This window comes from Paenibacillus sp. fava2 (assembly GCF_058313675.1).
The window spans coordinates 3,800,668-3,858,338 of sequence record NZ_CM177755.1 but is presented as its reverse complement, the minus strand read 5'-3'; the positions used below and the strand labels follow the sequence as shown (position 1 = coordinate 3,858,338).

At 50.0% G+C, this 57,671-nt stretch carries 44 protein-coding genes and 1 pseudogene (2 of these 45 only partly in view); 9 read left to right on the top strand and 36 right to left on the bottom strand.

Going from position 1 to position 57,671, the window contains the following annotated elements; all coding sequences use genetic code 11:
• From AC4G46_RS16595 to AC4G46_RS16580, 4 genes are all read right to left on the bottom strand, one after another.
• Positions 1-572: the 5' portion of an ABC transporter permease subunit gene (locus tag AC4G46_RS16595; protein ID WP_491123700.1), read on the bottom strand. Its footprint begins 229 nt before the window's first position; 572 of the gene's 801 nt are visible here — the first part of the coding sequence; it begins with the start codon at positions 570-572; the stop codon falls past the left edge of the window.
• 4 nt (positions 573-576) lie between these two features.
• The gene (locus AC4G46_RS16590) at positions 577-1,458 is read right to left on the bottom strand and encodes an ABC transporter ATP-binding protein (RefSeq protein WP_491123699.1); all 882 of its coding nucleotides are present in this window, start codon (positions 1,456-1,458) and stop codon (positions 577-579) included.
• A 26-nt stretch (positions 1,459-1,484) separates the two neighbouring features.
• Entirely contained in the window at positions 1,485-2,099 is a 615-nt protein-coding gene (locus AC4G46_RS16585; protein ID WP_491123698.1) for a TetR/AcrR family transcriptional regulator, read from the bottom strand.
• A 161-nt stretch (positions 2,100-2,260) separates the two neighbouring features.
• The gene (locus AC4G46_RS16580; RefSeq protein ID WP_491123697.1) at positions 2,261-3,310 is read right to left on the bottom strand and encodes an NAD(P)-dependent alcohol dehydrogenase; all 1,050 of its coding nucleotides are present in this window, start codon (positions 3,308-3,310) and stop codon (positions 2,261-2,263) included.
• A 148-nt stretch (positions 3,311-3,458) separates the two neighbouring features.
• Between AC4G46_RS16580 and AC4G46_RS16575 the strand changes: the two genes are divergently transcribed.
• Positions 3,459-3,860, top strand: a complete 402-nt coding sequence (locus AC4G46_RS16575) for a MerR family transcriptional regulator (RefSeq protein WP_491123696.1) — start codon at positions 3,459-3,461, stop codon at positions 3,858-3,860.
• Here AC4G46_RS16575 and ppsA read toward each other — a convergent pair.
• The 3 genes from ppsA to AC4G46_RS16560 all read right to left on the bottom strand — a co-directional run bounded on the left by ppsA (position 3,852) and on the right by AC4G46_RS16560 (position 8,265).
• Positions 3,852-6,467: a phosphoenolpyruvate synthase gene (ppsA, locus tag AC4G46_RS16570; protein WP_491123695.1), complete on the bottom strand. Its 2,616-nt coding sequence runs from the start codon at positions 6,465-6,467 to the stop codon at positions 3,852-3,854. The two genes, AC4G46_RS16575 and ppsA, sit on opposite strands and share 9 nt — an antisense overlap.
• A 207-nt stretch (positions 6,468-6,674) precedes the next feature.
• On the bottom strand, positions 6,675-7,700 hold the full coding sequence (locus AC4G46_RS16565) for an NAD(P)-dependent alcohol dehydrogenase (RefSeq protein WP_491123694.1): 1,026 nt from the start codon (positions 7,698-7,700) through the stop codon (positions 6,675-6,677).
• A gap of 85 nt (positions 7,701-7,785) precedes the next feature.
• Positions 7,786-8,265 (bottom strand): GyrI-like domain-containing protein, encoded by a 480-nt coding sequence (locus AC4G46_RS16560; protein ID WP_491123693.1) that lies wholly within the window; start codon positions 8,263-8,265, stop codon positions 7,786-7,788.
• A gap of 107 nt (positions 8,266-8,372) precedes the next feature.
• Between AC4G46_RS16560 and AC4G46_RS16555 the strand changes: the two genes are divergently transcribed.
• Positions 8,373-9,323, top strand: a complete 951-nt coding sequence (locus AC4G46_RS16555) for a helix-turn-helix transcriptional regulator (RefSeq protein WP_491123692.1) — start codon at positions 8,373-8,375, stop codon at positions 9,321-9,323.
• A gap of 109 nt (positions 9,324-9,432) precedes the next feature.
• Here AC4G46_RS16555 and AC4G46_RS16550 read toward each other — a convergent pair whose 3' ends face one another.
• The 5 genes from AC4G46_RS16550 to AC4G46_RS16530 form a co-directional block, all read right to left on the bottom strand.
• Positions 9,433-15,831 (bottom strand): rhamnogalacturonan lyase family protein, encoded by a 6,399-nt coding sequence (locus AC4G46_RS16550; RefSeq protein WP_491123691.1) that lies wholly within the window; start codon positions 15,829-15,831, stop codon positions 9,433-9,435.
• Between the two features lie 371 nt (positions 15,832-16,202).
• Positions 16,203-16,886 carry a DUF554 domain-containing protein gene (locus tag AC4G46_RS16545; RefSeq protein ID WP_491123690.1) on the bottom strand — a complete coding sequence of 228 codons (684 nt, stop codon included), beginning with the start codon at positions 16,884-16,886 and terminating at the stop codon, positions 16,203-16,205.
• A gap of 59 nt (positions 16,887-16,945) precedes the next feature.
• Complete coding sequence (locus AC4G46_RS16540) at positions 16,946-17,773, bottom strand: MerR family transcriptional regulator (RefSeq protein ID WP_491123689.1); 828 nt, start codon at positions 17,771-17,773, stop codon at positions 16,946-16,948.
• Between the two features lie 161 nt (positions 17,774-17,934).
• Entirely contained in the window at positions 17,935-18,081 is a 147-nt protein-coding gene (locus tag AC4G46_RS16535) for a lmo0937 family membrane protein (protein ID WP_139171896.1), read from the bottom strand.
• A gap of 90 nt (positions 18,082-18,171) precedes the next feature.
• On the bottom strand, positions 18,172-19,980 hold the full coding sequence (locus AC4G46_RS16530; RefSeq protein WP_491123688.1) for a methyl-accepting chemotaxis protein: 1,809 nt from the start codon (positions 19,978-19,980) through the stop codon (positions 18,172-18,174).
• Positions 19,981-20,173: 193 nt separating this feature from the next.
• Here AC4G46_RS16530 and AC4G46_RS16525 point away from each other — a divergent pair, with 193 nt between their 5' ends.
• On the top strand, positions 20,174-21,886 hold the full coding sequence (locus AC4G46_RS16525) for a glycoside hydrolase family 13 protein (protein ID WP_491123687.1): 1,713 nt from the start codon (positions 20,174-20,176) through the stop codon (positions 21,884-21,886).
• A gap of 60 nt (positions 21,887-21,946) precedes the next feature.
• Here the strand turns inward: AC4G46_RS16525 and AC4G46_RS16520 are convergent, their stop codons facing one another.
• The 4 genes from AC4G46_RS16520 to AC4G46_RS16505 all read right to left on the bottom strand — a co-directional run bounded on the left by AC4G46_RS16520 (position 21,947) and on the right by AC4G46_RS16505 (position 25,411).
• Positions 21,947-22,663, bottom strand: a complete 717-nt coding sequence (locus AC4G46_RS16520; RefSeq protein ID WP_491123686.1) for a transglutaminase-like domain-containing protein — start codon at positions 22,661-22,663, stop codon at positions 21,947-21,949.
• Between the two features lie 30 nt (positions 22,664-22,693).
• Entirely contained in the window at positions 22,694-23,455 is a 762-nt protein-coding gene (locus AC4G46_RS16515) for a helix-turn-helix domain-containing protein (RefSeq protein ID WP_491123685.1), read from the bottom strand.
• Between the two features lie 104 nt (positions 23,456-23,559).
• Complete coding sequence (locus AC4G46_RS16510; RefSeq protein ID WP_491123684.1) at positions 23,560-24,417, bottom strand: aldo/keto reductase; 858 nt, start codon at positions 24,415-24,417, stop codon at positions 23,560-23,562.
• Between the two features lie 13 nt (positions 24,418-24,430).
• On the bottom strand, positions 24,431-25,411 hold the full coding sequence (locus tag AC4G46_RS16505) for an aldo/keto reductase (protein ID WP_491123683.1): 981 nt from the start codon (positions 25,409-25,411) through the stop codon (positions 24,431-24,433).
• 276 nt (positions 25,412-25,687) lie between these two features.
• Between AC4G46_RS16505 and AC4G46_RS16500 the strand changes: the two genes are divergently transcribed.
• Positions 25,688-26,236, top strand: a complete 549-nt coding sequence (locus AC4G46_RS16500) for a TetR/AcrR family transcriptional regulator (protein ID WP_491128901.1) — start codon at positions 25,688-25,690, stop codon at positions 26,234-26,236.
• Here AC4G46_RS16500 and AC4G46_RS16495 read toward each other — a convergent pair.
• Complete coding sequence (locus AC4G46_RS16495) at positions 26,178-27,377, bottom strand: MFS transporter (protein ID WP_491123682.1); 1,200 nt, start codon at positions 27,375-27,377, stop codon at positions 26,178-26,180. The genes AC4G46_RS16500 and AC4G46_RS16495 overlap by 59 nt on opposite strands.
• Positions 27,378-27,542: 165 nt before the next feature.
• Between AC4G46_RS16495 and AC4G46_RS16490 the strand changes: the two are divergent.
• The 3 genes and pseudogenes from AC4G46_RS16490 (at position 27,543) to AC4G46_RS16480 (ending at position 30,586) form a co-directional block, all read left to right on the top strand.
• Positions 27,543-28,474: pseudogene (locus AC4G46_RS16490) on the top strand (AraC family transcriptional regulator).
• 13 nt (positions 28,475-28,487) lie between these two features.
• Positions 28,488-29,384, top strand: a complete 897-nt coding sequence (locus tag AC4G46_RS16485; protein WP_491123681.1) for a LysR family transcriptional regulator — start codon at positions 28,488-28,490, stop codon at positions 29,382-29,384.
• Positions 29,385-29,473: 89 nt separating this feature from the next.
• Positions 29,474-30,586, top strand: a complete 1,113-nt coding sequence (locus AC4G46_RS16480; protein ID WP_491123680.1) for an MFS transporter — start codon at positions 29,474-29,476, stop codon at positions 30,584-30,586.
• Between the two features lie 8 nt (positions 30,587-30,594).
• Here the strand turns inward: AC4G46_RS16480 and AC4G46_RS16475 are convergent, their stop codons facing one another.
• The 3 genes from AC4G46_RS16475 to AC4G46_RS16465 form a co-directional block, all read right to left on the bottom strand.
• Positions 30,595-31,314 carry a gamma-glutamyl-gamma-aminobutyrate hydrolase family protein gene (locus AC4G46_RS16475; protein ID WP_491123679.1) on the bottom strand — a complete coding sequence of 240 codons (720 nt, stop codon included), beginning with the start codon at positions 31,312-31,314 and terminating at the stop codon, positions 30,595-30,597.
• Positions 31,315-31,484: 170 nt separating this feature from the next.
• Positions 31,485-32,120: a serine/threonine protein kinase gene (locus tag AC4G46_RS16470; RefSeq protein WP_491123678.1), complete on the bottom strand. Its 636-nt coding sequence runs from the start codon at positions 32,118-32,120 to the stop codon at positions 31,485-31,487.
• Positions 32,121-32,190: 70 nt separating this feature from the next.
• Positions 32,191-33,102, bottom strand: coding sequence for a glycerophosphodiester phosphodiesterase (locus AC4G46_RS16465; protein ID WP_491123677.1), 912 nt, complete (start codon positions 33,100-33,102; stop codon positions 32,191-32,193).
• Positions 33,103-33,376: 274 nt separating this feature from the next.
• Between AC4G46_RS16465 and AC4G46_RS16460 the strand changes: the two genes are divergently transcribed.
• Positions 33,377-34,552, top strand: coding sequence for a serine hydrolase domain-containing protein (locus AC4G46_RS16460; protein WP_491123676.1), 1,176 nt, complete (start codon positions 33,377-33,379; stop codon positions 34,550-34,552).
• An 83-nt stretch (positions 34,553-34,635) separates the two neighbouring features.
• Here AC4G46_RS16460 and AC4G46_RS16455 read toward each other — a convergent pair whose 3' ends face one another.
• The 16 genes from AC4G46_RS16455 to zwf form a co-directional block, all read right to left on the bottom strand.
• Positions 34,636-35,148, bottom strand: a complete 513-nt coding sequence (locus AC4G46_RS16455) for a hypothetical protein (protein ID WP_491123675.1) — start codon at positions 35,146-35,148, stop codon at positions 34,636-34,638.
• 194 nt (positions 35,149-35,342) lie between these two features.
• Entirely contained in the window at positions 35,343-41,699 is a 6,357-nt protein-coding gene (locus AC4G46_RS16450) for an S-layer homology domain-containing protein (protein WP_491123674.1), read from the bottom strand.
• 18 nt (positions 41,700-41,717) lie between these two features.
• The gene (locus AC4G46_RS16445) at positions 41,718-42,596 is read right to left on the bottom strand and encodes a carbohydrate ABC transporter permease (RefSeq protein WP_491123673.1); all 879 of its coding nucleotides are present in this window, start codon (positions 42,594-42,596) and stop codon (positions 41,718-41,720) included.
• A complete protein-coding gene (locus tag AC4G46_RS16440) occupies positions 42,593-43,573 on the bottom strand; it encodes a carbohydrate ABC transporter permease (protein ID WP_491123672.1) in 981 nt (326 codons plus the stop codon). The genes AC4G46_RS16445 and AC4G46_RS16440 overlap by 4 nt, the downstream gene beginning before the upstream one ends.
• Positions 43,574-43,612: 39 nt before the next feature.
• Positions 43,613-45,034 (bottom strand): extracellular solute-binding protein, encoded by a 1,422-nt coding sequence (locus AC4G46_RS16435; protein ID WP_491123671.1) that lies wholly within the window; start codon positions 45,032-45,034, stop codon positions 43,613-43,615.
• A gap of 134 nt (positions 45,035-45,168) precedes the next feature.
• Positions 45,169-47,610, bottom strand: coding sequence for a hypothetical protein (locus AC4G46_RS16430; RefSeq protein WP_491123670.1), 2,442 nt, complete (start codon positions 47,608-47,610; stop codon positions 45,169-45,171).
• A gap of 192 nt (positions 47,611-47,802) precedes the next feature.
• A complete protein-coding gene (locus tag AC4G46_RS16425) occupies positions 47,803-48,843 on the bottom strand; it encodes a LacI family DNA-binding transcriptional regulator (RefSeq protein WP_491123669.1) in 1,041 nt (346 codons plus the stop codon).
• A gap of 129 nt (positions 48,844-48,972) precedes the next feature.
• The gene (gene paiA / locus AC4G46_RS16420) at positions 48,973-49,488 is read right to left on the bottom strand and encodes a spermidine/spermine N(1)-acetyltransferase (RefSeq protein ID WP_491123668.1); all 516 of its coding nucleotides are present in this window, start codon (positions 49,486-49,488) and stop codon (positions 48,973-48,975) included.
• Between the two features lie 29 nt (positions 49,489-49,517).
• Positions 49,518-49,970 carry a MarR family winged helix-turn-helix transcriptional regulator gene (locus tag AC4G46_RS16415; RefSeq protein WP_491123667.1) on the bottom strand — a complete coding sequence of 151 codons (453 nt, stop codon included), beginning with the start codon at positions 49,968-49,970 and terminating at the stop codon, positions 49,518-49,520.
• Positions 49,971-50,163: 193 nt separating this feature from the next.
• The gene (locus AC4G46_RS16410) at positions 50,164-50,775 is read right to left on the bottom strand and encodes a sugar O-acetyltransferase (protein WP_491123666.1); all 612 of its coding nucleotides are present in this window, start codon (positions 50,773-50,775) and stop codon (positions 50,164-50,166) included.
• Between the two features lie 21 nt (positions 50,776-50,796).
• Complete coding sequence (locus AC4G46_RS16405; protein WP_491123665.1) at positions 50,797-52,014, bottom strand: MFS transporter; 1,218 nt, start codon at positions 52,012-52,014, stop codon at positions 50,797-50,799.
• Between the two features lie 50 nt (positions 52,015-52,064).
• On the bottom strand, positions 52,065-52,445 hold the full coding sequence (locus AC4G46_RS16400) for a VOC family protein (protein ID WP_491123664.1): 381 nt from the start codon (positions 52,443-52,445) through the stop codon (positions 52,065-52,067).
• An 84-nt stretch (positions 52,446-52,529) separates the two neighbouring features.
• A complete protein-coding gene (locus tag AC4G46_RS16395) occupies positions 52,530-53,531 on the bottom strand; it encodes an ROK family protein (RefSeq protein WP_491123663.1) in 1,002 nt (333 codons plus the stop codon).
• 120 nt (positions 53,532-53,651) lie between these two features.
• The gene (gnd, locus tag AC4G46_RS16390; RefSeq protein ID WP_491123662.1) at positions 53,652-55,070 is read right to left on the bottom strand and encodes an NADP-dependent phosphogluconate dehydrogenase; all 1,419 of its coding nucleotides are present in this window, start codon (positions 55,068-55,070) and stop codon (positions 53,652-53,654) included.
• 34 nt (positions 55,071-55,104) lie between these two features.
• Positions 55,105-55,773 carry a fructose-6-phosphate aldolase gene (fsa, locus tag AC4G46_RS16385; RefSeq protein WP_491123661.1) on the bottom strand — a complete coding sequence of 223 codons (669 nt, stop codon included), beginning with the start codon at positions 55,771-55,773 and terminating at the stop codon, positions 55,105-55,107.
• Between the two features lie 112 nt (positions 55,774-55,885).
• Positions 55,886-57,397 (bottom strand): glucose-6-phosphate dehydrogenase, encoded by a 1,512-nt coding sequence (zwf, locus tag AC4G46_RS16380; protein WP_491123660.1) that lies wholly within the window; start codon positions 57,395-57,397, stop codon positions 55,886-55,888.
• 105 nt (positions 57,398-57,502) lie between these two features.
• Here zwf and AC4G46_RS16375 point away from each other — a divergent pair, with 105 nt between their 5' ends.
• Positions 57,503-57,671, top strand: partial view of a LysR family transcriptional regulator gene (locus AC4G46_RS16375; protein ID WP_491128900.1) — the 5' portion only. It continues 716 nt past the right edge of the window; 169 of the gene's 885 nt are visible here — the first part of the coding sequence; it begins with the start codon at positions 57,503-57,505; the stop codon falls past the right edge of the window.

The window sequence follows — 57,671 nt, the reverse complement described above, 5'->3', positions numbered from 1 at the left end:
AGAGGCAGCACATTTTTTAGCCTGCTAAAAAACACGGAAGCAGCCAGGCCCACCGCCACAAAAATAAGCTGAATAAACAGCAAGGGCAGATTGAGCATGAGGAACTGAGGAAGACTGTAATTTGCAGCGGCCACGGCACCAGCTATAATCGCTGTTACTAAGAAGAAAACAATATCGGTGAGCAGGATCGCCGTTAAGGCTGCGAGCAGCTTGGCGCTGACAATCCTTGCCCGAGAGACAGGCTTGACGAGGAGGAAATCTGCCGTACGCTCCCTTGCTTCCTTAGAAAGGATAGAAGCTCCAAGATGCATGGCCTGAATACCTCCGCATAATGCAATATAAGCGAACACCATTGAATAGAAGCCCAGAATAGATGTTATATATTCCAGATTAATGCCAAGCATGGCTCTTACAGAGGCGGGATAGCCCTCCAGCAGGCTTGTGAAATCGGCCGAATCGCTCACCATGCTGGGATAAAGGGACAGAAACAGCGCGGCAAGTGCAATCATGGCACAGGCCCAGCTTCCGCCTGACTTGCGGAGGGCTTTTAGCTCATGCAGATACATATTCATGCCGCTAATCCTCCTTCACATAATAATGCATGAAGATTTCCTCCAGATCAGGTTCTTCAATGGAGAGGTTACGCAGCTCTGTTTCTGATAGCCTCTGCAGGATTGTGTTAATGTTTCCTTTGAAAATAAAGGATGCCGCAGTTCCATCAACCTCCAGCCTGCTCACACCGCTGATATCGAAAGCCTCCTTGCTGATGTTTGAAACCCCCTCGATGCTGATCCGTTTGTAATTGTTCTCGTGCAGTGTGCTCATTTTTTCCAGCTTGATGATTTCCCCTTCTTTGATGAAAGCTACCCGGCTGCACATCTTCTGGACCTCGCTGAGGATGTGCGAGGAGAAGAAGACGGTGGCGCCTTTACGGTTCTCTTCCCTCAACAGATCAAAGAACTTCTGCTGCATAAGCGGGTCAAGCCCGCTAGTAGGCTCATCCAGGATGATCAGCTTAGGTTCATGGAGCAGTCCCTGCACAATTCCGACCTTCTTTTTGTTGCCGAAGGACAGATCATCGATTTTCTTCTTCAGGTCGAGGTCCATGATCTCCGCCAGCTCCAGGATCCGCTTTGTGCAGTCCTTTTTGTAGAAGCTGGCTGAATATTTGAGCAGGTCGATCACCTTCATATTGTCATAATAAAATACCTCTGACGGCAAATAGCCAAGCTCCTTGCGGATTTCGGGATGCTCCGTGCAGTTCCGGCCGAAAATGGAGGCACTTCCGCTTGTCGGATAGATCAGTCCAAGCAGCGTGCGGATCGCAGTTGATTTCCCGGCACCGTTAGGTCCGATAAATCCGAAAATCTCCCCCTCCTCCACACTAAGGTTAATGTTCTTAATGCCGCGTGACTTGCCGTAATGTTTAGTCAGATTATTCATTTCAATGACACTCATAGTGGCATCCTCCCAAAGGTAGCTAATCAGAGATATTCCTCTTTATACAGATTATTTCTGAGCAGACGGATACACGCATGAAACTCGTTATTAATTGCTTCAAGGTCAACCCCCGCATGATTCGGCAGCTCATTGATATGCCCTTCGGTATATCTCAGCAGCAGCTTCATGACCAGCTTAGGATCAACGCCCTCCTTGAACTTATGAACGTCTATTCCATCGAACGCCAAACTGCTTCTGAAGCTTTCTCCTGTGGCCAGAACAGCTTTGATATCCTGCTTCACCTCAGAGTCCTGTTCAAAATAAATGCTGCTCAAAAAAGACAGGCTGGCCGGATGCCTCTCCATCGCTGATATTTTGATGCCGGCAGTCATGGTGATCCGGTCAAAAAAGTCAGTGATACTGCGGTCGAATTTCTCCTGGATTTGGTTCATGATCAGACTGGTGCAGTAACCGAGCAGATACAGATACAAATCCTTCTTGGTGCCAAAATAATGAAATACCATTGCTTTGGAAATGCCGGCCGAGACAGCAATGTCACTGACTGATGTTTTCTTGTAACCGTTCAGGCTGAAGGATGCCAATGCTCCATCAATAATCTTGCTCTGCTTCTCCTCCGGCAGGCCCGTGAACTTTTCCAAACCGTCACCTCTATCCTTTCGCGTCAACCGAATCGGTTTATGCCACCAGTATATTCCTGTAAACCGAATCGGTCAATAATAAAAAACACCTTCAAGAGAGAAGGTGCTTGCTCTGCGGCAAGGCCTCTTCACTTGAAGGTGTTGTAAGATTAGCTGACTATTTATTCCTGGTTCATTGTGCTGATGTCAATTACGAACCGGTAGCGGACATCAGAAGCAAGCACACGCTCCCACGCTTCATCAATCTGGCTGGCGGAAATAACCTCAATCTCGGATGCAATGTTGTGTTCTGCACAGAAATCGAGCATTTCCTGCGTTTCACGGATGCCCCCGATCATAGATCCGGCGAACGAGCGGCGTTGGCCGATCAGCGAGAATACGTTAACAGCCAGCGGATCTGCAGGCGCACCGACATTAACGAGTGTACCGTCCAGCGCCAAAAGCGAAAGATAAGCATCAATGTTAATCTGTGCACTTACGGTATTGATGATCAGGTCGAACGATCCGGCGAGCTGCTTGAAGGTTTCCTGATCGCTTGTAGCGTAATAGTGATCCGCTCCCAGCTGCAGGCCGTCCTCTTTTTTCTTCAGGGATTGTGACAGTACGGTAACCTCAGCACCCATAGCGTGGGCGATCTTCACTGCCATATGTCCAAGTCCGCCCAGTCCTACTACAGCTACTTTTTTGCCAGGCCCGGCTTCCCAGTGGTGCAGCGGGGAGTAGGTGGTGATTCCGGCACACAGCAGCGGTGCTGCAGCATCCAGCGGAATGTTGTCCGGAATGCGGACTACAAAGTTTTCTGTGACGACGATATGCGTGGAATATCCGCCTTGGGTATAGTGACCATAACGGTCAGTAGCTCCATAAGTGCCTGTATTTCCGTGAAGGCAATATTGCTCTTCCCCTTTATGGCAGCTGCTGCATTCACCGCAGGAGTCAACCATACAGCCTACCCCTACACGGTCGCCAACTGCATATTTGGTCACTTCTGCTCCAACCTGGCTGACAATCCCGGCAATTTCATGCCCTGGAACGAGCGGATATTTGACCGGTCCCCACTCCCCGCGGGCAGTGTGAATGTCAGAGTGGCAGATACCGGCATATTTGATTTCAATTAGCACATCATGCGGCTGAAGCTCCCGGCGCTCGATGGTAGTCAGCTTGAACGGGCCCTCCGGATTAAATGTGGCGCGTGCATTAACTTGAATCATAAGTGTGAACCTCCTGAAATGTTAGGTTGTGAACCTTGCCTCTAATCGTTTGTAAAAAGCTACCGGCATGTCCGGCCTTTACAAAACCTATGTTATTACTTAAAGTTAACTCTAAGTCAAGAAGTAATTTGAACATAGGAGACAGAACATGAAGACCTATACCATTAACGAAGCAGCAAAGCATTTCAATCTGACCCCGCATACCCTGCGGTATTATGATAAAGAAGGTCTTATGCCCCATTTAGAGCGCACTGCCGGCGGCAAACGGATTTTTAAAGATTCCGATCTTGAGGCGCTGAAGGTTATTGAATGCCTGAAGGCATCCGGAATGCCGATCAAGGAAATTAAACATTTCATAGAGTGGTGCTCGGAAGGTGATGCTACCTTGCAGCTAAGATATGATATGTTCCTGGAACGCAAGGCATCCGTAGAAGCACAGATGGAGGAATTGAAGAAAACCATGGAAGTCATTGAGCATAAATGCCACTATTATGAGACCGCACTTGAGTGCGGCACAGAGGAGATTCACAAAAAGAAAATACTACAATAACTCAATATATCCCTCTGTTCCATGCACACGGATCATCTGCCCGTCTTTAATCTGCTTGGTAGCCTGATCTACACCGACAACGGCGGGCAAGCCGTATTCACGGGCAATAACAGCTCCATGGGTCATCAATCCGCCGACTTCGGTAACAAGGCCCTTAATGGATACAAATAAGGGTGTCCAGCTGGGGTCTGTGAACAGGGTGACCAGAATATCCCCCTCTTCGAGATCCGCCTGCTCCATATTGAAGATGACACGTGCCCGGCCTTCAATGACTCCGGAGGAAACCGGGAGGCCGGCAAGGGCATCGGCCGGAAGATCCTCGCGCTTGTAGTTACCGTTAATCCGTTCGCCGTCAGAGGTAATGACCCGCGGCGGAGTAAGCTTTTCATACAATCTGTAGTCTTCCCTTCGTTTCTCAATGATCCCGTAATCCAGCCGGCGTGTGCAGGCAGCTTCGCGGAGCTCTTCAAAGGTAAGGTAATAGATGTCTTCGGGATGCTCAATAATCCCTGCTTCAACGAGCAGTCCGGCTTCCCGAAGCAGGGCCTGCTTATAAATATAGTAGCGGCTGATCATGCCGTATTTCGGATACTCCCGGTAACCGATGAAGCCGCGGAGCAGGCCGATGACCCGTTTCGTTTCTGCTGCTTTCTGCATGCCATCAGGAAGCTGCTCCAGGCGGCCCAGGAGCTCCTGCTCCATATTTATGGCTTCCTCCCGGCCCTGCCCGAATTTCTGACTGCTGGCGCCCCGGCTGAAATGCTTGATATTATTCAGAATCATCGGGACAAGGATTTGCGGATTTTCGCTCCAGCGGGTTCGGGTCAGATCAATTTCTCCGCTGCAGCGCATTCCGTACTGCTCCAGATAGGAACGGATAGCATCACTGGCTTCCTGTCCCCCTTCCATTTTCGTTAGCTCATCCAGAAAGTCATCCTGTGTGACATGCTGCAAATACCGGATAACTTCAGGATAAGGCCGGATAACATCTGCAACATCAAGCAGCGCCAGACCCATTTCAGAAGTAATGTTGTCCGCTACCGATTGAGAAAGCACATCGGCAGCATTTTTATCACCTAACCATTCGTTCATCCGGTCATTGATCCAGGAGGAAGCATCCATAGCAGTCATAATGACAGCCGAGCTCTGCGGATCAAAAAGCAGCTTCTTCAATTCCTGCATATCCTCGATAATAAAATCAAACAGAGCTGGTCCGGATTGCGTCCGGATACGCTGCTTTAGCTCTTCAACGGATGCCTGATTACGCTTGATTAATGCAGGTACAATTGCCGGGTCGAATTCGATCCGTGCGTTGAACACTCCGGGATCGGCATTTTCATGGTTTTTAAGAGAATAGGGAACTTTCGGGCTCTCTAGTGAAGGCTGGATGAAATCACCGCGCTCTACAAGGGACATAAGGGCGTTTTTAATCAGCGGATCAGATTTTCCGAGGGTGCTGATGACTGCTGCTCCGGAGTCAGGTGATGCCAGAAGGGGCGTCACATCGACAAACAGTCTTCCTCCTGCGGTACGCATTGGTGCAGGTGTCGTCAGCAGGTAAAAGGATAAGCCGAGCGGCTTCATGGCATCCGTCATCATCTGCTGATGGCCGACGGATAAATAGACACGGTTCACCTGGTCTCCCGCTTCAGGGGCCGGAAATAAGGTGGTGATGGGACGGCTCTGGACAATATAAAAAACGCTGTCAGCCAGACACCATTCAATGTCCTGAGGGTAGCCGAACCGGGCTTCAATCTGCCTTCCGAGAGAGGACAAAGCTATAATCTGGGCATCGCTGAGCGTCTGGATGGTCTGCTGTTCCGGGCCAATCCCGCACGTAAACGTCCCGCCTTCCGGGCGGCCATACATAGCCAGCTGTTTAGCAGCTATTTGTTTATTGATGATTACCCCGTCCCGGACTTTGTAGCTGTCGGGAGTTACCAGACCGGAAACCAGCGCTTCGCCCAGGCCAAAGCCGGCATCGATGGATACCACCTTCCTGGTGCCAGTAACAGGATCTGCCGTGAACATGATTCCGGAAGCCTGAGGCGTAACCATCCGCTGGATGATAACGGACAGAAGCACCTGAGTATGGTCAAAGCCATTTTGAATCCGGTAGATTACCGCACGGTCTGTAAAGAGCGAGGCCCAGCATTTGCTGATGTGCTCCAGAATAGAATTCGTCCCGCTAATATTCAGATAAGTGTCCTGCTGTCCCGCAAAAGAGGCATAGGGCAGATCTTCAGCGGTTGCACTGGAGCGGACGGCATAGGTATGCTCCTCCCCCAGCATGGAGAGATATTGAGTGACTGCCGCGCTAACATCCACAGGAATCTTCACGGCCAGAATGTGCTTGCGTACTTTTTTGCTGATCTCAGCGATCTGTTTCCGGTCTTCGGCTGACAGTATCTTCAACTGCTCGAGCAGGCCCTGGTAAGTCCGGTTATGTGCAACAACCTGCCGGAAGCAGTCTGTAGTCACGCAGAAGCCATCGGGCACCTGTATCCCTTCAACTCTGGATAATCGGGCCAGATTCAATGCTTTTCCGCCAACGAGACTAAGCTGTGTATCATCCATTTCCGCAAAGCCGAGAACCAAAGAAGGCATTCCATATCTCCCCTAACATTTGATTTGAGAAAAAAACATTTGACAAGAGCATTCCAGCGTGGTAAGTTTAGAGTATAAGATAAGATTTCTATGACTAATTATGTGATTGTAAATAGAGGTAGGCTGATTATATCACCGCTCCTGTACATATGCAATAAGAAAGAACCTGGCCTTTTGGTCAGGTTCTTTTATTTTCCTTCTATAAGGTTAGGGCTTCATGCGGACGACGGTTTTGCCCTTCACCGAACCTTCTCCAATATCACGAACCGCCTGCGCAGCTTCCATTAATGGGTACTCCCGGCCTATTACCGGAATTATCTTACCAGCCTCAGCATACTCCTTCCAGAGCAATTGGTCATTATGGTTCGGCTTATGGATCAGAATGGTTATTTTTTTCTTTTCAAACAGAGAGATAAACGGTGAACATAGCAGATTCAGGAGGATGTGCGGGGTCGGTCCGCCGATCATCACATAGGTGCCGTTATACTTGAGCGCACGCTTCAAGGCGAATATGGAGCGGTTCCCGACAACGTCAAGGATCAGATCGTATTTCTTCCCGTTTTTGGTGAAATCCTCTTGTGTATAATCAAGCACATCATCTGCCCCGACAGCCTGCAGCATCTCCAGTTTTCCGGCGTTATCGACTCCAGTCACTTCAGCCCCGTGCAGCTTGGCATATTGGATAGCGAATGTCCCGACTCCTCCCCCGGCGCCATTAATCAGTACCTGCTGCCCCTGCTGCAAATGCCCCTTGTCACGCAGACCCTGTAAGGCCAGAACAGCCGCCTGGGGGATCGCCGCCGCCTCAACAAAGCTGAGTGTTGCAGGTTTGAGGGTCAGAGCAGCCTCGGCCGCGCAGACATATTCGGCAAAACCTCCCCAGCCGCAGCCGGACAGATCACCGAACACCTCTTCTCCAGGCTTGAATTTTGTGGCAGCTGCCCCGACCTTAACTACCTTGCCCGCAATGTCCGCACCGAGAATCCGGTAACGGGGTGAACGGAACGCGCCAATCCTGTTTACAAAAGGTTTACCACGCAGGAGATCCCAGTCCCATGAGTTAACGGAAGCGGCATGCACCTCGATCAACACTTCATGGTCCTTGGGTTCAGGGATTTCTACCTGTTCAATCCGGAGGACCTCTGGTGTTCCATAGGTATCATAAACCATCGCCATCATTGACCCGCCGCCTCTTTTGCCCGGTGTTCCTGAATTGCTCCGTATTTCTCCCATGTTCATCTCCATTCCATAACCCATCTTGTGTTTGCCTTTCTCTAACTAAAACGCTGGCAGTTCCACATGGTTTCACGCTTTTCGCTTATTTTTTCACTACGGGAATCCACATTTCACCATAAATCAGGCCGTTTCTCCGCCCCATCTCTACAGTTGTGTTGGGTCCGCCGACGTAAGCGTAATCTGCCGCCTCGGGCAAGGCTTGGCCAAAGGCAATACCGGCAAGTGTATTATTGAGTTCATCTGCCGTCTCCGCTTCCCCTTTAACAACCACATAATCCCCTTCGGGGAATTGAATCACCCTGGCTTCATCCGGGGCGGCATGATCCGTAAGAACACCGGCATAATGCATCATTTTGTTGTTCACCGCTTCGTTGACGGCAAAAATGTAGTCATTTGCGGCAATTCCTTTTAAATAATCAAGTCTTCCATCCTGGCTGACCTCCTGCCAAAAATCCGCCTTTTCCTTATTGATGCCAGCATAGTCTGTGTAATGGCTCTTCAGCTCAGTTCCCAGACCAATAACGGTAAAGCCTTCTTTTTGTTCCAGAGTAAATTGTGCCATTGTAAAAACTCCTCTTCTGTGGATTTGTGAATTGATTTGTTTTCTTCACTTGATATGGTTATGATAACCTTAAATCATGTCAAAAAATGATACTGTTTAGGAGCCCGATGAAAAAAGTTGAACGGATCAATATCATCATGCGTTATATTAACAACCGTGCCCACTTTACTATTTCAGAAATTATGCGGGAGTTTCAGATCTCCCGGTCCACTGCAATCAGAGATATCCGGGAAATTGAGGCGCTCGGGATGCCGCTTGTGGCTGAGGTCGGACGGGACGGGGGCTATTTTGTCATGCGTAACTCTGTCCTTCCGGTTGTCCGCTTTACTGATAGTGAAGTTAAAGCCCTGTTTATAGCCTTCATGGCCACCCGGAATCAGCAGCTTCCTTACCTTAAGAGCCGCCAGTCTTTATCCGAAAAATTACTCGGGCTTATCTCCGAGAACCAGCAGGATGACTTGTTTCTCCTGAATCAGATTCTGCTGTTTGAAGGAACCAATCCAAATAATCCGGATTTACTCGATCTGGCTGACCTCCCCCACCCCATGTTAGAAAAGCTGATTCAGCTTCTGCTTACGGACTGTTACTTATTTATTTCTATTAATGGAGAAACTTATCCCGTTTATCTAATGCACCTCTACCGTGAAAAAAGTGTCTGGTTCATTGAAGGCTTTGATCTGCAGGAAGAGAAGTTACGGATTTATCCTGTTGACCAGCTTACTGATGTTATGCCCTATCCGGTAAAAATCAGGCTAAGCCGAAAAAAGATAGTAGAAAAACTAAATAAGCAGAAAGAAGCAGTCAACGTTGTCCTTGAACTGGGTCCGGATGCAATTGCCCAATTCAGAAAATACCATCCTGTAAAAGCATCGCTCTCCTATACCAATCCCTATCAGACAACAGCAATCTGCGGGACTTTTATCCATGCTGATAATCCTGATGAAGTAAGCGGGATTACGAACTGGCTGCTTTTCTTGGGAGAAGATATCAGGATTAGGGAAATGCCCGCCGAAGTGTTAAAAAGCATTCAATCGAGACTGAACGTATACGGCCCGTAATTCTGTTTGATCACCTGCACCTGTAAAAAAGCCCGAGGAAACGGTTAGACCGTCTCCTCGGGCTGTTCAACGTAAATTCAGTTAAGCATCGCCAAGCTGTCTCCCTAACTTATTTCCGTACCTTTACAGTCATCTTCACGGTCCGGGTTTCACCCGCAGCATTGCTCAGCACCGCTTCGTATTCGTAAGTGCCAGCCGCTTTACCGGAAACTGCTGTTACAGCCGACTGGGCGCCAGGTGTTCGGGCTTGAAGTGATTGTGTGTCTACCAGCTTTCCATTTTCGTAAAGCTTGTATTCGGTAGCGTTGGTACCCCACCACAGGTTCATCGTGACGTTAAAGCTGCCGTCTCCATCCCAGTTGTCGTTAGACAAAACCGCTTGACCCGGAGCTGCATCAGTAACAGTCACAGTCAGTGGCGCACTCTTCGTTGTACCCAGCGAGTTGATCAGTTCACCGGTATAAACGTAAGTTCCGTTCTGCTTGCCGGTAATGTCAATCTTCACAGATTGTGCTGACGGGGATTGGTCGGGCAGTGATACTTCTTTGACCAGCTTGCCGTCCTCGTACAGTCTGAACTTGGTGCCGTTATTCCCCCACCAGAGATTCATTGTGATTGTATAGTCTCCGTCTCTCAGACCAGTGTCATGACCGTTATTATCGGACAACACCGGCGTGCCTGGGGCACTGCTCGCCAGCGGGGTCGCCTGGCTCAGCCATGCTGACCACTTAACGAGTGCATCTGCCTGTTCAGCCGTAAATACTGTGTTTCTGGCTGCATTGACATCATTGCTGTAAGTGTTCAGAAGCTGGCGGGCCTTTGCACCATTATGTGCAGCAGCTGCCTGTTCAGCCTGCTGCAGCTTATCCGTAAGCTGACCGGAAACCGCTGCTGCACCAGGGTCCTCCGATCCGGCTGCAAAGGTGCGGGTAAGCTCAGACAGACTTGTAAAAGTAGCAGTAACGCCAAAACTGTAGTCCAAAGTGGTTGTTTGGCCTGCGCGGTCATAGACCAGTGCAGTTACCGTATTTAACCCTGGTTCCAGTGTATAGGCCGGAGTATTCAATACCTCTCCGGCCGGCTGTTCGACACCTGAAACGGGATCGGCAGCGGAATAGCCAATGACAACCTGCTGGTCAATGGTGTATTCGGACTGTCCCTGAATTTCAATGACAGGAGGCGCCAGATCGACCGGCACGGAAAGGGTCTGTTCCGCCTCTTTGTTGCCGTCAACGTCAACGCTCCAATAAGTGACGGTATGGTTGCCCTCTTCACTAAGGGTCAGCTGTGTTCCGCTCACTGCTTCGCCGCCATCGACCTTGAAGTAGGTCGCTTCTACTTCCGAATCTTCATCTGTTGCGGTAAAAGTAACTTTTACAGGCGAAGTATACCAGCCGTTATGCTGATCACCTTCCACCGCTGCTGTTGTGTGCGGCGCTTTCTGGTCGGACGGCTCCTCTTCCAGTGTGACGAGTTCTGACAGAGGGATATTCAGCTCCTGTACCAGCTTAGCCACCATGCCGGATACCTTGATCGCACCGTTCATCTGCAGATGGGTGTTGTCTTCTGTTGTCCCCACCCACATAAAGATGGATTTAGTGCCTTCCGGACCGAGCTCCTGGAAATACTCCCAGCTTGCCTGGTTGAGATCAATTAGCAGCGTTCCGGTTTCCTGTGCGGTTTCCTTCATGGTCTGCACATATTCCGGGAAGCTCTTATTGAGGACTTCTCCGCTAAAATCACGGCGGTTAACCGGTGTAACCAGGACCGGAGTTGCGCCTCTTTGTACTGTACCGTTAATGTAATCCTTCAGGTACACCTTGAATTGCTCCGGTGTCAGATAACGTTCCGGCCGCGAAGGTGTGGAATCGTTGTGGGACCACTGCATGAACAGATAATCACCTTCGTGAATGTTCAGCAGGATATTGTTCAGGTATCCGCCTACCAGGAAGGTTTTGCTGCTGAGCCCGCTGACCGCACGGTTGTCTATGCTGATCTTATCCAGATCAAAGTAGCTGCCCAGCTGTTCACCCCATCCGGCCTGCGGACGATAGCTTTCTGCATAATTAGCCACTGTGGAATCGCTCGCCAGATAAATGACCGGCTGTGTGCCGGCGCCGTTGTCAGGCAGGCGTTCGATGGTCAGCGCATTAATCTTTGGTGTGCTGCCCGAGAAATCAAAGTTAAAGACGCCGTCAATCAAAGCGATATCATAAGAGACCTCTTTGAATTCGCCTTTGGCTACAGTCGTAACCGGAAGCTTCGGCATTTGCTCTACAACCACGCCGGTATTGGTCGATTCCTGAGCATCACCGATGGTCATGGTTACTCTGTAATTGGCAGGCTCCATTTCCACCAGGAAGGAGGTGCCGTTCACGCGGGTGAAGTCTTCCTTCAGAAGATCTCCGGTCTGCCGGTTTTCGTCCTGAACCAGCGCGGTGTCGGCAAAGCCGTAGCCATTGCCTTCGATATAAGCCCGCTTGGCATTAACACCAATGAATCCTTCTGCGGCAGTGCCGGAGCCGAAATCAAAGGAGTAGCTGCTGATCACACCTGCCGGTTCAGCAGATATTGAGTCCTTGGCAACCGTCAGCATGTTAAATACATGATCGACCTGAGCCTGTGTCGCTTCCGTACCGAGAATTGCTTCAGCAGCTGCCAATGCTTTGTTCAGCACGGCTTTGGAAGCTTCGGTGTAAGCTGACAGATCCAGTGCTTTTACTTCATTATGCAAGGCAATTAACGCCTGCTGATCGCCGGCAACCGGCGGCAGCTTCTTGCCTTCAATCTTCACGTTATCAATCTGCGTAGTCCAGCTGAGTGTGCCGCCTCCGCCTTTTCTTGTTCCGAGGAAACGCAGGGCCCTTACATTATTGGTATAGGCGCCTGGATTCATCGGAATACCCTCAATGGTCTGCGTGAGGCTCGGGTCCGCCTTGCTCGTCAAAGTCAGATCCATTGTCTTTTCAGCGAAGTTAATGCTTACGTCCACATTGACCCACTGGTTCTTCAGCAGATCGGTGGCGATACCGCCATCAGGTACCGCTGTAGTGCCTGTTCCATAATCCGGTGTATAAGGGCCCACGAAGTAATGGATTTTGTTGCCCGGACTTGCAGTACCGGTCTTGGTCAGCAGAGTGAGAATAATATTCTCGTTCGCATCAAGGATGGACAGATGTCCTTCCGACGGAGAAGCGCTGACATTGCCGGAATGCCAGTCGAAGTTCACGTTGACAATATCGCCGTTCACGGCATCGAACAACCGGAAGGTCTTGGCGCGGTTACCCGAGCCTGATCCGTTAACAGACAGCACTTTGTTTCCGTTCTGATCAACAACGGTTCCCGTCATTGTACCGGCGATTCCTGTAGAATTGACCATCGCATACTGGACGGCCGCAGGATCGCCATCAAAGCTCTCCTCATACACCTGGATTTCCGGCTCCGGTTCAGGTTCGGTAATGTCCGGGTCAATCACATAAGGAGAAATACCTATTTCCATTTCTTTTACCGCTCCTGCAACCAATGCGGCAATGACCTGTGCGCCGTAGCTGCTGAAATGGGTGTTATCGTTCACCCCGTTAGGGTACTTCGGATATTCGCCCGGATTGGCATACAGGAAGACCTTTTCCGAAGCAGTGAGTCCGATTTTATCGTAATAAGCAATACTTAGCTGGCTGAGATCAATCAGCTTCACATTCAGCTCTTCCGCTACCTCTTTGGCAGCCTTCACATATTCCGGGAAGCTTACGTTAAATTCTTGAGTGATGGTGTTAAAATCTCTGCGTCCAACCGGAGTAAGCAGGACTGGCTCGGCTCCCCGCTGTCTTGCCCCATTGATGTAACGGGCCAGATAGGTTTTGTAATCCGCCGGCGACGCATAACGGTCCGGAATACCAATGCTGGCATCATTATGGCCGAAGGAGATAAAGAAATAGTCGCCCGGCTTGATCCGCTGCAGGATAGAATCCAGGCGGCCGTCCACCATAAACGATTTGCTGCTTCTGCCGCCGATCGCATCATTCTGGACTGCGACGCCATTAGCGAAGTAACGGCCGAACTGCTGGCCCCAGCCTTCCTGCGGCGCCTGCTGTGCACTGTAAGATTGCATAGTGGAGTCGCCGGCCATGTAGATTGTCGTGTGGTCAGCCGCTGACTTCTCCGGGTATTTCGAAATCGTGATTTCTTGAACGTCAATGGCTGTTCCGGTGAAAATGAACTCCAGTTGACCGTCAACCAGTGCAACGTCATAGGAATATTCGCGAGCTTCTCCAGCGTTAACGCTGGTTACAGCCAGCTTTTGCACAAATTCGGATTTAACGCCTACGTTTGAGTTGCGGGCATCATCCCCGACCTTAATCGTAACCTGATAGTTGGCATCAGGCAGATCGACTGCGAACTTTGTATTTTCCGGCAGTGCCACATGGTTTGCGCCTACCGTAATTCCACTTGCGTCTTCAAAGCCGTAGCCTGTTCCCTGCGAATAAGGGGTGTCCTGAACAGGAGTTGCTCCTGCAGCAGGCTCCGTACCGAATGCAAAATGGTACACCTGCTCCGGCAGCTGCTGCGAGCCGGTCAGCGCCAGGTTAGCTTTCGGGAATGAGGCAGATTCAGTCCCAAGGTAGAAGCCTGTGTGTGGCGGCTGATTGTAGCTTACATTCTGCCACGCAATACCCAGCCGGTATACAGGGTCCTGCATAAGTGTTGGAATTTTGTAAGCTGTAGGAATAGTAGTCGTGTAGAGTCTGTATTCACTGCTATCCTCACTGCGCAGCAGCAGCTCCTCGCGCCAGTCACCCAGAATATCCGCCTGAAGGGCAGGATTTCCCTTGGTGTGGTTATTGGTTAAAGAGCCTGTAGCCCGGAAGATTTCCTTCAGCTGCTTGTTTTCGTAATCCCATTTGTAAACAAGCGGTGTGCCCTTTGCTGTACTGTTATTCCATTCATGGTCGAACAGCTCGCGCTGCAGATCCCCGTCCCACCAGATTGCAAAGTTGGCACTCTTTGGCACTTCGTTCTGTTCATAAATGACTTCACCGTTTGCTGCGTAACCCTTCGAGAGAGGATCCATCTGTCCGTCCACAATGGTGGAGGCCCAGGATTCGTATCCGGGAACATTCGGATCAATATCTGCAGACATTCCGCGTCCGGTATCCTTACCTGTGTATTGGCCCCAGAGAATTTCGCCTGTGGCAGCGTCGCGCATCTCCAGTCCATATTCAGCATTCGTATGCTCATGTACGCTTACAACCTGATAACCGTCCCGGTTCGGATCAAGTTTGCCGGCATGAATCGCATCGCCGTGGCCGAGTCCAGTACTGTACATCAAGGTACCGTTATCATCGATTGCCAGTGAACCATACATGATTTCATCTTTGCCGTCACCATCGGCATCAAGCACGCTGAGATTATGGTTGCCCTGTCCTTCGTACTCTTTGCCGGCTTCGTTGGTATCAAAGGTCCAGCGCTGTACCAGCTGGCCGCCGGTGAAATCGTAAGCGGTCAGTACAGTACGTGTATAGTAACCGCGGGCCATCACCACGCTAGGTTTCACCCCGTCGAGATAGGCAATGCCTCCGAGGAAACGGTCCACGCGGTTGCCGTATCCGTCACCCCATGCGGCCACATCGCCTCTTGGCGGGATGTAATCCACAGTGGATACAGCCGCTCCGGTCTCGCCGTTGAACAAGGTGAGATATTCCGGACCTGTCAGGATATATCCGCCATCGTTGCGGTAATCCTTGGTGCCGTCACCGATTACGGTGCCTTGGCCGTCCTTGGTTCCGTCTGCTGTCTTGACCACGACCTCTGCCTTGCCGTTTCCGTCCAGGTCATAGACCATCAGCTGGGTATAATGAGCGCCGGCCCGGATGTTCACGCCAAGGTCGATCCGCCAGAGCTTCGTACCGTCAAGCTTAACGGCATCAATATAGACATTGCCGGTATAACCGGCCTGGGAATTATCCTTCGAATTGCTCGGGCTCCACAAGAAAACGATTTCATATTCTCCGTCGCCATCGAGGTCTCCTACTGAAGCATCCCCTGCATAGTAGGAATAGGTTCCGCCATCCTTCGTCCGGCCGTCAGCCGGCTTATCCAGCGGGATCGGGAGGTAATTGTTATGCCATACTGATACCGTCTCCGGCTGGATTACTTCCTTACCGGCAATAACAGTAGAAATCTGATACAGGGAGCTGTCTGCTCCTGTTGTGTCCAGATAATTCGTAGAAGTGCTAATAGGTGCGCTATTTACTTTATATCCGTTTTTATATACATTGAAAGCGATTTCATCTGAATCCGTATTTAAGTATCTCCAGCTCAAGTACACACCGCTGCTGGTCAGAACCGCTACCAGACCCCGGTCGAGATATTCTGCCTGCCGGGCAAGCGGACTGTCCGCTCTTGCTGTTGCAGCATACCCCGGAGATGGAGGAACAACTAACGAAATGATCATGAGAAATGACATAACGAATGCAAGCACCGATTTCCTGACGGAAACTCTTTTACCCATGTACTTAACTCCTCCTATTTGTCTAAAATCAATTTTTAGAAACCAGGGGAAATCTAAACATGAACCCGGTATACCTGTACAGCTTCAATCCTCAAATCATGAGCCTTACTGGCTAAGTTAGGATCATCACTCCCTTCAATACGGCGTTTTTATAAGCGGGCTCTCCTATTGGAATCCAATCTGCTGCAATACTCGATCCCGCCACTAAATATGCACAAGTGTATCAAATAATGGGAGCGCATTCTTAGCAAAAAAATGCATATTAAGCTTAAAATCGACTATTTTACTTTTTTGATAGTTTTATTTTCATTATTATCGTGTGTATACAAAAAAGCCCTGCAAATGATTGCAGAGCTTTCCTTCAATGCCGTCTATATCCCCAGCCCGCTTTTAACTGCAATAAAGATTACAGGGATTAAGAGCGCGGGGATCAGATTGATCGTTTTAAAGCTGCGTACACCAAGGATGCTAAGACCGGCGCAAAAGATCAGTACACCGCCGACGATCGAGGTTTCGGTCAGCAAGGACGGTGTAATAAAGTCAGATAAGATATGAGCCAGCAGATACAAAGTCCCCTGCCAGCAGAAGAGCACCGCCGCAGCCCAGATGATCCCGATTCCAAATGTGGAAGCGAGTACCACGGAGGTTACCCCGTCGAGGATAGCATTCGTATACAGGTAGGTGTTGTTGCCGTTCAAAGCACTTTCCATAGGACCGATAATTGACATTGTTCCGACGCAGAACAGCAGGATCGCTGTTGATAACCCCTCTGCCAGATTGCCGGCGGTAAATTTAGCAACCACATGCTTAAACCGCTGCTCCAGATCAAGCATCTGGCCGATAATACCGCCTAGTGCCAGGCTGACGATAAATAAAACAGGGTACTCGCTGTCCGGCAAATATTTTGCAATGGCATTGATACCCAGTGCCGCCGCGGCCAAACCCATTGCCTGCATCAGAATGTCCTGATACTCTTCCTTCAGCCCTTTTTTAAATACACTTCCGGTAACACTTCCGATAAGAATGGCAGCTGTATTCACAAGCGTTCCAATCATTTGTTCTCTCTCCCTACGCTTTATTTGTAACAAGAATAAACCCTCCAGCGGCTGGAGGGTCAAATTTTTAGCACAGGTATTTGAATTTCGGTAACGAACCTGGAGGCATCCTGGGTAAGCCCATAGTCAATATAAGTGATTTCCAGTGCATCATTTGTTATACAATAACCTGTTCTTTCTGCGTGCCCCAGCAATTGTTCGTAATGTACTGCTGCGTCTGCATGGGTTCCGACAAACCGGATGGTCAGATAGGTCTGCCGGGGCAGTGTTTTCATGACCGTATCTGAGGATAGATGCTTATCCGGCTCTGTGAACAGAAAAATCGCGTCATACTCATCGAAAGTGTGCTTAAGCAGTCTTGCAGCTGAGAGTATTAAGCCTACTTGCCCGAGGAAAACACTGGATTTGAGCGGACTGCTGTTCTCCAGATGCCGGATCCACATTTCCAGATTATCGCTGCGGCGGATGCTCTGCTTCAGAATGATCATCGTCCGTTCAGGTAGCTCTGTAAGCCGTACTGTATAAAGCTCCTCCGTTTTAGCTGCATCTTCAATCTGATGAATCCGCTGGTCTATTTTCCTTTGGATCTGTTCAAATTCCCTTATTTTTTCTTCCGTGCGGCTCCGCTGCTCTTTTAGCAGAAGCAGAATATCATCGAGATTCCGGTTATGTACGAATTGTCTGATTTCTTTTAACGGAATATTCAGCGCCTTCAAATAAAGAATGGTATTCAGGCTCTCGAACTGCTCAATGGAGTAATAACGGTAACCTGACTGCCCATCCACTGATGCCGGTGTGAACAGACCGATTTCATCGTAGTAGCGCAGCGTCCGGATATCGATTCGAAAGAGCCTGGAGATTTCCCCTATTAAAAACATGCTGCTCATTGTTGTACGTCTGTCCTCTCATTGTTTAGTAGTCCCCCGTGATCATCTATCAGTATAACTGATGCTTCTGAAGAACGGTATGCAACCAGCGAAAAGAACCGCAGCCTCTCATGAACACGAGGCTGCGGTTCTTGATCAAAGCACTCGTGAATGAGTGCAGGCTAACTTCGGGAACGGCCGCGGAACAGGTTGACGAGAAAGAGAACCACGGCGACAACGAGCAGCAGATGAATAAGATTGCCGACGACATTAAAGATAAAGCCAAACAGCCATAATAGTACCACTAGACCGATTAAACCCCATAGCATAACAATTACCGCCCTTCTTCTCAGGTGTATTTGTCTCTTTTTACCCGTATGGAGGGAGAATTAAACTTCCTTTATTTATGAATGAATGCCCTATAACGTAAACGAGTTCACCGACGCCCGTAGCTCCGTTACCACCTGCTTCAGATCATCTGAAGAATGGACTACGCCGGATAAAACCTCCTTTTGCCCCGCCGCCTCGGCATTTACCGTGCCTGTCATCTGTGAAACGGATTCTGCAGCAGCAGTCAGCTCGCCCATGGTCGCAGCGACCTCTTCCGAAGAAGCAGACAGCTGCTCGGTTACTGCAGAGGCTTCATGCAGCTGGCTTGTAATAGAGGCAATCGAACGGATGATTTCCTGGAATACGTCGTTTACTTCCCCTGCTCCGGATGCCCCCTCCTTGATCTCTTCAATGCTCCTGTGCATCAATACGGAGGCCTGTGTTATATCTCCGACTGTGTTCTCCAGAATTGTACTTATCTCTTCCGCAGCCTGTCTGGAGTTGTCGGATAAGCGTCTCATTTCTGCGGCAACTACCAGAAATCCGCGGCCGTGCTCGCCTGCCCGGGCCGCTTCGATCGAGGCATTAAGGGACAGCAGGTTCGAATTCTGTGCAAATCCCGTGATGCTCGCGACAATCTCATTCATATGTACGGTTTTACTGTTAAGTGATGCAATCACGTTCTCTAATGTTGAAATAACGCTTGAAATATTGGACATTTGAGCCGTTAATGACGTAATTGACTCCATGCCATGGACAGCCGAAGACTGCATATCAGAGGAATCATCTGCAATCTGGGCAGCGGTACCGGCGATCCGGTTAACCCCAAGCGCCATTTCTTCAATTGCGCGGTTTGTTTCGGTAATGCTGGAAAGCTGATTATTCATATGTATGGTCATGTTTTCTATGTTGTCTACTACGTTATCTGTTTTGACGGATGCGGTCTGTGAGCCGAGCAGAACAGTCTGCATTACCTGCTCTGTAGTGGATGAGTTTACAGCAATATTGGAGATCAGCTGTCTTAAATCACGGATTGTAGTGTCTACCGACCGGGACAGCAGGCCCAGGTCATCCTTAGGATAGCTGCTCGAAGGTATTGCAGTCAGATCTCCATTGGTTACATTGGACAGCTTGATATTGACTCTTTGCAGAGTGCTAACGATATGCCGGATCGTCAGTCCTGCCAAAATAAGAGTTGCCCCCTCCACAAGGAACAGCATGACAATGCCAAAACGTTCTTTTCGCAGAGCCTCATTCTTGGCTGCAGTAATGTTCAACTTGGAGTAGTTTTCTAATGATGAGGTTATTCTGGTCATCGCTGCATCTATGTCAGACAGCTGTGCATCGAGCGATTCTTCTGACGGGACAGCTCCTGCCGGCCGGGTAATATCTGCAGACCATTCCTGAAGCCGGGCCGTCAGATCGGCAAAAAGCATGTTCAGCGTCTTGTCGGTATCCCGGTATAGGATGCTGTCCAGCACACCCTGCTGATCCAGCTCTGCCCTGGCAGTCGAAATTTTATTAATAACAGATTGTGTGTCTGCGGCACTTGGTTCAGAGCCGGTTGTTCCTCCGGTGTATATGTATTTTTTATGCTCTAGTGAGATGTGCTGCAAATTTCTGTCTGCATCGTATAATTCAGCAGCAGAACGTATCGTCACACTGTAAAGGACGGTTGTCAGGCTGTTGATGTCCCGCTTTCCGGTCTCCACCATATAAATCATGGCTACAGCAAATGAAATCAGACTGACAGAGATCATCAAGTACAGCTTAAGTCGGACGGACAGATTCCGCCACAGGTTAAAGCCGGTCATCCACCCTTTTTTTAATGAAAATTCCTCTCTTTCCCCTACGGAAAATGCAATTTCTCCGTTCGCTGCTTTCGTTAAATGACTCATTTGCTACCCTCTTTCTGGATGGTTGATCTTAGAATGGATCATGAAACAAACGAATGTGTGCCGTCAAAAGGAAAACGCACAGGTTAATTTTACCTGCTCCTAATGATAAACCGCTGATAGAAGACTTCTTAAGACGTTTCGTTTGCTATATTCGGGTAATGAACTACGAGAAAGATAGTGAAAGGAGCAGCTTATGTACAAAACCTACTGGAAAGAAAGCGTAGTATACGAAGTTTATTTGCGGAGCTTTAAGGACAGCGACGGGGACGGCATCGGTGATTTAAACGGCCTGATCTCCAAAGCGGACTACTTCTCTGAGCTTGGGGTCGATACAATCTGGCTGTCTCCTGTCTATGTGTCTCCAAATGTGGATAATGGTTATGATATTAAAGATTATTGCGCGATCCAGCATGAATACGGAACGATGGAACAATGGGAACAGCTGCTGGACGAGCTGCATAAGCGGAATATCAGGCTGATTATGGATCTGGTGCTCAATCACACCTCCGATGAGCATCCCTGGTTTGTAGAGGCTAGGACCTCAAGAGAAAGCAGGTACCGCGATTATTATATCTGGCGTCCGGCTGCGGAGGATGGCGGCCCGCCCAACAACTGGACCTCCTATCTGGGCAAGCCGGCCTGGACCTATGATGAAGTCAGCGGTGAGTATTACCTGCATTTATATAATGCCAAGCAGCCGGACCTGAACTGGGATAACCCGGAGCTGCGTGCAGAAATGTACAAAATCATGACCTTTTGGCTGGATAAGGGCATTGACGGTTTTCGGATGGACGCTATTAATTCCATCTCCAAGGATCAGCGTTTTCCGGATACCGGCAAGACTAAATTACAGGCTAACGGCGAGCCGTATACGAAAAACGGGCCGCGCATTCATGAATTTTTGCGGGAAATGAATGATAAAGTATTCTCGGGCTATCAGATATTCACAGCAGGCGAGACCTCCAAGGTCACCGAGGATGATGTGCTTATGTACACCATGCCGGAGCGGCAAGAGCTGAGCATGGTGTTGTCGGCAGAGGCGTCCAAGCTGGCGGATTGCGAGGAAGACCAATGGCAGAGCAAGAAATGGGGTCTGGATGACCTGCGTGAGGTTATGAAAATGTGGCAAAAGGATGTCGGTGAACCGGGCGGCTGGTTCGGCCTGTACCTGAGCAACCACGATCAGCCCCGCATGGTCGCAACCTTCGGGGACCAGGGCCAATACAGGGTGCAATCCGCCAAGATGCTGGCGATTCTGCTGCATACGTTAAAAGGCACGCCATTCATTCTGCAGGGCGAGGAGCTGGGAATGACCAATCATCCGGGCCTGATCCGGATCGAAGATTTTAACGAACAGCAGGCTCACTCGTATTATGATGTAATGGTTAAGGAACGCGGTGAGCCGGAAGAGCTCATTATGGAGCGGATCAGACGGAAGTCGCGGGATCATGCCCGTACCCCCATGCAGTGGGACAGCAGTCCGAATGCCGGTTTCACGGAAGGCCAGCCCTGGTTACCCGTGCACCCTGATTATAAAGAGGTCAACTTAAACGCTCAGCTGGATGATCCGGATTCCGTCTTTCATTTCTACAAAAAGCTGATCCGTCTGCGCAAGGAGCATCCGGTTATGGTCTACGGAGAGTTCAATCTGCTGCTTGAGGAGCATCAGCAAATCTTCGCCTACACACGCCATGATAAAGCTGAGGAATGGCTGGTTCTGCTTAACTTTTCTAACGAAGAAGCCCATTGGAAGCTGCCGGAGCTGGAGGCTGAGCGGCTGATGGGCGCAGACTTTCTCTTCGGCAATTATCCGGGTGAGACTGAGCCGAAATGTCACCGTCAGGGTACCCTTAAGCCTTATGAAGGGCTGGTGTACCGGAGGTATCAGGAGAACAGTGCAGGGTAAAGCACCAAGGTTGCGCAGTCAAAAGCCCCTCAACAATTGAGGGGCTTTATCGGTTTTGTCTTACGCTCCAGACGCGGTAGTTCCCTGCCTTATCTTATTAACATTACGGTTCATCAAATGCCGGACAATAAGTACGAACACGGCTTCCCGTAGCGGGCCAAGCTTCTGGCGGTGTACAGCAAAAAATTCGTCCGGGCTGTCAAAGATTCCGAAATCCTGTACAATGCCCTCTTTCTGGATATACGTATTTCCTTCGTCCCAGTAGACTTCCGGGTTAGACAGATTGTCTGTGGCAGCGCCGTAGCCGCAAAACCCTTCGGGACATGCTGCGAATTTTTCCTGCAGTCTGCTTAAATATTGCATGTCAAGAATAAAGCCCTCGATATTCAGCCACTTGTCTTTGTACCAGACCTCCACCCAGCTGTGGATAATTTCCTGCGGGGAGAGCCGGTAATACCAGCCCTTCATCGCTCCCTTCTGCAGTTCCTTATCAATGGTGAAGCCATGCATCCGGCATGGAATGCCAACGGCCCTGAGCAGTGTCATAAATAAAATGCCTTTGGTATTACACTGGCCATAGCCGTCCTGTAAGATTTCAGATGCCTGAATGACATCAGCGCGGTTATAACCGAATTGTATTTCATCCCGGACAAAATTATAAATTTGTAAAATTTGCTCCTTAACGGGAAGCTGCGCCCACTGCCGGTCACGGAGCAGCTGTTGAATCTTGGGATGAGAGTAATTCATTAGTTCTGTCTCTGATATAAGTACAGTCATGGTATGACACCTCCTGTACCTATAGTAAGGTTAATGCAGGCAGGAAACTTTCAAAAAAACGCTATCCTTGCGGATTTCCCTTGCTGCCATTCCCAGCATCCGTTTGCTTGTAGCGGCAAAATGCGAAGGACTGTCAAAGCCGGCGGCCATTGCCGCTTCCGTAATCGAGTCCCCGTTAAAAATCAGATAAACGGCTTTTTGCAGCTTATGCAGGACAATATAGCCGCTTAAGGAAGTTCCTGTGTGCTGCTTGAACAAGTGCGCCAGTCTGCTGCCCGAAAGCCCCAGCTGATCAGCGTACTTACCGACTGAGTGCTCAGAATCCCGGCAATCCTTCATAAGCTGTATCAAATCCTGTATCCTGGAATCTTCTATTGCCGCCTGAACTTCAAGCCGGAAGAGCCCCATCAGCTGCATAAAAAAGCTGCGGTAGCTGCTGCTGTCCTTAATGTTAGCGTAGTGTGCCTGAACGAATCCGGCTATAGTGTTGACTTGATCAGGCGGTAGCTGACAGTAACCGGAATCACCTATTTGTTGTCTGAAGCCGGCCGCAATATCCGAGGTTCCGTCAATCAGCAGAAGCATTAGCTGCTTCCCCGTCCCGTCCAGGCGGTGGCGGATGTTGGAGTCAATCGCAATCCCGCTGCAGCGCATACTCCTGCCCTCCACCTCTATGTCCAGCTCCCCTTCAAATGCCAGGGTTATCTGTACAAAGGCATGGGCATGATCATCTGCATCAATGGTATCGGACAGCACAAGCAGGTGGTGCTCCGCCCCGTACAAATTCATCATTATGTATCTCCCCTTAAGTACCAGTCACTCTCCTATACTGAAAACATTATATCAAAAAATAGCAAAAGAGCCTGCACGCAGCAGGCTCACGGTACTTATATATTTTATTCCAGACCTTTTTTTCCGTAATCGGTCATAAATTCAACGGTCTGCGGGTCAGCGTGGGAGAAGAAGGCACTTTCCCCGGTATCGAGCGCAGCAAGCTTGTCCATATCCCCGGCTGTCAGTTCAAAATCAAACACACTGAAGTTCTGCTCCATCCGGTCCTTGTTAACAGTCTTGGGAATCACCACTACGCCCCGCTGAATCAGATAACGCAAAGCAACCTGTGCAGTTGTTTTATTATATAGTTCACCGATCTCCTGCAGGGCAGGGTTGGTAAAGAAGTTGTTCCTGCCTTCAGCAAACGGGCCCCAGGATTCAATCTGTGTATTGTACTTCTTCATAATTTCATGTGCTTCAGTCTGCTGATGGAAGACGTGAGTCTCCACCTGGTTGACGGCCGGAACGACTTCGCTAAATTTCACAAGATCAATATATCTGTCCGGGTAGAAGTTACTTACGCCGATGGCTCTGATTTTACCTGCCTTGTATAGCTCTTCCATTGCCCGGTAGGTTCCATAGTAATCATTAAACGGCTGGTGAATCAGTACCAGATCCAGGTAGTCAAGCTGCAGCTTGCGCATGGATTCCTCAATGGAGGCTTTGGCCCGCTCATAGCCGGCGTTAGAGATCCAGACCTTGGTGGTGATAAAAAATTCCTCTCTGGCTACCCCGCTCTTCTTGATCGCCCGGCCAACGGCCTCTTCATTCCGGTACGCCTGGGCAGTGTCAATCGAGCGGTACCCCACGTTGATTGCATCCAGCACACATCTTTCACATTCCTCATGATCGGGAATCTGGTATACCCCGTACCCAAGAACCGGCATTTGAACGCCATTGTTAAGTGTTACATATTCCATTATCTATTCCTCCTTATTGGGCACCGACTACGCGGTGCGGGATGTACAGCTCTTCAAGAAAAGCAACCTCTTCCTCTGTCAGTTTCACCGATAGCGCGCCTACAGCATCTTCAAGCTGGGTTAGCCTGGTAGCCCCTATAATCGGAGCAGCTACCGTTTCCTTCTGCAGCAGCCAGGCAAGGGCGATATGAATACGCGGCACGCCGCGCTTTTCCGCAAGTGAGGCTACCCGCTCAATGATCAGCCTGTCGGCCTCCGCAGTCGCATCGTATTTGGATTTCTGGATGTGATCTGTTTCTGAGCGCAGCGTGGTTTCGGACCAGTCACGGATCAGTCTTCCGGATGCCAGCGGGCTGTATGGAGTCGATGCGATGTGCTGGTCCTTGAGGAGCGGCAGCATTTCACGTTCCTCTTCCCGGTAGATGAGATTCATATGATTCTGCATCGAGACGAACCGGGTCCAGCCATTCTTTTCTGCGGTATGCTGCGCCTTCTGGAATTGCCAGGCATACATTGCGGAAGCGCCGAGATACCTGGCTTTCCCCGCCTTCACTATATCATGGAGTGCTTCCATCGTTTCTTCAATCGGCGTGTCGTAATCCCAGCGGTGGATGATGTAAAGATCGACATAGTCGGTTCCCAGCCGCTTCAGGCTTTTGTCAATTTCACTCAATATAGCCTTCCGGGACAAGCCCCCGCCGTTTGGACCCTTGTGCATACGTCCCCATACCTTGGTAGCCAGTACGATTTCATCCCGGTCTGCATAATCCTTGAGAGCCCGCCCGGTGAACTCCTCACTGGTGCCATTCGCATAGATGTTGGCTGTATCAAAAAAGTTAATGCCCAGCTCAAGCGCCCGCTTGATCATTTCACGGCTGCGCTCTTCATTAAGCACCCACTGGTGCCATTCCGGCAGTGCTTCCCCGAAGCTCATGCAGCCCAGACATATCCGCGAGACATCCATTCCGGTATTGCCGAATTTAACATATTCCATAAGACAATCCTCTCTTTCAATGTAATATTAACAATAATAATCAACGTTACTTTATTGATCTAACGTCTAATATTATACCCGCTTTAATTTCATTTCCTATTGCCAATTTCCTTCGTTTTGTACATTAATGAATAGATTACCCAAAAGTGTTCAATATCTCAGGCCTCCAGCGGGTATCTTACTCTTCATTTCCATTGATAAAATACTATACACCTGTTTATAATTATATAAATGTACAATATCTAAAATGGATATCAGGAAAGTCTGGTGCGTAAAATGACAAAAGTGGACAGAAGAATTCTCAAAACGCAGGAAGCTCTGAAAACAGCAATCATCGAGCTAATGACAGAAAAAAGCTTTGATGATATCACAATTCAGGACCTTTCCGATAAGGCTAACGTCAGCCGCGGCACCATCTATCTTCATTACACGGATAAATACGATTTGCTGGATAAGCTTATTGAGCTTCACATCAATGAACTCCGGATACGGTGCCAGTCGGTGGCGGAGCTGGATTTTGTCACCGGCTCAATTGTCTGGACCGAATATTTCGAGCAGAATTACTCCTTTTTCTCCACCATGCTGGCCAGTAAGGGAGCTCCTTTCTTCCGCAGTCGCTTTCAGGCCTTTCTCTTTGAGGAGTTCCAGGATGAAATTGATGTGACCCGGGGCAAAAACAAAGGATTAAACAAGGACCTGGTCGTTCAATTCGTCGCGTCCTCCTACGTGGGTATTGTCGAATGGTGGTTCACCAACGAAAGGCCGGTTACTCATCAGGTTTTAGCTGAGCAGCTGGGTACGTTGCTGGAACGGATCTGTGAGTAGCTCTCCTGAGTAAGGATAGAATCGAAATAGCCGCTGCAATCAATATGGATGTCCCGCTGATCCAGGGGAGAACCTTAACTGATAAATGCCCGACTGCGATACCTCCGACCCCGGCTCCTGCCGCAAAGCCAAACTGCACGAACGAGGTGTTCAGACTGAGAACGATGCTGGATGCCTCCGGTGCGAGCGACACCAGATTGAAGTTCTGGGTTGGGCCGAAAGTCCAGACTGCAATCTCCCATAACACTAGAAGTATGATTATAACGGCCGCCTGCCCAAAAACAGCAGGCTGCAGCATTAATACAGCCGACTGCACAACCATTGAACAGATAAGCGTACGTACGGTTCCGATCCGGTCTGCCAGAAAGCCGCCAAGCCGGGAGCCTATCAGGCTGCCTATTCCCAGGGTAAGAAGGATTGCACTCATTTTACTCCCCATCTCCGGCATCGCCGCAGCAAGATAAGGCGTAATGTACGTATCGACTACTGAGAACCCTATAAAGACAAAGAAGGTTATGCTTAGAGTAACGGCTATCTGCGGCTGCCTCAAAAAGGCAAGACGCCGGTTAATCGGGACAGCCGCCTCCCCTTCCATGGCCGGGATGCTTTTGGCGATACCAAAGGCAGCGGCCAGGCCTAACAGACCAATGACCCAAAAGATGGTTTTCCAGTCGTATGCACCCGCTATTATCCGGCCGATCGGAACGCCGAACACCAGTGAGGAGCTGAAGCCCATAGCTACGGTGGACATTGCTGAGCCCTGACGCCCGGGAGCTGCCAGCCTCGAGGCCAGAGAATAGGCAGTCACGATAAAGACTCCGGTTCCGAGTCCAAGGACTGCACGGGATACCATAAGATAGGCAAAGCCAGTAAACAGCAGTGTTGAAGCAATCCCGAGCAGGATGATCATCAGAGCCATTAACAATTGCCTGCGCTGATTCATACCGGATGTAGCAATCATTACTACTGGTGTTCCAATTGCGTTAGCGAGTGCAAATACGGTTATCAGCTGCCCGGCGGCGGCTACAGGTACTCCGGCGGAGTCAGCAATCTGATCAAGCATACCCACAATGCAGAATTGGGTTGTTCCCACCAAAAAACTGACCAGAGCCAGCATGTATATTTTCCAGGTATTATTCATTTCTTGTCTAATCCTCCGTTGACATGAATTAAGATGATCGCATAGATGGACACGCTGGCGGCGGTAACCTTGGCTGTAGCTATATTATGAACCACATTGCAGGATAAGCGTTATCCTGATCGTATCGAATGCTTGCCTATTCCTGTCACGAGAGGGGGAAATGAAATGTCCGAGATCACGATTAACCAGCAACAGGAGCTGAGCGCGCTCATTCAGCAATTCACACCTAATGACGGAGTATTTGAAACGGCAGTTCCCCGTTTATTCGTCATCCGGTATTCCGAGGTTTCTGAGCCTGTGTACCGTGTGTATAAGCCGTCTTTTTGCGTAATCGCTCAAGGAGTCAAAAAGGTATTTCTCGCTCACGACCGTTTTGAATACGGGCCAACTGATCATTTGGTAGCCTCTATGAATCTCCCTGTAACCGGCCAAATTATTAAAGCGGCAACGGATGTGCCTTATCTTAGCATTAAACTGGAGTTTACCTATGAACAGATTTTTGAGGTGATTAACGGGGGGAATGTGATCATCGAGCCGAATGAGAATGCCAGACGGGCTCTTTTTGTGGGCCAGACGGGTCATACCTTAATGGATGCCACTCTAAGATTAGTTGAATTACTGAACCGGCCGGACGATATCCCGTTTCTTGCCCATTGTTCATAAAAGAAATCCTCTACACTCTGCTTAAAGGCCCCTACGGCGCTACACTGGGACAAATCGCCATGGAGGGCAGCAATACTTACCGGATCAGAGAAGCGATTGACCAGCTGACAGCCTTTTACGACCAGTCGATCCGTGTCGAGCAGCTTGCTGAAGCGGCGAATATGAGTCTGTCTACCTTTCACCGTAACTTTAAGGAAGTAACCGGCATGACACCGATCCAGTTTCAGAAGCAGCTGAGGCTGCAGGAAGCCCGGCGCATCCTGTTGTCCGAATCAGCTGAAGCAGCTGAGGTCGCATTCCGTGTTGGTTATGAGAGTGCCTCCCAGTTCAGCCGTGAATATTCGCGGATGTTCGGTTCCCCGCCGCGGTCCGATGTGAAGCAATTGAAGGAAATGTATGATCCCGCTAAAAGCATAGTATTTCTGGGAGATTGAAAGGAAGCTACAGATGGATGAAAAGGATTGGCTTATACTGGATGTACTAGGCACTGAACGTAATATAACGAGAACCGCAGAGCAGATTTATCTCTCCCAGCCCTCGCTGACCCACCGGCTGCAGCAGCTGGAAAAGGAGCTTGGCATCGCATTATTTGTGTACCGGGGCAGACGGGGGATCGAGTTTACGGAGCAAGGAGAAACGATGGTAGGCTATGCCCGTGAGATGCTGGAACGGCTGGACGAGGTGAAAAGCAGACTGGTCCGTCAGCGCGGCGAAGTGAGCGGTACGCTCAGGCTTGGGATATCCCGCTCTGTGGCGTTATACCGGCTTCCGGCTGTGCTGCGGCTTTTTTCTGAAGCCTACCCGCTCGTGGATTATGATATTACTACTGCGGTTAGCCAGGATCTGCTTGGTTCTGTATCTACACAGAAAGAGCAAGTCGGGATTATCAGAGGGACTCCCCACTGGCTGGAACAGAAGGAGCTGATTGAACAGGAGCAGGTTTGTATCCTTTCAACGGTGCCGGTAGATCTGGAGAGGCTCCCGGAAGGACGGCGGATCACGTTTACGACAGATCCTTCTTTAACCCGGATTATCGATAACTGGTGGAAGCAGAGGTTCAGCAAGCCACCTAATGTATTCATGCATGTGGATAACGCGGAAATTGCGAAGCGGATGGTACAGAATGGCCTGGGGTACGCTATTGTCCCGTCTATCGTACTTACTGAGGATGACCGGCAGCTGTACCGGGCAGCGTTAACCGGGGCAGACAGTGAAACTGTTACATGGTCCACCTGGCTGCTGTACAAACAGGAGTTTATGGAAATCCCCGCAGTCGCTGCCTTTGTTCAATTTGTGCAGCAGCATTACCGGGATTCCATTCCTTCTCTCTATGATAATCCATAGAAGTTTACGATTTTTCGGCTTCTGCCCTTGGAGCTACAATAGAAGATAACGCTCAGACAGAAGGGTAGCCGCTTATGTTTATAAATGTCATGATTCTAGGAATTGCTTTTCAGCTTATTCTTAACCTGTCCAGACCTGCAGTGCCCCTGTTCGCTTCAACGCTTGGCGCATCCACGCTGGATATCGGAATGTTAACGGCCTGCTATGCGTTTCTCCCCATGTTCTTCTCTATTTCTGCAGGAAAGATAGCCGACCGGTTCAGAGACAGGCTCCCTGTTCTGGCCGGTATGACCGGACTCGGGATTTCCATGGCGCTTCCCTGGTGTTTCCCTTCCCTTTGGGCACTGTATGCGTCCCAGTTAATCACGGGCTTCTCCAGCATCTTCATTGCAATTTCCCTGCAAAATGCACTTGGCCATGCTGCACCGGAGGACCGGCGGAATGATTATTACGGCTGGTTCAGCACCGCCAATTCCCTCGGGGCCTTTCTGGGTCCGGTGACGGCAGGCCACCTTATCAGCCACCTGTCCTATCCGGCTGTTTTTGCCGCAGCATTTGCAGTATTTCTGTGTACCTTTGCTTTTGCCTGGAAACTGTCCTCTGGTAAGCCTGCTTCAGCCGGTCCCAGAACAGGACTTACAGATTCCATCAGCCTGCTTAAGCTGCCTTCACTTCGCAGGGCGCTGATCGGCAATGCCCTCGCTTTGTATTCCAGGGAGATTTTTGCCGCTTATTTTCCGCTATATGCTGTGAGCAAAGGGATCTCTGTAACCGAAATCGGCTGGATACTATCTTTTCAGGGATTGTCTATGGTCCTGGTCCGCCTGTTTATGCCCTGGCTGCAGCGTAAATATTCGAACGACGGGATTCTTATCGGCTCTATCGTCGCATCGGGCGCGGCATTTTTATTCATTTCTTTTACAGTAAATCCGCTTTGGCTTGGGGTCTGGAGTATACTGATGGGACTTGGCCTGGGCTGCGGGCAGCCCATTTCCATGTCTGTTGCCTATCAGTCATCGCCCGCCTCCAGAACAGGTGAGGTGCTGGGGCTGCGTTTGTTCATTAACCGGGTCTCACAGTTCACCGCTCCCCTGTTGTTCGGGGTGATCGGGGCTTCGCTGGGCCTGATCACTGTCTTTTATGCCAGCAGCTTCTTTTTGCTGGGCGGTACACTATTGATCAAGCCGCCGCGGAAGGAATGACGGACCGCTTAATTTGAATTATGACAGGCATTCACAAAGGCCGAAAACAGCTTTTTGCTGTTGCTGTCCGCTGTATAACTGAATTCCGGATGCCACTGTACAGCGAGAATAAATCTCTTATTCTCCATCGTTACCGCCTCAACCAGCCCGTCCTCCGCAGCAGCCGCGGCTGTCAAGGACACCGGCAGTGTTTTGATCCCCTGATGATGATAACTGTTCACTTCTATGTGTTCTGTCTGTAAAATGTTATGAAGCAGCGTGTCCTTACAGATATGTACGGAATGGGACGGCTCGGCATACGGCGGTTTCTGTTTATGGCTGACGGCAATCTCTGCTTCCATCTGAGCAGGTATATCCTGATACAGGCTGCCTCCGCTTAACACGTTAAACAATTGTAACCCGCGGCAGATTCCAAAAGCAGGCTTATCCAATTCTGTTACTCTGTCAAACAGCAGCTTCTCCATCCCGTCGCGTTCATCACACCATTCTCCGCAGAACTCTTCCGCTGTCTCCTTATATAATGCAGGATTGATATCATGGCCGCCGGTGAACAGGAATCCGTCAAAGCTGTCTGCCAAGGCTGTAATGTTATCCTTATCGGTTGTCAGGGGCAGCATTACCGGAATTCCGCCTTCATTTTCTATTGCTTTCATGTAAGCCGGGAGCATCCAGTAGCTGTCTTTTCCGGAATCGTATAAAGGAAGAACTCCTATCATCGGTTTCTTCATTGCTGCACCTCCATTATTTATTGTCGTTTATTATAATAGGCGGTTAATAATAATACCAGAAAATACCTAAGATAATATGTAAGAACGTTAGATTCTTTTTCATTTCTATAGCCTGTTATTACAAAAAAAAGCAGGACACTATGGTGTCTCTGCTCTTTCAGCGGTGTTATTCAGCGAGTTTTCCTTTTGCGCCACTGGTAGACTTTGCGGACAATCTCCAGCATTATCCGGGGAACCGGAAATATCCACCGTGAAGCGATCGGCCTGTACAGACGGTAATAGGCTTTCTTGTAATCCTCCCACATGCTGCAGTCTTCCTGCTTAAGGAAGTCTGATACGTCCACAATCAAGCCTCGGCCGTCCTTGATCATCACATTTTTGGCATGAACATCGTGCGGGTGCAGTCCCCGGGAACGGGCATAGTCCAGTGCATAGTCAATATCGCGAATCGCCTGTTCTGTAATAAGGATACCCTGCTTCATCGAGTCGTAAAAGGTAACCCCGCGCAGCCGGTCAAGGATAAGAAAGGTACTGCCGATATAATAGCACCGTGCGTATGCCGGATGGTGTCCAAGGAGCTTGTATACCTCCGCTTCCTCCTCCAGTCCGGGTCTTCCCGGGGCGTATATTTTTACCGCATAAGCTTCATAGTCAGGATGGCAAAAAACAGCGGCATAATTACCGCAGCCCAGCACGCTCCAGGGATTCGGTACATTGCTGACTTTTACAGGCTCCTGGGGATCAATACTTTCTATATTGGCTTTTAACATTAAATCATCAGTGATCAGTTCCCGCAGCTTCTCCATACCTGCTTCTCCCTGCAGCCTGTCCGGCATTTTGTTTCTATTAATATATCATATGTTCCCTAGAATAAGGCTACCACTGTCCATTCTCCCTATTAGTGTCAATGACCTCCTGAAAACGGTCCGGGTAATTCGTATACACGCCATCCACGCCCCACAAATAAGCTTTATCCATGTTGACCTGGTAATTTACCGTATAAGGCATTACCTTGAGGCCGGCATTTTTCACCTGAGCCACATAAGCTGCCCCGATTCCCTGGAAGTTAGGGCTGATTCCGACCGCATAGGTCTTCACATTCTCAAGATAAGACGCGGGGACTCTCGTAGCGGTATAGTCATTCCATACAAGCTGGTACAGCGGGATCTCCGGGTTGAGCGCATGAAGCTTGCGTAAGCTGGCACTGCTGAAGGAGTGAACTGACACTGCATCCTCCAGTTTATATTTTTCAATCGCTTCGTTTAGTAAGGCTTCGATCTGGCTGTTTGCCCCTGGCTCTTTAATTTCAATCATATAACGGGTCTTGTCGCCGAACATCTCAAAAACCTCATCCAGTGTAGGTATGGTAATACCGGCATACTGTTCCCTGGCAAACATCGGATACGCCTCATTAAACCATGAGCCGGCATCAAGCTGCTTGATCTGCTCCAGGGTCAAATTTCTCACATATCCCCTGCTGCCTGTAGTCCGGTTCACCGTCTCATCATGGATAACGACAGGAATCTTGTCCTTGGTCAAATGGATGTCGAGCTCAATATAATCCGCCTGCATTTCAATCGCCAGCTCTATTGCCGGGATGGTGTTCTCGGGAGCATATCCCGAAGCGCCGCGATGAGCAATCGTTAGTACCTTATCCGCCGGATCAATGATCTCTTTGACCTTTACCTGGATCCACGGGAAATAAGCATATAATGCTGAAAACAAGAAAATAAACGTTAAAACATGTACGCTGATAAAATAAGCCTTGTGTCTAAAAATTTTCGTCATTCATCTGCCCTCTTTTTTCTGGTCCTTAATAGCATAAATAATATATTATCATGCATGACGGGTTAACCGTTACATATTCCTTGGGGACGCTGATATTTTTTTATTATATTCCGGTGAGAACCAGATGCGAATATAAAAATAAGCAAATTCTCGCAGAAGCCCGCCACAGCAAAACTACTATACAAGCTTCATAAAAGCGCTTAATATTTGATTAGTCAGGTGGTTAACATTTAATAGACTCAGAGAAAACCATTATAAAGGAGACAGACATACCATGCTGGAATCAGGTACTATCTCACAGCTGAAAAAAACACTCAGCACCAGTATTGCCAACAAAGAAATCGCCGGGGCTAACTTTATGGTGATTAAAAACGGGGAAGAAGTCTTTTATCACGAGGACGGTCTGGCTGATATGGAGACAGGGAGCCCCATCGGCAGGAACTCTATCTTCAGGCTGTACTCGATGAGCAAGCCGGTAACAGCAACCGCAGTTATGATGCTGCTGGAACGCGGAGAAATAGATCTGTTCGATCCTGTAAGCCGTTACATTCCCGGATTCCGTAATCAAAAGGTTGACAAAGACGGTGAACTGGCAGACCCTGTCCGGGAAGTTAACATTCAGGACTTGCTGAATATGACCTCTGGACTTGTATACGGCGGTCCCGGACTGGCCGGGCAGCATACCGAGAAACTGTTCCAGGAGCTGGGCAGCCGTCTGCACGGAGCAAATCCGATGACTACTATGGAATTTGCCGGCCGTCTGGGACAAGGTCCGCTTGCTTTCGAGCCGGGAGCATCCTGGGAATACGGTACATCGGCTGATGTACTTGGCGCTGTTGTGGAAGCAGTAAGCGGTGTGCGTTACGGTGAATTTTTGCAGAATGAGATTTTCGGGCCGCTAGGTATGAACGATACCGGATTCTGGCTGAATGAAGAGCAGCGAAGCCGACTCGCCAAAACATATCAGAATGACAGTGAAGGCGGCCTGAAGCTGTATGCGGACAGCCATCTGGGCATTAACCATCAGCTGGACCGCGAACCGGCGTTTGAATCCGGCGGCGCCGGACTTGCCTCCACCATTATTGATGCCGCCAAATTTACGGCCATGCTGATAAACAAAGGCAGTCTGAACGGCGTTCAACTGCTTAAACCGAGAACTGTGCAGTATATGACCTCGCCTGGTTTAACTCCGCCTCAACAAAAGGGTTTTGCACTTTGGCAATCCCTGTGGGGTCACAGCTATGGTAATCAAATGCGCATTATGACGGAGCCGGGCCAGGCCGGACATATCGGCAGCAAAGGTGAATACGGCTGGGACGGCTGGCTTGGCGCCTACTTCATGAATAGCCCGCAGGATGCGCTGACTATACTGTTTATGGTCCAGAAAAAGGACGCCGGTACCCTCCCTGTCACCCGCAAGCTGCGGAATATTGTGTTTAGCGGTTTGTAGGAGCAGCAGGACAAAACATAGCCCGTGTGATTAGTGTTTCCACATTCAAGAGCCATCACGGGCTTCTGTTCATTCTTACTATATTAATCTACAGTTATAAGGTTATCATAATGTGAGCCGTCTCTGATATTATCAGCCGACAGCCATTCATAGTATGTAAATCCTAGTTTCTGGGCAATAAAATAAGCCGGTGGCTCTTCATCAGCAAAGTTAACTGAATCAAAAGCCTCTTCCAAGTCTTCTGCTGTATTACCTTGCATTATAATTAATTCTCTTAGCAAAACTAGATCAAGCTCATCTTTCTCAACAACCAGGTCATCCGTCCAATCGCACTTATAATGAGATATGAGTTCATCCTTTTCAAAGATAGATAGTTTCCATCCGTGATCTTCCATATATATGTAATGAACTAATATCCCCGGATTTAGGTCTATAATTGATTCACGGATATCAAATGCCGGCCCCTCAACAATAAAAGTCACCCAACCATTCTTTTCTGGAAAAACAAATCCTGTATTGTCTGATGCTCTAATTAAGTCAATGGCTTTTTGCTGATCAGTAGTCTTTAAATGATAACTTGCACTGAATTCGCTCATCGTTATGCTCCTTAATATGAAATTGAATTGTTTGTCTATAATTCTGCAAACAAATACTAAATCCTGTTGATTGTGCCCGATTATACTGGAGGTTAGCTTTGAAGCATACGGCAGACTAATGGCCTTTGCATATGGACACAAAAAATCAGCCTGTTGAGAGCATAACTCAGCAGGCTGATTAGTGTGTTAAGTTACTATTCCGATTGAACCAGCAGCCGGTAAATTACAACCGCTGCCTGCGCACGTGTAGCATTCCCTTGAGGATCAAAGCGGCCGTCCGGCAATCCGTTAATCAGGCCCGCGCTGCGTACTGCTTCTACTGCCTGTAGAGCATCAGGCTGAAGCTGCTTGGTGTCCGTAAACGAAGCTGGCAGTGTACCAGCATCTGAAGTTAACGGAACCTTCAAGAGACTGGCAAGCCGGTAGATCATTACAGCCATTTCCTGGCGGGTAATCTGGTCATTGGCACCGAAGCTGCCGTCCCCTTTGCCGTTTACGATCCCCAGCTTCTGGGCACTGGACACAGATTCACTGTACCAGGCATCCGGGCTTACATCACTGAAGGTAGACACCGCGGTCACATCCAGAAGATCAAAGGAGTTCATCAGAATCTTGATAAATTCTCCGCGTGTCACATTGGCTCCAGGCTTAAAGGTGCCTTCAGCCGTACCGGCAATAGCTCCTCTCGCTGCAAGAGCTTCAATACCTTCAGTAGCCCAGCCTGCATTCACCAAATCAGTAAAGGCAATGTTTGAGTTGTGAACTGTATAAGTCCCATTATGCTTCATGCTGAATTCCAGCATTCCCGCAGCCGCATCGTATTTACCGCCGGCAACGGCATGGGTTGATCCGTCTTCAAGCAAGCTGTAAGCCACGACCTGATGAGCTTTATCGCCTGCTCTGAGCGAATACGGCAGCGCCAGGCGGATACCTTGTGTCTGCAACACTTCTGCCGGAACAGCCACACCGTCAATGCTTAGTGTAACTGTGCTGAATGACCCGGAACCAATTACAGTATTCGCTGTGCTATCTCCGGAATGAACCTGAAGTGTAAGACTGCTGCCAGCAGTAGATTGCCAGAAGCTCTGCGGGAGGATCACGACAGCAGAGCCGGTATCCAGCTTCACTGTGGTTACCGCTGAAGATCCTGCCAGTGCCTTAATAGGAAGTTCTACAGCCACTTGCTTCGCGGCAGCCGTATCCAAGTTCACTAAAACAGTCAGCGTACCATTTGGAAGCTCCTTCGCAGCAGCTTCGATCTCACCAGCAGTCAGCTTCACAGCAACCTTACCATCCACCGGTGCAGAAGGCTGCAGCCTGATTGTGCCCTTATTCACCGCAGGTGTCATACTCGGCGACGGTGTAGGGCTGGCTGTATTAGTAACTGTACCTCCTGGTATAGCAACAACCGGTGTAGCCGTTGGCGATGGAGTCGGAGATGGAGTCGGAGATGGTGTTGGCGTCGGTGTGGGTGTTGCTGAAGGTACCAGCTGCAATCCCGCAATGGCTGACTTCAGCCTGCCGAGAGCCTCATCAATCTCCTCCTGCTTTGCAGTCCCGCTCTCCAGCAGCTGTACGGCATGAATGACAGCTGCTGCAAGCGGCTTCCAGCTTGCTTCCGTATACAGCTCCTGCTTCAATGCTTTAGCCGTAGCCAGCTGCTCTTCGAGCTGAACGGTGTTAACCGGAGTCTGAACAGTGGTCAGCGCCAGCGTATAGGTTGATGTTGTTACTTGATCTGTTCCCGTTACTTTAACCTTATAGCCTGTTTTTAGTTCCGTTGCCAGAGTAAGCAGATCACTTTCATAAACCGCAAAGGTAACTCCAGCCCGTACGGTTAATCCCTCTTTCAGCTGATCCAGGGTAGTCGTTTCAGGCACGACGATTTCTTTAGCTACCTGATCCAGTGAACCGCCTGGAATTGTAATGCCTGTAATAGCTGCACCATGGTCAGCTACAGGTGTCAAAGCTTCAAAAGCATTTTTGAGGGCTTTATATGCGGTGTCGATATCCCCTTCGGTTGAAGCATCGTTACCATAAACGGCTTGTGCGGCCGCAAGAGCAGCTGCCAGAGCCTCCCACTGCGCTGCAGTCCCGTCGTAATTTTCTTCATTTACCGCCGGATCGGCAGCTGTATCGATTGCAGTCTTGAGACGTGACTTGTCGTATTTGACATAGATCCGGCAGCTTGCCCGCAAATCACTGCCTTCAAGCTTGCCAAAGATCACAAAATCCGTCGCAATCGTCAGCTTGTTCTCCGGAATTTCATCCCAGACCACATCCGCTTGCCCTTTGGTGTTGTCTGCATAAGTTACAGTCACTTTGCCTGGCAGAACCGGCATAACATTGACTGTAGTGCTGACGGAGACAGACTCAACAGCAGTGATAGCACCGTGATCGGACGGCAATGGCTCCTCTCCGCCTGCTTTTGCGGAAATCGCCCGCCACTCCTTAAGCCCTGTGAACGAGCCGCCCTGCTTATCCATGCTCAGCCGCAGTCTGTCGGTTGTGATTTCATTAAAGGTTACTTCATTAAATGCGTTTTTGGCCATTTTCTTCTCGCTCAGACCGCTCACCGGCTTGAACGCACCAGCCGTACTGTCCCAATATTCGAAGCGGTAGTCGGACGGCACCATTACGCCGCCTCCGTCATCGAAGAAGTACAGAGAGCTGCCGGACAGAGTCACCGGACGCTTCCAGGTATACTGTACCCAGTGGCTGTTACCCGGTCCGCCCCAGTTTCCGTACTGGGTTTCGATGGACTTGTCATTCAGATTATTGGAATTTCGCGGAATATAACCGTCGTTAATGGCATAGACCGATTCCCATGCGGAAGTATAGGATGCGCTTGGGACTGCCAGCAGCGCAGCATTTCTATAGCGCAGATTGTTAATGGCCGTCCGCAGCCGGCCTGTCATATCCTGAATATCCTGGAGGCTGTACTCTGCAGAAGCCAGCAGCGCTTTGGCATCAGTCAACACGGTTTGCAGCTGCTGCCAGGATTCAGGTGTATAGTCATCCTGATTGCGCACAAGCGGGCCGAGCGGAGAATTTTTGGCCGCAAATTGGGTGATCATCGCTGACAGATCCGCTGTCGCCACGAATACCGTTACCAGCACTTCAACCGTAGTCGCCAGCTCTCCGTCACTGACGGTCAGCTCATATTTGTATTCTCCGGTAGCCTTGAATTTTGCCTTCAGCACGGCCTGATTCAGCACCGGCGCTTCAACTACGCCTTCACCGGAAATCAGCTTCCACTCATAAGTGAGCTTGCCGCTTGGCAGACCATCATCCTGAATGACTGGTACAAGGGTCAGCGGCGCATCCTGCTCCACCTTCACCGGTGTCTCAAGAATGACCTTAGGAGCACGGTTGGCCGCAGGCGTAACGTTTAAATTGTTGTTGTAGATCTGAATTTCTTTAATTCCGGTCGAGTAACCGGAGGCATGAGTAAAGCTTACCCGGAGGGCAGCAGTCTCCACCGCTTTAAACTCAACATTATTGTAGTTATCGGCAACATAATCCGGATAACGGAACTGGCCCTCTCCAGGTCTCCAGGTCGTTCCATCCTTATCCAGATACTCCACACCAAATGTTTGAGGAGCACTATAGCCGTTAGGGCGGCGGTCATTGTAGAAGTATACCTTTACATTATCCACTGTCTTGCTGCTGCCCAGATCAAAGGTTACGGAATCTGACGGATTGGGTGAGCTGCCAAACAGCGCCGTATTGGATGTATGCGTAATCGAGGCAATGGTCGAGCCGTCGGCGAGCTTTTTCACATCAGAACCGTTTCTGATATAACTTGCTTCAATCTTGGTGTCTGCTGCAAGCGCAAGATTCGTGCCGTTATGAACGACGTCAACGCCCGCCTTATTAAACATGTCTACTGCCTTTGCATTATCTGCAAGTGTTGTCTCATCAGCCGAAGCCAGCGTGACTGCACTGCCTTTTTCAAAAAGAACCTGAGTATTCGTGTTATCCCCTACTGCACCTGCAACGTCTCCCGTTGGTTTGGTTACTTTGCCGGTAGCTGTATCAAACAGGATATGGGACATCTCGTTAGTAGACAGCACGCGCTCACCATTAATGAACAAGGAGTAACCGGCCGGGATACCTGCATAATAAGGATTGCTGTCACTGTATTTAGCCGGGTCCTGCCAGACAATTGTCAGGTCAGCATCATGGTAGCGCACATTGTCTACCGCAAAATGGTCATAATCCACATTGATCGGCCACAGCTCGATAATATCATCCGTTCGCGGCTGCAGTCCGGCCATGTCCTCCAGTACGGTGTAATTCATCATGCCGAGTGTATCGTGGTGAATCCAGGCACGCACCATTTTGCCGCTCGGGTTCGGAGGGTTGTCCTTGGTCCATGGTGTGCCGAAGAAATAATCCTCCAGCCAGAAAAACTCATTGGAATCCAGATGATCCGTATTGCCCGGCTCGACGGTATGCAGCCATGCGCCCCAGTCAAACAATGTTTTATAAGTGCTGCTGTCAATATTATTGACCGGATAATAGCGCAGGGACGCGCGGACGGTATTGATATAATTGCCGAAGTTACACCAGGCGAACTGGTCTGTGCCGAAGGCACTGGTCTCACCCTTTTTGAACGCTTCTACACGCTTCATAATGCTGTTCTGGTCAGCTGTGAAGAACGGGAAAATCGGATAATAGTCAGGATCGGCATAATCATACAGCTGGGTCAGATATTTGGGATCGTAGCCGCTTTCGCCTGCTTTTGGCACCACACCAAAGTTGAAGACGAACATGTTGTTGTCACGCCACGGGTTAAATACATCCTTGGTACCTTCTACTTTTTTGTGTAAAAAGCTGCCCTCCCCGTTAGTATCGGCTACACCGTCACCGTCAAAATCACTCTCGTCATACCACATGCCCGTAAGCACGGCCCGCTGGATTTTACCGGCAATCTCCTTCATCTGTGCGGCCTTTGCTGTATCGCCGAGCTGTTCGTACATCTGCTGCGCAGCCACTGCGTTGGCATATGCTGTTGCTGATCCGTCAAGACGGGCATAATTGCCGCCGCCTTTCCAGTGCATCGAGACGGTATCGCCGTCATTGCCGGTAATCGGGCCGTGGTTGTAATAGACCAGATTCGGATCATTGCCTTTAAAATGGGCCAGCGTGCCGGTCACATCATTAGCCGAGAAATCGGCAAACTTCTTCAGCACCTTATCGCCGCCGCCGTAGATTTTATAAGCCTCCCAGCCGACCTGCGACGAGTTCTGCATCATATCCCAGGTCCAGATGTTAGGCCGCCCGGGGTTATTCTTATAGTTGGCGTTCTCGGAATATTCGCCCTGTGCCAGCCAGGTGCCGTAAGCATAGGACGGATCACGCAGCCACTTCAGATCCTGCATCGCCCAGGGGACGCTGACTGTGATGCCGTTGTTATAGCCAAGCACGCCTTCCATGTTCATCGGAAACTGCCAGTCATTCCCGGGAATGTTAGCCTCGAGCAGATTAAAGCGGTTACACCACCAGCGGTAGTAAAGCACCTTTTTCACATTTTCATCAGGAATGTCAATGTAGGGGATATTCTGGGCCCACCACTCGTTATACTGCTTGACCTGATCGGCAAAAGCCTGATCATTACCGGCTTCCTTGAAGGCGGCATACTGTGTTTTGGAAGCGGGAATCTCTTCGGCCAGCCAGCCCATCACGACCTTCTCATCCACCGAGCCGCCGGCCGGAACGGTAATTTCTTTGACCAGCTCACTGCCGGCAGCGCTCATTCCGTCCCCGCTGAGATGTACATCGACATAAGACATGGCCTCCACATACTGCTCGCCGGCTCGTCCAACCATTAGAGGAGCAGCAACCCGGGTGCCGATTAACTCATTACCTTCCGCTTTGCTGACAAACGGGGATTTCACCGTCATTTTGACGGTAACCGGCTGGCTGCCCTTATTAGTCAGCTTCAAGAGTGTTACAGCGCTGTTGTACGCGGATATGAATTTGCGCTGGTTGATCTCCAGCCCGCCGCTGCTGTAGGTCTGATCGCCGTGGCTGGGATAATTTTTGCGCTTGCTTTTGTCCTCGGATAATCCGCCTGTTGAGAGTGAAATGCTGTACATGGTGTCTTTATTCAGCGTATCAGCATAATGCACTGTACCTACGAATCCCAGCTTCGAATTATCCTGAGTCTTCATATAAAGCGCACTGCCGCGGCTGTACAGCGTGTTGGCTCCGCCCTCGTCTCCGGCATCGTCCGGAATTACACCTGTATTGACCAGTAAAGAATCAATCCATGGAAGATCACTGTTGTCCTGCGCAAATTTGGCAAAATCAAAATCCTCGATCGCCTGCATCATCTGCCCGATTGTCTCCCGGCTGAAATCGACCGGCTGTGCTGTAATCTGGTTGCCTTGCTTCCACTTGGCCTCACCGTAATCCGTCCCTACCCCTTCATGCACAAAATCCGTTGTATAATTCGCCGATGCCGGGACAATCCCGGCGTTCAGGGTAACAGCTGTACATAAGGCCGCCACCCACATTTTGCGGGACCACTTTTTCTTTGCCATAGTTGCTTAGTCTCCTCTCTAACCTTTAATTCCTGTCAACGTAATACCTTCTACAAAATATTTGTTGCCGATCAGGAAAAACACCAGGCAGGGAGCGGTGACGACCAGTGCAAGGGCCATGACCTGCTCATAGTTCGGAATCCGCATGCCGTTAACGATATAAAGCCCCATTGGCAGCGTATAATCGGCTTCCGTCTTCAGATAAATCATCGTGTAGAAAAACTCGTTCCAGCAGTTGATGAAGCTGAACAGGGCAACAACAATCATCGCCGGGCGGATGAGCGGCAGCATAATTCTGGAGTAGATGCGGAAATGGCCCGCTCCGTCGATTTTGGCCGCTTCGCTTAACTCCACAGGGATCGTCATGAAAAATTGACGCAGCAGGAATACAAAGTAAGCATTGCCGCCGGCGCAGAAAAAAGCAGGAATAATCAGTGCGGGCTTACCGGCCAATCCAAGTGAGGTGTAAAGTGAAAACTGCGGCAGCAGTGTAACGGCGCTAGGGAGCATCATGCTGCTGATGACCAGCACGAACCACATTCCGCGCAGCGGAAATCTCAGCTTGGCAAACGCATAACCGGCAAAGCTGGTTGTCAGCACCGTACCGATTACATAAGGTACAACAATGGAGACCGAGTTCCAGAGCTGGCGCAGAAACTGGATCCGCTCCAGGCCCAGCCGGAAGTTTTCAATCCCGGGCTCCTTCGGAAAAAAGACAGGCGGACGCGCCAGAATCTCCGTATGGCTCACAAAAGCGCCGCGCAGCAGCCAATAAAGCGGAAATGCGAAGACTACGGCAAGCAGGCAGGAGAGCGCAATCAATGCTGCGTGGATTGCTTTGCTTCTGCTTTTAGCGCGCTTGATACTGGAATATTTCATTACTGTGGCAGTCGTCATCGTCTCACCTTCTTCCTTTTGCCCATGGAATCGTCCCGCTTCAGGGCACCCTGGAAATAGAAAAGTACAACTGTAATAACAAGCGTAATCAGGAATACGATCCATGCTTCAGCTGAAGCCAGCCCGCGCATGCCGACCTGCACAAAGGAATGATCATAAATCATGACATTAATGAAATAGGTCATCCGGTCAGGAGCCCCGTTTCTGGACAGCACGACACTTTGCGTGTAGATCTGAATAGAGGTCATCATGCACATAATCAGCTGGAAGAACAGCACCGGCTTGATTGTCGGATAAGTAACCTTCAGGAATTTATGCCAGGCGTTGCCCCCGTCCATTTCAATGGCCTCCAGCAGCTCTCCGGGAACATCCTGCAGTGTGGCGATGAAGACAACGATGGTCCCGCCGCAGGTCCACAGGCTCATGATGAACAAGGTACTAAAAATCTGGACCGGGTCTGTCAGAAACTCTACGGGCGCTATACCCAGCTGCAGCAGAATCCAGTTGACAAGTCCGCCTTTGGCCTGATTTTGCAGCAGCATCTGCCAGACAATGGTTGTCGCCAGCATCGGAACCACGGAAGGCAGGAAGAAGACCGCCCGCAGCATATTTCTGCCGATGAACCTGCGGTTCAGCAGCAGCGCAACGATCAGGCAAAATACAATAACGAGCACCACATTGACAAACGCATACACGAGGGTTACCGTTATTGATTTTTTAAACTCGGAGCTGGGGTTGCTGAAGATATAGATGTAGTTATCCAGACCGATCCATTCCATGATCTGACTGCCGCTCATAATCGTTATTTTGTGAAAACTGTAAATGAAGCTGGCCACCATAGGGTACAAGGTCAATACGAGAAAACCGATGATGGCAGGCGCAGCGAACAAATAACCGGCAACGGCTTCCTTGGTGGCACCCTTGGCCTGTTTGGGAACAGGGACAGGTGCCGCACTGGTTTTGCTTTCTGGGTTCATCTGTACAGCCCTCTTTTCACATAAAGCGATTAATAAGTGCTAGGATACTTTACCGCTCTCCCACAGCGTCTTGATGACAGGCATGATAGAGTCAAAGATTTCTTTCACGCTTTTACTGCCGGAGAGTGCCTGGTCGATCGATTTCTCATATTCTGTATTCATCTTGAGATAGGCAGGAACGTAATAGGCAGGCCATTGTACTATAGAGTCCTTGGTGGTGCTGTAGCTGAGAATGGTTTCTTTGGCGCTTTCCGGAAGCTCAGAGCTCCATTTATCAACCAGTGCGGCATCGGTATACCAGTCTGCCTGATTCGGCAGCCATGCCCCGCTTTTCAGCAGCTCCAGACTGTTCTCCGGATTAACCATATAGGCGTAGAACTTTTTGGCTTCTTCTATGTGTTTGGAAGTGTTGTACACGACAAGCGGTGCACCGGCGTTCATTGTTACCGCTTTCTTCATTTTCGGCAGGACGCCTACCCCGATGTCTTCATTCCCCTTGATATTCGCCAGATCCCAGGAGCCGCTGATTGCCATCGCATATCCGCCGCTGAGGGCGTCAACCGCCGAACCGATTCCTGTACTCCAGGTATACGTGAACGGGGATGCAACCTTATCCTTGTTGACGAGGTCTGCCAGCTTCTGAATGCCTTCAGCACTTTCCGGGGAGTCCCACTGGAATTCCTTACCGTCCGGGGAGACAATTCCGCCGCCGTTCGCATTTGCCGCCCAGAAATGGTGGAATTCACGCCCTGCGGTGAAGCCCAGCCCGTAATTCTCAGTCAGGTCAGCATTGAAGCCTTCCTCTGCGGCTGTTTTGCCTTTGGAATCCTTGGTCAGCTTTTTGGCATTCGCGACAAAGGTATCCCAGTCCCATGCCTCTTCTACCTTGGTCGGAGGATAGGCAATTCCTGCTTCATCGAATTTGGACTTGCTGTAGAAGAGCAGCTCCAGCTGATTGGACAGCCCCACCCCGATTACCTTTTGCTCAGGAGAATGAATGGTTATGGCAGCCAGCTTCTCAGGAATGCTTCCATCCGTCAATAGATCAGAAATATCGGCCAGAATGCCCATTTCGTTGTATTTCTGGATATCCCCTTCCCCCATGTAGCTGATGTCCGGCAGCTCTCCGGATTGCAGGCGGGTCTGGATAAAGGTGTCAAAGGTCCCGTCCGCCGGCAGTACCTGTGCATTGATCTTGATTCCGGTATCGGCTGTATATTTCTCTGTCGCCGCTTCAACCAGCTTCTTCTGTACATCATCTCCCCAATACAGCAGTTCCAGTGTAATGTCTTTTGCAGCGTTATCTTTGCTGTTCCCGGCAGAATCCGGGGCATTGGTGCCCTCCTTTGCTGCATTGCTGCTGTTGCCCTGGTTGTCCGAATTACCTGTGCAGCCTGTCAGCGCTGAAAGGGCCATGGTCATGGCCAGAGACAGCACCAGCGTACGCTTGCCAACCTTCATCTTTTGTTCCTCCTTTTGATAGAGCTATATAGTTTAAGATAAACGAGTTTAATCGTTTAACTTAAAAACAGGATTTATGCAGCAGAGCCCTGAGTGTCCTGCGCTGCTGCAATTAGGCAAGATGAACTCATATGTTAAACAGTGAATTGTCCATGTATAAGCCGGATCGTCGGCTGCAGTGTACCTTCAGGTGCGCGGAATTCCAGATTATCCTCCAGCATCATATATCTGGAAGGATAGGCCGCATAGCTTGTAATCAACAGGCCATCCTGCTCCTTGGTAATGAATCCGTTGACACACTTCAGCCGGCCGTTGCTGTCCCGGTACAGGTAAGCGGTGGTTCCGAAGCCAAGCAGATACGCTGCCAGCTCCTCTCCCATGTCCCAGTCATCACCTGACACGTCAGCGAACAGTGCGGCGAACAACGGATCACTGGCACCTACAAACACCGACTGTCCAAAACGGTTCCGTGAGAGCTCCGGCATATTCAGGTTCGGAGCAGCCACGCTGTAGGTTGAAGCCGCTTCACCGGGTGCGAGACGGCGCGGCGTTGACCGCACATTCCAGTCGTAACAGTTAAATACAGCCATTGTAGCGCGGTAAGCTGCCTCCAGGTAGGCAGGATCTCCCAAATGCTCATAAGCAAACAGTGCAGAAGAAGCTACCAGTCCGCCCCACAAGGAATGGATCATCGGGGACAGGGCTTCCCACCAGCGGTCAGGGTTCTGCAGCCGGTAGTCATTGCTGTAGCCGATGTTCGCGAGAATCAGCTGGCCATAGCGTGCAGCTTCGGCCGTATTATCCAGCAGGCACAATGCCTGGCACGTCGGGCCAAAACCGGCATTATCATAAAAATGCTCCGTAACCGCCCCGCTGTAATGCCGAACGCCTACACTCATGGACCGGCCGAAGGCTTCCCACAGCTGCTGCAGACGGGAATACCAGACTGACAAGCCCGCTGTCTGCAGGGCGGAAATGAGTTCCTCAATATAGAGAATAAACACACCGTTTAACCGGGATTCGTCCTTTTCACGGCTGCCGGGATGAGAGTCAGGATCAAGACGCATGCACATAACCTCCGCTGCCCATTGCAGATATTCCAGTGCAGGATGCAGCTTTAGCAGTTCATCTTCCATTTGCGACAGTAGGTAGAATACGTGTGCGATATAGTCAAAATCGTAAATCCGGTAAAAGTCTCCATACAACGCCCGCGGCCGTGAGAAATCCCCGTCCTCGAACCAATGGGTGCGTATATCCAGTGCCGCTGCTTGTTCTGCTATGGCAACTTGCCCCGGGACAGGGCCGGTCATTCTATTGTTCATCAGCAGAAAGGCCAGCTTCCCGAGGGATTCCCCCTGATTCGACAGCGGACGGAAGGCGTGGGGGCGTTCTGCGGCGTCTGCGCCTGCATAGCTGTTAGTGCACATCCACTCCGCCCGTTTTCCGAGCAGCGTGCTTACCGGCTCCAGTACGTTCCATACCAGCACATCGCTGCGGCCGTCATCAAGCACCAGCTCCAGCTTGTGCTCACCCGGGGTGTTCCGCCGGAGGGAGACGTTATAAGAGGTTCCTCCGCTGCTTCTCCCGGCCGGTCCGGTTCCGGCAGATTCCGGAATCAGCGCTGCTGTAACATCCTCCAGAATGATCTCTTGTGAATCACCCGGCGCGCTGTATAGCCGCATTTCCTTCACCTTCATACCCTCCGCCATATGTAGGGAAGCCTGAAATACTCCGCCGGCAGGCAGTACGGGTGTATAGCTCCAGCGGGGATGTCCGAGCGTTTCGCCCCGGCGGTAAAAATCCTCCATGTCACTGAACGGAAGAAACCTGTAATCCCAAGTCTTCTGTTCACCCGGTGCCAGACTTAGCGCTCTGTATCCGGAACCATAAATCCAGTCTGCAGCAGCTGAGCCGCTCATGGATGTTCCGTCTTCGACCAGGGACAGCCGGTGATAGAGCAGACCGTCAAGGGAGGGCGACACCTGCTCAAGAAAGCGGTTACTATAACGGCAATAAGAACCGGCCGTCACAGTCCTTCCATCCAGACTGTATATTCCGAGATGCGGACCTTCATTGCTGCGCCGCACAGCGGCGAATTTGGCGAAATCACCGCCAAGATGGGGATGGACAGCGCAGGATTCGCGCATGTTGCGCACAACATTTACATCCCGGAACATAATATAGGCGAGCGATAACCAGACATGGAATCCTTCTACATGAACAGGCTCAGCAGAGGTGTTGGTTAACATGATCTTCCAAATCAGCTGCTCACCTTTCAAAGTATATACCATAGAAAGTTTAATACGTGAAGTATTAAATTCTACAGCAGCCTGGCCGGAACCTTCCTGAGTGATCAGCGGGATAAAGCTGCTGCTGCTCAGCGTCTCCCCGTCCGCTTTCAGCTCCCACTCCCCGAACAGCTTATCTTGATCATCCCCGTAACCCGTCTGCTGTAAATACTGCGGATTCATGACCCAGTTCATGGAGTAGGGATCTTCCTGCAGGACAAGCGACTCTACCGCCCCCCTCCTGTTTAGAGCAATTCTGTACTGTTCATTGCCCAGTATAGCCGTCACGTCATCACCTCTTTCGTATCTGCTGCTAATTTAAACGTTTAAATTGAAAAAAAAGAAAAAATGACGTGAAATCACAACTGTATTCAAAAGATAAGAAAATATAGGTTTGACCAATGCCCCGTCCTTATCTTTCTTACAGAACCGGGTACCGTCCTGTTCAGGACGGCGTAACCGTTTCTACTTGTGTTCACATCATTTATTGTTCAGATCTTTCACGGAGCCGCGCTCAATCAGGCGGCATTCAGGCATCTTCAGCTGCTGCACCTGATTTCCATTGATCAGCTGGTACAGTGATTCCATCGCCTGAAAGCCCATTTCGTGCAGCGGCAAGCCCATCGTCGTAATACTCGGCTGAAGATAGTCGCTGAATTCTCGGTTATCAAAGCCGATGACCGAGAGGTCTCCGGGTATGCTGACACCTCGCTCGCCTGCCATCTGCAGAACCCCGACCACCATCACATCATTCATCGACAGGATCGCTGTGGGCGGCTCTGGCAGGTCAAGCAGCTCCCCAGTCAGCCGGTAGCCTGATTCGCGCTCCCAGTCCCCCATTTTAATCAGCAGAGGTTCAAACGGCAGTTCAAATTCAGTTACCGCCCTGTAATAGCCCTTCAGCCGGTGTCTGGACGGAATAGAGTCCATCAGGCCGCTGATAATGCCAATCCGCCGGTGTCCCTTGCTGACCAGATAAGCCATCGCTTCATAAGAGGCCTGTTCATCATTAAACTGGATGGATAAATTGTCTTGTGTATACCCGTAGGTATAAACAATAGGCTTGCCTTCAACGTCAATAAGTCCGGTCAAATCACGGGTGTGTACACCGATGTAAATGATTCCGTCCACTTGCTTGCGGAGCAGCTCGGATACGGCGTTCGCAGCATACTTGCGGTAAACCTCCGTATCACTGAAATTACGGCCAATCCGCTTATCCAGCCGGAGATTGACAAGCAGGATTTGCAGATCGTGCCGGTCTCCGAAATCATTGATACCATCGATAATCTCCGGTGCATTGAACACTGTGATATCCTCGGCAATTACCCCGATTGTATTCGTCCGGTTACGTTTCAGGCTCTTGGCAATATCATTAGGCGTATAATTCAGTTCTTCTATGGCCTCAGTTACCCTCCGGTGAGTCTCAGGACGCACATTCCGGGTACCGTTAAGCACATAAGAGACGGTAGCAATGGAAACATTGGCCTTGAGTGCAATGTCTTTAATGCTGGTTTTCCTCATAGGGTACTCCTGTCTAAGCATCCGAACCATCGTCCATAAGCTATTTAAACGTTTAGATTTCTTGTGACTCCTAAAACTTACCATAACATTGGCATTTCCGCAAGCCCTTTCATTACAGTAATTCCGGTTTTACAGCACCTTTTCCATAATAAAATCGGTCTGTGCTTCATCACCCATCTGGAAGATATGTGTGCCAGTCTGTACAAACCCCATTTTTTGATAAAATCCGATCGCCGGCCCGTTCTTCTCCCATACTCCGAGCCAGATCCGGGTTTTGTTGTGCTTGACGGCGTTATTAAGCGCATGGATAATCAGTTTTTTTCCAAGCCCCATTCCATGATATCCGCTGCTGATGTAGATCCTCTCAATTTCAAGTGTGTCCGCACCCATAGCTTCGGATTGGGCTTCATCTATGTTTAGCTTAAGATAGCCGGCAGGCACCCCGCTAACCATGGCAAAAAAGAACTCCGAACCCGGCCTTGTCAGCTCCTGCTCCAGCTTTTCGGCAGAAAAAGCCTTATCCAGATAATGCTTCATGACCTCCGGCGAATTCTGGTCTTTGAAGGTCTCATCGAAGGTTTCAATACTAAGGGCTTGAAGTTCCTTCAAATCGCCCTGGGTGCATTGTTGGATTGTAATATTCATTTCGTTAGCAGCTCCTTTACTTTATGCAATCAATATTCGCGTTTAATGCCCTTCTTTACCGATTCCCAGTCCATTTCCACATTCTTTCTGACCCGCTGCAAAAGCTGGAACAAGACCTCTGTTTCCGTTTCCGATAATCCCGCCAGAGCAACGTTGTCCGAATGTGTATGTTCCCTCATGATAAAAGGAAAAACCTGCTCTCCCTTAGCAGTGGGAAAAAGCCGGTTAATCTTCCGGTTATGCGGATCATCTCTCTTCTCAACCAGACAGTTACGTTCAAGCTTCTGAATCGCCCGGGCAGCGGTAGTACGGTCAACCTTAAGCATTTCAGCTACCTTCTCCTGTATAATACCCGGGTGCTCACAGATGCGCACGAGGTAGAGGTATTGTCCTTTTGTCAGGTCGAATTCTTTAAATTCTATATTGCTGATCGAATCAAGGGCTCTTGCAATCATCCCGATTTCACGCAGAATTTCCTTCATGGCGGGCGCTCCAATCCTTTTTAATATCATTAATAATATCTCTTGTTTGTTGTAAATACAACAATAAATCAAAGTGATTAACAGGATTAATTCAAACCACCCGCATCATTTAGCAAAAAAAATGCATCCGCCTGTCAGCAAGCCGCCAACAATACAGATGCACTTTGCAGTAAAGCCTATGGTTCCTTTTTGCCTAACGGTAATCCTCGACATCAAACTCCCTGTCCTTGAAATAATATTTCCGGTCCTCTTCCGTAATCTCACGGATCACTCTACAAGGATTACCTGCGGCAATCACATTGTCCGGAATATCCTTCGTTACCACACTGCCTGCTCCGATCACAGCATTGCTCCCTATTGTAACTCCCGGAGTGACAACCACATTTCCGCCTATCCAGACGTTGTCACCAATCGTGATAGCAATACCGTACTCATAGCCTGAGTTCCGCGAATCAGGGTGAATCGGATGGCCTGCTGTATACAGAGATACATTAGGCGCAAACATCACATTGTTTCCGATCGAGACCTTACCGACATCCAGAATTGTACAGTTGAAATTGGCATAGAAATTGTCGCCTGCTTCAATATTCAGGCCGTAATCGCAATAAAATGGAGGCTCTATGTGTACTCCCCTGCCGGCCTTTCCCAGAATGCTGCGGATGAGCTCCTCCTGTCTGGCCCGTTCATCCGGGCGCAGCTGATTGTACTGCTGAACCTTCCGCTTGTTTTCGGTACGCTCTTCCATCAGACCATCCAGCCAGGCTTTATAAGGCAATCCGGCCAGCATACGTTCCTTTTGATTCATTGCTTCGTCTTCCTTTCATTTTTAAATTCCGGTCCGTTTGGCGCGGATGACCCGGTTAACATTTTCGGCACTCATTAACATCAGGCTCAGGAACAGCAGAACCGTGAACGGGAAAATGGCTACAGTAGTCTTAGCTGCAATAAAGCCGAATAAAGGCGGCAGCAGCGTCGTTCCCGTATAGGCAACAGCCATCTGATAGCCCATGAGACGGGTGGAATTTTCCTTGCCGAAGCGTGCGGGTGTCTCATGCAGCAGTCCCGGATAAATCGGTGCCAGCCCGAGGCCGATCAGGATCAGGCCAACCAGCAGAAAAGAATCCGGGAGCGGCAGCAGCAATAGTATACCTCCCGCTATAGCAATAAGCTGTCCCGAGCGGATCAGTATTTTGTTGTTCACCTTTAACGTAATGAATCCCGAGAGAAGACGTCCGATGGTAATCCCCCCGTAATACATGGAGATCCACGCGGCAGCAGTCTGTGCATCCAGTTCCCGGGTTCCTACAAGAAAGCTGGCTCCCCATAAGCCGACAGTCATCTCTACCCCGCAATAGAACAGAAAAGCGATCAGGGTCGTTTTTACCCCTTTAATCCCGAAAATATTAGCCTTGGCAGATGCTCCGGTTGTATTTTTGTCTTCCACGTAATATTCTGCTTCCGCCTTCGCCCCCGCCTTGTTCTGCTCATGGACAGCGGCGATCCTGGACCATAGCGGGAGCGTTACGAGTAAAATAACAACCAGCGCAAACTGGATGACCGCAACCGCTGCATAACCGCCGCGCCAGGAGCCCTGATCCGCCATATAGAAGGACATAATGATAGGCCCCATTGTGGCCCCTACTCCCCAGAAGCAATGCAGCCAGTTCATATGATGCGCTTTGTAGTGGGCTGCAACATAATTGTTGAGCGCCGCATCAACCGAGCCTGCTCCCAGTCCTAAGGGAATCGCCAGCAGCAGCAGCCACATCAGCGAAGGAGCCGCTGAGAAGCCGAGCAGCGCAGCTGCTGTCATTAAGCAGCTGAGCAAGGTGACTTTACCGGTGCCCAGCCATTCAATCATTTTCCCGCTGGCCAGGCTTGATACAATGGTTCCAGCGGCGATAATCATGGCGATTACACCTGCCGAATCCAAAGATGCATTTAAATCAGGCTGCATAACCGGCCAGGCTGAGCCAAGCAGGGAGTCGGGGAGCCCCAGGCTGATAAAGGCCAGATAAATAATGACAAGAAACCAGGTTGCCATACAATCCCTCTTTCAACATATAAATGTAGTATAAAGACAGTTGCTGTCTGTTAAACCGTGATTTCGATCTGATTATCCTCAAATCCGAGAACGCAGCTCTCATAATAGCCGTCTCCAGTCGTACGGGGACCACTCAGAATAGTATAGCCGGCTTCCTTCAGCTCCTCTGTTAACGCGTCAACCCTGGTTTTGCTTCCAACACTGAATGCCAGATGAATGAGTCCTGTGCGCTTTAGCCCATTTGCCTGCTCCATATCAGGCCTGTTCATAATTTCAAGGCGTGCACCGCCCTCAAAGGCTAAAAAGTAGGTACGTAAGCCGGTGACTGGATTATGGTACATTTCTCCGGGTTTAGCCTGAAAGAAAGTAACGAAAAACTGTTTGGCTGATTCAAGATTCTCTACATACATGGCCACATGTTCTATTCTCATATTCTGGCTCCTCCATTATTATAAGTACTTTATAAAGTGTCTTTATTTAATATGCGCCACCATCCGTCCTTTGTCAATACATTACTAAAATTGTACCGGCATAGGGTCAAGCTTTTGCAAAGTCAGCATGCGCATCCCTGCATCGTAATCAGCCTGAAACGTATTGCTCAGAATCACTTCAGGATAATGCGGCATCGGTTCCCGTGCCTGATAATCTTTCCAGAATTCATTCCAGCGTTCAGCACCTGTCATCTCCTGATAGATCACGATTTGATCCGGTGCAAGAACGGCGTTAACGCTCTGAATAATCCGGCAGGCTGCCTCCAGTAACACTTCATCTCTCATTTCAGCGTACCAGTCAGTCCTTTGCGGCAGAAATTTAATCTCTCCGGCCATACCGTTTTTGCCTCGGATGATATTGCCGTTCAGATAAATGCCCATACCAGGCGGATACTTCTTCGGGAAGTAGATCCCCGTTATACATTGCCCGTCTGCTTCTCCCCGTGAGGCCTGGTAGCCAAACACCGCTGCGTTGACATCATTCTCCACCATAACCGGCAGTTTAAACTGCTGCTCCAGCTCTTCAGTTAACGGAGCTCCCTGCAGCTCGTGGTGACTGGCCACGATGATTCTGCCGTTAACAATCTGCCCTGGAATGCCCATGCCGATTACTTTTACCTGTGGACAGGCACTGAGAAAACCGTGGATAATCTCAACCAAATAATGCTGCTCAAAGGCTGGCAGCACATATTCCTTTTGGTTCACGATCCGGTTTTCCAGATTGATTACAGCTGCAGAAGCAACGCGCTGCCCTTGATTCTCCTTCAAATAAATAACCAGCGCCTGGCTATGATCATAGTTGAACCGGTAGGTCAGGGCCGGTCTGCCTCCGCCGGATGCTGCTGTATGGTCTTCAACAATCTCATTTGATTCCAGCAGCTCCTTGACGAGCGAGTTGACTGTAACCACGCTAAGCTTTGTCAGCGCGGCCAGCTGCGGCTTGGTTGCAGTCCCGGCACGCTTCATCACCTGTCGCACATTATTCAGATTGATTTCCTTCATCAGATAGGCATTAGCGTTCTTCATAATAACCTCTTCCTGGGTTGTAGTAACAAGATCATAGCATATAAGCACCTATCAAGTCTTGACCCCCCTCAAAAGGAAAAAGCCCGGGTCGAAAGACCCGGACTTCTTACATCTATCAGATTATTCGCCCTGGCTCATCCACTGGAAATGGAAGCTGCCCGGCTTGTCAACACGTTCAAAGGTATGTGCACCGAAATAGTCGCGCTGAGCCTGCAGCAGGTTGGCAGGGAGTCTTTCGGAACGGTAGCTGTCATAGTATGCAAGACCGGAAGCAAACGCCGGAACCGGAATACCGCGTTTAACAGCCAATGCCACTACTTCTCTCCAGGCATCCTGGTAGTTATGGACAACATTGCTGAAATACTCATCGAGGAACAGGTTCTTCAGCTCAGGATCACGGTCATAGGCATCCTTGATATTCTGCAGGAAGCCGGCACGGATGATGCAGCCGCCGCGGAAGATCATAGCGATGCTGCCGTAATTCAGATTCCAGCTGTATTCGTCCGAAGCTACGCGCATCTGGGCGAAGCCCTGGGCGTAGGAGGCGATTTTGCTGGCATACAGCGCTTTGCGGACAGCTTCAATGAATTCCTTGGCATCCCCGTCAAAGCTCTTGACCTCAGGTCCCTGCAGACGCTTGCTGGCCGCAACGCGCTCTTCCTTCATCGCAGACAGGAAGCGGGCAAAGACGGACTCCGTGATGATGGACAGCGGTACGCCGAGATCCAGCGCGTTCTGGCTGGTCCATTTCCCTGTACCCTTCTGGCCGGCGGAATCAAGGATCACATCGACCATTGGCTTACCGGTATCCGGGTCTGTCTTGGCGAAGATATCAGCTGTAATCTCGATCAGATAGCTGCTCAGCTCGCCGCGGTTCCATTCGGCAAAGATCTCATGGAGCTCGGCAGTATCAAGCCCCAGCAAATCCTTCAGCAGCTGGTAAGCTTCACCGATCAGCTGCATATCGCCGTACTCGATGCCGTTGTGGACCATTTTAACATAGTGTCCGGCACCGTCCGGTCCGATGTAGGTTGAGCAAGGGTCGCCGTCCACTTTTGCGGAGATAGCTGTCAGAATCGGTTCTACCAGCTCATAGGCATCCTGCTGGCCGCCCGGCATTATTGCCGGCCCTTTCAGTGCGCCTTCCTCACCGCCGGATACACCGGCACCGATGAAGCGGAAGCCCTGAGCCTGAAGCTCCTTGTTGCGGCGCTGTGTGTCAGGGAAAAAGGCGTTGCCGCCGTCAATCAGAATATCGCCCGGCGACAGAAACGGAACCAGCTGCTGAATCGTATCGTCAGTCGGCTTGCCTGCTTTAACCATAATCATGATTTTGCGCGGCAGCTCCAGCGATTGCACGAACTCCTCAATGCTGTAAGCTCCAACGAAGTTTTTACCGGCTGCTTCAGCCAGCAGTTCATCTGTTTTCTCACTCGAACGGTTATATACGGCTACCGAAAAGCCCTTGCTCTCCATATTCATGGCCAGGTTCTTACCCATTACGGCCAGTCCGACCACGCCTATCTGCTGTTTACCCATCCTCAATAAGCCTCCCTTTGTATATTCCGGATTATTAAACCTGCGGAGCTTTCTTCCAGTCAGCTGCGAACTTTTCCAGGCCTTGATCAGTCAGAGGATGCTTGGAGATCTGCTCAATTACGCTGAACGGAATAGTGGCGATATGCGCACCAGCCATGGCTACACGGGTAACGTGGTCCGGGTGGCGGACGGAAGCGGCGATAATCTGGGCATCCAGCTTGTGAATGCGGAACAGCTCAGCAACTTTTACAATCAGCTGAACGCCATCCTCAGAAATATCATCCAGACGGCCGAGGAATGGCGATACATAAGTGGCACCGGCACGGGCAGCCAGCAGCGCCTGGTTCACGGTGAAGATCAGGGTCACGTTGGTTTTTACGCCTTTTTGGGTCAGGTAACGGCAGGCTTCAAGACCCGCAATGGTCATAGGCAGCTTGATCGTAATATTTTTATCATAATTGTTGATCTTGATCAGCTCATCGGCTTCGGCAATCATCTGCTCTGCAGTAATAGCGTCAGGAGTTACTTCAGCGGATACGGATTCCACCTCAGGCACAGTCTGAAGGATTTCAGCGATGCGGTCTTCGAATTTCACGCCTTCTTTGGCAACAAGTGACGGATTGGTGGTAACCCCGGACAGGACTCCGATTTTATACGCTTTTTTAATGTCTTCTACATTTGCTGTGTCGATAAAAAATTTCATTGTGGTAACCTCCAGTTTTTAGTTGAACTATATAAAATGAACTTTTGGCAATCTATAGGAGTACTCTTCCCTAATTTGGTATACTTCAAGTTCATTTTTATCAATATTCGATTTAAAAATTTGAAGCATCCGGCAGAGCAATATCGCTTTCCTCGTCAACCGGGCCATCCAGCCACCAGTGATGTCCGTCCTGCGCCAGCAGCTGATCAGACTCAGCCGGTCCATGTGAACCTGCGGCATAGGAATATAACGGCACGGAATTGCCGGCAAAAGCGTTCAGGATCGGCTGCACCCATTTCCAGGACAGCTCTACCTCATTCCAGTGGGCAAAGAACGAGGGGTCCCCGTTCAGCGCATCATGGATCAGGTTCTCATACGCCTCCGGCACCTCGATGGAGCTGGTATGGAAGTCGATATGCACGGCCTTGAACTTGCCTTTGTTCCGCGGATCTCTGGCCTTCAGCTGCAAAGTAATGCCTTCATTCGGGCTGATCTCGAACACCAACAGATTAGGAATATCATCCTCTTCTACGGTTGAGCTTTGCTTCAGCGGCTCTTTGAATTCGATGACGATCCGCGTCGACTTCTCCTTCATGCGCTTGCCTGTCCGGATATAAAAGGGAACGCCCTTCCAGAACGGATCATCAATCTGCAGTCTGGCGGCAATAAACGTATCGTTCATCGATCCGGCGGAAATACCTGCCTCAGAACGGTAGCCCGGTACAGGTATACCCTTTATAGCGCCTGCGGTATATTGGCCCCGGATAACACTGGCTTCTATATTCGCTTCGTCCAGCGGCTCGAGGGCTTCCATCACTTCTCTTTTCTTAAAGCGGACCTCATCAGCAGAGCTGTCCTTCGGCAAGCGAATCGCGAGCATCATCAGCAGCTGAAGCATATGGTTCTGGAACATGTCTCTTAGTGCTCCGACGTGATCATAGTATCCGGCTCTTTCCTCGACTCCAACCGTTTCAGCAGCGGTGATCTGGACATTGGCAATATAGCGGTTGTTCCAGAGTGCATGCAGCACCGGGTTGGTCTGCTGGAATACGTCCAGCTCCTGCACCATCGGTTTGCCCAGGTAATGGTCAATCCGGTAAATTTCTTCCTCGGTAAAAGCTTTGCTGAGCGTCCGGTTCAGCTCCTGCGCAGACTGCAGATCATGCCCGAAGGGCTTCTCGATGACCAGCCGCTTCCAGCCTTTCGCTGCTCCCAGGCCGCTGGCCTCAATGTTCAGGGCAATCGGCTCGAAAAACTCCGGCCCCACCGACAAATAAAACATCCGGTTAGGAGTAGTGCCCATGCCTGTCTCCAGTTGCTCTACCCGTTCAATGAGATTCACATAATCTTCGGTGTGCCCGACATCCAGCACATTATATCGGAAGGCCTGGAGGAAGCTGCGTACGGACGCTGTGTCCTTCACCTCACGCCGGGAGAAATCCCGGAGCGAACGCTCCACCATGGCCTGGTAAGCTTCATCAGCAACTTCTCTTCTGCCGAGTCCAATTACAGCGAAGGAATCATGCAGCTTGCGGTCGAGAAACAGGTTGTAGAGTGCAGGATATATTTTTCTGCGGGCCAGATCTCCTGTTGCTCCGAATAAAACAAATGTGGTCGCCTCCATCTCGATTCTCCTTCTGCTATGGTTTATCTTTCCTTGTTACACTATAATACAAATACGAGCTATACAAGTAATTAATATATCGTACAGGAGCTATAGACTGTGTCTATGAACAATTTCGAATTATACAAGGTTTTTTATTGGGCTGCCAAAACAGGAAGCCTCTCTCAGGCCGCCAAAGTGCTGTTTATCACCCAGCCGAGCGTCAGCCATGCCATCAAGCAGCTGGAGGACAGCTTTGGCCTTACCCTGTTCAACCGCAATTCCAAGGGCGTTA

Bases quoted from the DNA above. Each gene is read 5' to 3' on its own strand.
- AC4G46_RS16590 (WP_491123699.1), bottom strand. From the start codon at position 1,458: ATGAGTGTCATTGAAATGAATAATCTGACTAAACATTACGGCAAGTCA.
- AC4G46_RS16580 (WP_491123697.1), bottom strand. From the start codon at position 3,310: ATGATTCAAGTTAATGCACGCGCCACATTTAATCCGGAGGGCCCGTTC.
- AC4G46_RS16575 (WP_491123696.1), top strand. From the start codon at position 3,459: ATGAAGACCTATACCATTAACGAAGCAGCAAAGCATTTCAATCTGACC.
- ppsA (WP_491123695.1), bottom strand. From the start codon at position 6,467: ATGCCTTCTTTGGTTCTCGGCTTTGCGGAAATGGATGATACACAGCTT.
- AC4G46_RS16565 (WP_491123694.1), bottom strand. From the start codon at position 7,700: ATGGGAGAAATACGGAGCAATTCAGGAACACCGGGCAAAAGAGGCGGC.
- AC4G46_RS16560 (WP_491123693.1), bottom strand. From the start codon at position 8,265: ATGGCACAATTTACTCTGGAACAAAAAGAAGGCTTTACCGTTATTGGT.
- AC4G46_RS16555 (WP_491123692.1), top strand. From the start codon at position 8,373: ATGAAAAAAGTTGAACGGATCAATATCATCATGCGTTATATTAACAAC.
- AC4G46_RS16550 (WP_491123691.1), bottom strand. From the start codon at position 15,831: ATGGGTAAAAGAGTTTCCGTCAGGAAATCGGTGCTTGCATTCGTTATG.
- AC4G46_RS16545 (WP_491123690.1), bottom strand. From the start codon at position 16,886: ATGATTGGAACGCTTGTGAATACAGCTGCCATTCTTATCGGAAGTGTT.
- AC4G46_RS16540 (WP_491123689.1), bottom strand. From the start codon at position 17,773: ATGAGCAGCATGTTTTTAATAGGGGAAATCTCCAGGCTCTTTCGAATC.
- AC4G46_RS16535 (WP_139171896.1), bottom strand. From the start codon at position 18,081: ATGCTATGGGGTTTAATCGGTCTAGTGGTACTATTATGGCTGTTTGGC.
- AC4G46_RS16530 (WP_491123688.1), bottom strand. From the start codon at position 19,980: ATGAGTCATTTAACGAAAGCAGCGAACGGAGAAATTGCATTTTCCGTA.
- AC4G46_RS16525 (WP_491123687.1), top strand. From the start codon at position 20,174: ATGTACAAAACCTACTGGAAAGAAAGCGTAGTATACGAAGTTTATTTG.
- AC4G46_RS16520 (WP_491123686.1), bottom strand. From the start codon at position 22,663: ATGACTGTACTTATATCAGAGACAGAACTAATGAATTACTCTCATCCC.
- AC4G46_RS16515 (WP_491123685.1), bottom strand. From the start codon at position 23,455: ATGATGAATTTGTACGGGGCGGAGCACCACCTGCTTGTGCTGTCCGAT.
- AC4G46_RS16510 (WP_491123684.1), bottom strand. From the start codon at position 24,417: ATGGAATATGTAACACTTAACAATGGCGTTCAAATGCCGGTTCTTGGG.
- AC4G46_RS16505 (WP_491123683.1), bottom strand. From the start codon at position 25,411: ATGGAATATGTTAAATTCGGCAATACCGGAATGGATGTCTCGCGGATA.
- AC4G46_RS16500 (WP_491128901.1), top strand. From the start codon at position 25,688: ATGACAAAAGTGGACAGAAGAATTCTCAAAACGCAGGAAGCTCTGAAA.
- AC4G46_RS16495 (WP_491123682.1), bottom strand. From the start codon at position 27,377: ATGAATAATACCTGGAAAATATACATGCTGGCTCTGGTCAGTTTTTTG.
- AC4G46_RS16485 (WP_491123681.1), top strand. From the start codon at position 28,488: ATGGATGAAAAGGATTGGCTTATACTGGATGTACTAGGCACTGAACGT.
- AC4G46_RS16480 (WP_491123680.1), top strand. From the start codon at position 29,474: ATGATTCTAGGAATTGCTTTTCAGCTTATTCTTAACCTGTCCAGACCT.
- AC4G46_RS16475 (WP_491123679.1), bottom strand. From the start codon at position 31,314: ATGAAGAAACCGATGATAGGAGTTCTTCCTTTATACGATTCCGGAAAA.
- AC4G46_RS16470 (WP_491123678.1), bottom strand. From the start codon at position 32,120: ATGGAGAAGCTGCGGGAACTGATCACTGATGATTTAATGTTAAAAGCC.
- AC4G46_RS16465 (WP_491123677.1), bottom strand. From the start codon at position 33,102: ATGACGAAAATTTTTAGACACAAGGCTTATTTTATCAGCGTACATGTT.
- AC4G46_RS16460 (WP_491123676.1), top strand. From the start codon at position 33,377: ATGCTGGAATCAGGTACTATCTCACAGCTGAAAAAAACACTCAGCACC.
- AC4G46_RS16455 (WP_491123675.1), bottom strand. From the start codon at position 35,148: ATGAGCGAATTCAGTGCAAGTTATCATTTAAAGACTACTGATCAGCAA.
- AC4G46_RS16450 (WP_491123674.1), bottom strand. From the start codon at position 41,699: ATGGCAAAGAAAAAGTGGTCCCGCAAAATGTGGGTGGCGGCCTTATGT.
- AC4G46_RS16445 (WP_491123673.1), bottom strand. From the start codon at position 42,596: ATGACGACTGCCACAGTAATGAAATATTCCAGTATCAAGCGCGCTAAA.
- AC4G46_RS16440 (WP_491123672.1), bottom strand. From the start codon at position 43,573: ATGAACCCAGAAAGCAAAACCAGTGCGGCACCTGTCCCTGTTCCCAAA.
- AC4G46_RS16435 (WP_491123671.1), bottom strand. From the start codon at position 45,034: ATGAAGGTTGGCAAGCGTACGCTGGTGCTGTCTCTGGCCATGACCATG.
- AC4G46_RS16425 (WP_491123669.1), bottom strand. From the start codon at position 48,843: ATGAGGAAAACCAGCATTAAAGACATTGCACTCAAGGCCAATGTTTCC.
- paiA (WP_491123668.1), bottom strand. From the start codon at position 49,488: ATGAATATTACAATCCAACAATGCACCCAGGGCGATTTGAAGGAACTT.
- AC4G46_RS16415 (WP_491123667.1), bottom strand. From the start codon at position 49,970: ATGAAGGAAATTCTGCGTGAAATCGGGATGATTGCAAGAGCCCTTGAT.
- AC4G46_RS16410 (WP_491123666.1), bottom strand. From the start codon at position 50,775: ATGAATCAAAAGGAACGTATGCTGGCCGGATTGCCTTATAAAGCCTGG.
- AC4G46_RS16405 (WP_491123665.1), bottom strand. From the start codon at position 52,014: ATGGCAACCTGGTTTCTTGTCATTATTTATCTGGCCTTTATCAGCCTG.
- AC4G46_RS16400 (WP_491123664.1), bottom strand. From the start codon at position 52,445: ATGAGAATAGAACATGTGGCCATGTATGTAGAGAATCTTGAATCAGCC.
- AC4G46_RS16395 (WP_491123663.1), bottom strand. From the start codon at position 53,531: ATGAAGAACGCTAATGCCTATCTGATGAAGGAAATCAATCTGAATAAT.
- gnd (WP_491123662.1), bottom strand. From the start codon at position 55,070: ATGGGTAAACAGCAGATAGGCGTGGTCGGACTGGCCGTAATGGGTAAG.
- fsa (WP_491123661.1), bottom strand. From the start codon at position 55,773: ATGAAATTTTTTATCGACACAGCAAATGTAGAAGACATTAAAAAAGCG.
- zwf (WP_491123660.1), bottom strand. From the start codon at position 57,397: ATGGAGGCGACCACATTTGTTTTATTCGGAGCAACAGGAGATCTGGCC.